General features: G+C 71.1%; 47 protein-coding genes and 1 riboswitch (1 of these 48 only partly in view). Of the genes, 32 read left to right on the forward strand and 15 right to left on the reverse strand.

Annotation, left to right across the window (positions count from 1 at the left end; genetic code table 11):
- Positions 1 to 128: 128 nt before the first annotated feature.
- Positions 129 to 1061, reverse strand: a complete 933-nt coding sequence (locus tag QSK32_RS43395; protein WP_285475325.1) for a hypothetical protein — start codon at positions 1059 to 1061, stop codon at positions 129 to 131.
- Positions 1062 to 1173: 112 nt separating this feature from the next.
- Between QSK32_RS43395 and QSK32_RS43400 the strand changes: the two genes are divergently transcribed.
- Positions 1174 to 3168 carry a beta-propeller fold lactonase family protein gene (locus tag QSK32_RS43400; protein WP_285475326.1) on the forward strand — a complete coding sequence of 665 codons (1995 nt, stop codon included), beginning with the start codon at positions 1174 to 1176 and terminating at the stop codon, positions 3166 to 3168.
- On the opposite strand, the gene QSK32_RS43405 is transcribed toward QSK32_RS43400, so the two are convergent.
- Positions 3074 to 3625 carry a GNAT family N-acetyltransferase gene (locus tag QSK32_RS43405; protein ID WP_285475327.1) on the reverse strand — a complete coding sequence of 184 codons (552 nt, stop codon included), beginning with the start codon at positions 3623 to 3625 and terminating at the stop codon, positions 3074 to 3076. The genes QSK32_RS43400 and QSK32_RS43405 overlap by 95 nt on opposite strands.
- 445 nt (positions 3626 to 4070) lie before the next feature.
- On the opposite strand from QSK32_RS43405, the gene QSK32_RS43410 reads away from it, so the two are divergent.
- The 5 genes from QSK32_RS43410 to QSK32_RS43430 are packed head-to-tail and all read left to right on the forward strand — an operon-like array spanning position 4071 to position 10903.
- Entirely contained in the window at positions 4071 to 5330 is a 1260-nt protein-coding gene (locus tag QSK32_RS43410; protein WP_285475328.1) for a glycosyltransferase, read from the forward strand.
- Entirely contained in the window at positions 5327 to 6937 is a 1611-nt protein-coding gene (locus QSK32_RS43415; RefSeq protein ID WP_045746813.1) for an ArnT family glycosyltransferase, read from the forward strand. Before QSK32_RS43410 ends, QSK32_RS43415 begins: the two co-directional genes overlap by 4 nt.
- A complete protein-coding gene (locus QSK32_RS43420) occupies positions 6934 to 8181 on the forward strand; it encodes a glycosyltransferase (RefSeq protein ID WP_285475329.1) in 1248 nt (415 codons plus the stop codon). Before QSK32_RS43415 ends, QSK32_RS43420 begins: the two co-directional genes overlap by 4 nt.
- Positions 8178 to 10268, forward strand: coding sequence for a galactose oxidase early set domain-containing protein (locus QSK32_RS43425; protein WP_052721070.1), 2091 nt, complete (start codon positions 8178 to 8180; stop codon positions 10266 to 10268). The genes QSK32_RS43420 and QSK32_RS43425 overlap by 4 nt, the downstream gene beginning before the upstream one ends.
- Positions 10265 to 10903 carry a hypothetical protein gene (locus tag QSK32_RS43430; RefSeq protein ID WP_285475330.1) on the forward strand — a complete coding sequence of 213 codons (639 nt, stop codon included), beginning with the start codon at positions 10265 to 10267 and terminating at the stop codon, positions 10901 to 10903. Before QSK32_RS43425 ends, QSK32_RS43430 begins: the two co-directional genes overlap by 4 nt.
- A gap of 373 nt (positions 10904 to 11276) precedes the next feature.
- Here the strand turns inward: QSK32_RS43430 and QSK32_RS43435 are convergent, their stop codons facing one another.
- Positions 11277 to 11831, reverse strand: coding sequence for a DUF3455 domain-containing protein (locus QSK32_RS43435; protein WP_045748215.1), 555 nt, complete (start codon positions 11829 to 11831; stop codon positions 11277 to 11279).
- Positions 11832 to 11957: 126 nt separating this feature from the next.
- The gene (locus QSK32_RS43440) at positions 11958 to 12476 is read right to left on the reverse strand and encodes a MarR family winged helix-turn-helix transcriptional regulator (RefSeq protein WP_045748214.1); all 519 of its coding nucleotides are present in this window, start codon (positions 12474 to 12476) and stop codon (positions 11958 to 11960) included.
- A gap of 124 nt (positions 12477 to 12600) precedes the next feature.
- Between QSK32_RS43440 and QSK32_RS43445 the strand changes: the two genes are divergently transcribed.
- The 4 genes from QSK32_RS43445 to QSK32_RS43460 all read left to right on the forward strand — a co-directional run bounded on the left by QSK32_RS43445 (position 12601) and on the right by QSK32_RS43460 (position 18421).
- Positions 12601 to 13230, forward strand: a complete 630-nt coding sequence (locus QSK32_RS43445; protein ID WP_045748216.1) for a DUF3159 domain-containing protein — start codon at positions 12601 to 12603, stop codon at positions 13228 to 13230.
- A gap of 88 nt (positions 13231 to 13318) precedes the next feature.
- Positions 13319 to 14680 (forward strand): cellulase family glycosylhydrolase, encoded by a 1362-nt coding sequence (locus QSK32_RS43450; RefSeq protein ID WP_045748213.1) that lies wholly within the window; start codon positions 13319 to 13321, stop codon positions 14678 to 14680.
- A 52-nt stretch (positions 14681 to 14732) separates the two neighbouring features.
- Positions 14733 to 16892, forward strand: a complete 2160-nt coding sequence (locus tag QSK32_RS43455; RefSeq protein WP_285475331.1) for a molybdopterin oxidoreductase family protein — start codon at positions 14733 to 14735, stop codon at positions 16890 to 16892.
- A gap of 38 nt (positions 16893 to 16930) precedes the next feature.
- Positions 16931 to 18421, forward strand: coding sequence for a M1 family metallopeptidase (locus QSK32_RS43460; protein ID WP_045748211.1), 1491 nt, complete (start codon positions 16931 to 16933; stop codon positions 18419 to 18421).
- Here the strand turns inward: QSK32_RS43460 and QSK32_RS43465 are convergent, their stop codons facing one another.
- The gene (locus tag QSK32_RS43465; protein ID WP_045748210.1) at positions 18422 to 19255 is read right to left on the reverse strand and encodes a MurR/RpiR family transcriptional regulator; all 834 of its coding nucleotides are present in this window, start codon (positions 19253 to 19255) and stop codon (positions 18422 to 18424) included.
- Between the two features lie 100 nt (positions 19256 to 19355).
- Here QSK32_RS43465 and QSK32_RS43470 point away from each other — a divergent pair, with 100 nt between their 5' ends.
- Together QSK32_RS43470 and QSK32_RS43475 are read left to right on the forward strand one after the other, a co-directional pair.
- On the forward strand, positions 19356 to 20372 hold the full coding sequence (locus QSK32_RS43470) for an ornithine cyclodeaminase family protein (RefSeq protein ID WP_285475332.1): 1017 nt from the start codon (positions 19356 to 19358) through the stop codon (positions 20370 to 20372).
- Positions 20369 to 21748 carry an aromatic amino acid lyase gene (locus QSK32_RS43475; RefSeq protein ID WP_045748208.1) on the forward strand — a complete coding sequence of 460 codons (1380 nt, stop codon included), beginning with the start codon at positions 20369 to 20371 and terminating at the stop codon, positions 21746 to 21748. The genes QSK32_RS43470 and QSK32_RS43475 overlap by 4 nt, the downstream gene beginning before the upstream one ends.
- Before the next feature lie 61 nt (positions 21749 to 21809).
- Here QSK32_RS43475 and QSK32_RS43480 read toward each other — a convergent pair whose 3' ends face one another.
- The gene (locus QSK32_RS43480) at positions 21810 to 22811 is read right to left on the reverse strand and encodes a LacI family DNA-binding transcriptional regulator (protein ID WP_285475333.1); all 1002 of its coding nucleotides are present in this window, start codon (positions 22809 to 22811) and stop codon (positions 21810 to 21812) included.
- 116 nt (positions 22812 to 22927) lie between these two features.
- Here QSK32_RS43480 and QSK32_RS43485 point away from each other — a divergent pair, with 116 nt between their 5' ends.
- A complete protein-coding gene (locus QSK32_RS43485; RefSeq protein ID WP_157411603.1) occupies positions 22928 to 23809 on the forward strand; it encodes an amidohydrolase family protein in 882 nt (293 codons plus the stop codon).
- Positions 23806 to 24324, forward strand: a complete 519-nt coding sequence (locus tag QSK32_RS43490) for a cysteine dioxygenase (protein WP_045748205.1) — start codon at positions 23806 to 23808, stop codon at positions 24322 to 24324. The genes QSK32_RS43485 and QSK32_RS43490 overlap by 4 nt, the downstream gene beginning before the upstream one ends.
- A gap of 855 nt (positions 24325 to 25179) precedes the next feature.
- Here the strand turns inward: QSK32_RS43490 and QSK32_RS43495 are convergent.
- A complete protein-coding gene (locus tag QSK32_RS43495; protein WP_045747996.1) occupies positions 25180 to 26634 on the reverse strand; it encodes an aromatic amino acid ammonia-lyase in 1455 nt (484 codons plus the stop codon).
- Positions 26635 to 26759: 125 nt separating this feature from the next.
- On the opposite strand from QSK32_RS43495, the gene QSK32_RS43500 reads away from it, so the two are divergent.
- From QSK32_RS43500 to QSK32_RS43515, 4 genes are read left to right on the forward strand one after another with little or no spacing between them, the layout of a single operon-like run.
- Positions 26760 to 27800, forward strand: a complete 1041-nt coding sequence (locus QSK32_RS43500; protein WP_285475334.1) for an ABC transporter ATP-binding protein — start codon at positions 26760 to 26762, stop codon at positions 27798 to 27800.
- The gene (locus tag QSK32_RS43505) at positions 27797 to 28450 is read left to right on the forward strand and encodes an ABC transporter permease (RefSeq protein ID WP_285475335.1); all 654 of its coding nucleotides are present in this window, start codon (positions 27797 to 27799) and stop codon (positions 28448 to 28450) included. Before QSK32_RS43500 ends, QSK32_RS43505 begins: the two co-directional genes overlap by 4 nt.
- Positions 28447 to 29136, forward strand: coding sequence for an ABC transporter permease (locus QSK32_RS43510; RefSeq protein WP_045747999.1), 690 nt, complete (start codon positions 28447 to 28449; stop codon positions 29134 to 29136). The genes QSK32_RS43505 and QSK32_RS43510 overlap by 4 nt, the downstream gene beginning before the upstream one ends.
- A gap of 14 nt (positions 29137 to 29150) precedes the next feature.
- The gene (locus QSK32_RS43515; protein WP_045748000.1) at positions 29151 to 30080 is read left to right on the forward strand and encodes an ABC transporter substrate-binding protein; all 930 of its coding nucleotides are present in this window, start codon (positions 29151 to 29153) and stop codon (positions 30078 to 30080) included.
- 67 nt (positions 30081 to 30147) lie between these two features.
- Here the strand turns inward: QSK32_RS43515 and QSK32_RS43520 are convergent, their stop codons facing one another.
- Complete coding sequence (locus QSK32_RS43520; protein WP_285475336.1) at positions 30148 to 30735, reverse strand: hypothetical protein; 588 nt, start codon at positions 30733 to 30735, stop codon at positions 30148 to 30150.
- Positions 30732 to 31265: an RNA polymerase sigma factor gene (locus QSK32_RS43525; RefSeq protein ID WP_045748011.1), complete on the reverse strand. Its 534-nt coding sequence runs from the start codon at positions 31263 to 31265 to the stop codon at positions 30732 to 30734. The genes QSK32_RS43520 and QSK32_RS43525 overlap by 4 nt, the downstream gene beginning before the upstream one ends.
- Positions 31266 to 31523: 258 nt before the next feature.
- On the opposite strand from QSK32_RS43525, the gene QSK32_RS43530 reads away from it, so the two are divergent.
- The 8 genes from QSK32_RS43530 (at position 31524) to QSK32_RS43565 (ending at position 39506) form a co-directional block, all read left to right on the forward strand.
- Positions 31524 to 32222: an energy-coupling factor ABC transporter permease gene (locus QSK32_RS43530; RefSeq protein WP_045748002.1), complete on the forward strand. Its 699-nt coding sequence runs from the start codon at positions 31524 to 31526 to the stop codon at positions 32220 to 32222.
- Complete coding sequence (locus QSK32_RS43535; RefSeq protein WP_045748003.1) at positions 32219 to 32560, forward strand: PDGLE domain-containing protein; 342 nt, start codon at positions 32219 to 32221, stop codon at positions 32558 to 32560. Before QSK32_RS43530 ends, QSK32_RS43535 begins: the two co-directional genes overlap by 4 nt.
- A gap of 62 nt (positions 32561 to 32622) precedes the next feature.
- A riboswitch (cobalamin riboswitch) is annotated at positions 32623 to 32831 on the forward strand.
- 116 nt (positions 32832 to 32947) lie between these two features.
- Entirely contained in the window at positions 32948 to 35323 is a 2376-nt protein-coding gene (locus QSK32_RS43540; RefSeq protein ID WP_045748004.1) for a ribonucleoside-diphosphate reductase subunit alpha, read from the forward strand.
- The gene (locus QSK32_RS43545) at positions 35323 to 36318 is read left to right on the forward strand and encodes a ribonucleotide-diphosphate reductase subunit beta (RefSeq protein WP_045748005.1); all 996 of its coding nucleotides are present in this window, start codon (positions 35323 to 35325) and stop codon (positions 36316 to 36318) included. The genes QSK32_RS43540 and QSK32_RS43545 overlap by 1 nt, the downstream gene beginning before the upstream one ends.
- Before the next feature lie 20 nt (positions 36319 to 36338).
- Positions 36339 to 36866 (forward strand): GNAT family N-acetyltransferase, encoded by a 528-nt coding sequence (locus QSK32_RS43550; RefSeq protein WP_285475337.1) that lies wholly within the window; start codon positions 36339 to 36341, stop codon positions 36864 to 36866.
- A gap of 96 nt (positions 36867 to 36962) precedes the next feature.
- The gene (locus QSK32_RS43555) at positions 36963 to 38036 is read left to right on the forward strand and encodes a FecCD family ABC transporter permease (RefSeq protein WP_245674347.1); all 1074 of its coding nucleotides are present in this window, start codon (positions 36963 to 36965) and stop codon (positions 38034 to 38036) included.
- 10 nt (positions 38037 to 38046) lie between these two features.
- The gene (locus tag QSK32_RS43560) at positions 38047 to 38817 is read left to right on the forward strand and encodes an ABC transporter ATP-binding protein (protein ID WP_045748006.1); all 771 of its coding nucleotides are present in this window, start codon (positions 38047 to 38049) and stop codon (positions 38815 to 38817) included.
- Positions 38814 to 39506, forward strand: coding sequence for a class I SAM-dependent methyltransferase (locus QSK32_RS43565; protein ID WP_285475338.1), 693 nt, complete (start codon positions 38814 to 38816; stop codon positions 39504 to 39506). Before QSK32_RS43560 ends, QSK32_RS43565 begins: the two co-directional genes overlap by 4 nt.
- Here the strand turns inward: QSK32_RS43565 and QSK32_RS43570 are convergent.
- Together QSK32_RS43570 and QSK32_RS43575 are read right to left on the reverse strand one after the other, a co-directional pair.
- Positions 39490 to 39981: an acyl-CoA thioesterase gene (locus QSK32_RS43570; RefSeq protein ID WP_045748008.1), complete on the reverse strand. Its 492-nt coding sequence runs from the start codon at positions 39979 to 39981 to the stop codon at positions 39490 to 39492. The two genes, QSK32_RS43565 and QSK32_RS43570, sit on opposite strands and share 17 nt — an antisense overlap.
- 189 nt (positions 39982 to 40170) lie before the next feature.
- Positions 40171 to 43335 carry a penicillin acylase family protein gene (locus QSK32_RS43575; protein ID WP_285475339.1) on the reverse strand — a complete coding sequence of 1055 codons (3165 nt, stop codon included), beginning with the start codon at positions 43333 to 43335 and terminating at the stop codon, positions 40171 to 40173.
- Between the two features lie 289 nt (positions 43336 to 43624).
- Between QSK32_RS43575 and QSK32_RS43580 the strand changes: the two genes are divergently transcribed.
- From QSK32_RS43580 to QSK32_RS43595, 4 genes are read left to right on the forward strand one after another with little or no spacing between them, the layout of a single operon-like run.
- The gene (locus QSK32_RS43580) at positions 43625 to 45835 is read left to right on the forward strand and encodes a sensor histidine kinase (protein WP_285475340.1); all 2211 of its coding nucleotides are present in this window, start codon (positions 43625 to 43627) and stop codon (positions 45833 to 45835) included.
- Entirely contained in the window at positions 45832 to 46257 is a 426-nt protein-coding gene (locus tag QSK32_RS43585; protein WP_285475341.1) for a roadblock/LC7 domain-containing protein, read from the forward strand. The genes QSK32_RS43580 and QSK32_RS43585 overlap by 4 nt, the downstream gene beginning before the upstream one ends.
- A complete protein-coding gene (locus tag QSK32_RS43590) occupies positions 46254 to 46616 on the forward strand; it encodes a DUF742 domain-containing protein (RefSeq protein ID WP_045748576.1) in 363 nt (120 codons plus the stop codon). The genes QSK32_RS43585 and QSK32_RS43590 overlap by 4 nt, the downstream gene beginning before the upstream one ends.
- Complete coding sequence (locus QSK32_RS43595; RefSeq protein WP_285475342.1) at positions 46600 to 47181, forward strand: GTP-binding protein; 582 nt, start codon at positions 46600 to 46602, stop codon at positions 47179 to 47181. The genes QSK32_RS43590 and QSK32_RS43595 overlap by 17 nt, the downstream gene beginning before the upstream one ends.
- Here QSK32_RS43595 and QSK32_RS43600 read toward each other — a convergent pair.
- Together QSK32_RS43600 and QSK32_RS43605 are read right to left on the reverse strand one after the other, a co-directional pair.
- The gene (locus QSK32_RS43600; RefSeq protein ID WP_045747622.1) at positions 47153 to 48754 is read right to left on the reverse strand and encodes a xylulokinase; all 1602 of its coding nucleotides are present in this window, start codon (positions 48752 to 48754) and stop codon (positions 47153 to 47155) included. The genes QSK32_RS43595 and QSK32_RS43600 overlap by 29 nt on opposite strands.
- The gene (locus tag QSK32_RS43605) at positions 48755 to 50965 is read right to left on the reverse strand and encodes an aminotransferase class III-fold pyridoxal phosphate-dependent enzyme (RefSeq protein ID WP_285475343.1); all 2211 of its coding nucleotides are present in this window, start codon (positions 50963 to 50965) and stop codon (positions 48755 to 48757) included.
- Positions 50966 to 51105: 140 nt separating this feature from the next.
- On the opposite strand from QSK32_RS43605, the gene QSK32_RS43610 reads away from it, so the two are divergent.
- Positions 51106 to 52266 carry a PucR family transcriptional regulator gene (locus QSK32_RS43610; protein ID WP_045747620.1) on the forward strand — a complete coding sequence of 387 codons (1161 nt, stop codon included), beginning with the start codon at positions 51106 to 51108 and terminating at the stop codon, positions 52264 to 52266.
- Here QSK32_RS43610 and QSK32_RS43615 read toward each other — a convergent pair.
- Positions 52235 to 54886, reverse strand: coding sequence for a M48 family metalloprotease (locus QSK32_RS43615; RefSeq protein ID WP_285475344.1), 2652 nt, complete (start codon positions 54884 to 54886; stop codon positions 52235 to 52237). The two genes, QSK32_RS43610 and QSK32_RS43615, sit on opposite strands and share 32 nt — an antisense overlap.
- Positions 54887 to 54977: 91 nt before the next feature.
- Positions 54978 to 56402 carry an FAD-binding oxidoreductase gene (locus QSK32_RS43620; RefSeq protein ID WP_285475345.1) on the reverse strand — a complete coding sequence of 475 codons (1425 nt, stop codon included), beginning with the start codon at positions 56400 to 56402 and terminating at the stop codon, positions 54978 to 54980.
- A gap of 134 nt (positions 56403 to 56536) precedes the next feature.
- Between QSK32_RS43620 and QSK32_RS43625 the strand changes: the two genes are divergently transcribed.
- Positions 56537 to 57033: the 5' portion of a CPBP family intramembrane glutamic endopeptidase gene (locus tag QSK32_RS43625; protein WP_285475346.1), read on the forward strand. Its footprint extends 433 nt past the window's final position; the window shows 497 of its 930 coding nt (coding positions 1–497); its start codon is at positions 56537 to 56539; the stop codon falls past the right edge of the window.

A 57033-nucleotide genomic window follows, 5' to 3' on the forward strand; every position in this document is an offset into this window, starting at 1 on the left:
CGAACTCCAAATACCAGGCCCGCGGACCGAACATCGACCGCCACACCTACAAGGCCACCACCAGCATCAACGTCGTCACCGACGAGCCTTGACGCATGAGCCATCCGCCTAACTGAACGGCGTTGCGTCTAGAGATCGACGACGGGTCGGCCGGCCCGGCCCACCACCCGGAACGGTCGCCCGCCGTCGTCCAGCACGGTCGTCCCGTCCTGCCCGCCGGAACGCCACCGCAGCTCCAGGTCGAACCGGCAGTCGCAGTCCCGGCTGTCCGCCCGCAGCACCATCACCTGATCCGCCGGTCCCACGCTCACCACCGGGCCGCCGGCCGGGCGTACCGACGGGACGGCCTGGTCCAGGTCGGTGCTCAGCAGGTCACGGACCCGGCGCCCGCCGGTGCAGTCGCACGGCAGCACCAACTCCAGCCCCGGCCGGGGCGCGGGACGGCGGTCGCGGAGCAGGACGCGTACCCCCAGAAGACGCACCGGAGCCGGGCCGGCCGCACGGACCGTGACCTCGATCCGGTTGCCGCCGGTGTGTGCCAGATCGCCCGGCACCCCGCCGCCGGCCGCCCGGCGTGCCGCCACGAACGCCTGCCGTGACCCGGGCCAGTAGAACCGGTCGTTGCCGTAACGGTCCCCGGCCCGGTCGCAGCACCAGCGCGCGGCGGCCCGCAGCGCGGCGGCCCGGATCGGCCCGGCACTGTCCCCGGGCGGTTCGCCGAGCGCGCCGGCCACCACCGCCGCAAGCGCCACCATCGCGACGACCCCGAGCGAGGAGGATTTCTTCTGGTACGAACGACGCCAGCGCGCCAGCCCCGCGGCGAACGCCGGGTCGTTCCCGGACCGCCAGAGGAACGCCCGTGCCACTTCCTCGGCCCGCCCGTCCCCGTCCGGGTCGGCGCGCAACGCGGCCAGGAACGCCGGCGGGACCGTCCCGGGTCCGGCCTGCTCAGCCAGGTTCGCGAGGCTCCGCCACCGGCGCCGCCCGGACCATCGGCCGCCGGCCGCGGCGGTGTGCCGGATCGCCGCTGTCAGAGCCGAGAACTGTTCGTCGTCACGCACCCAGGAACGCTCCCGTCTCATCGCCAGGACTTGGGCCGGAATCGTACGCATAGACACCGTCTCGTATCCCTTTCGCCCGAGCACCGTTTGCGGAGGAGGAGGTGAGCGCATCGTGGACAGGACGAGCCTGGTTTTCTGGTTCGGGCAGGCGCGGACGACGGCGGCGACCGTGGCCGCGGCGGGGACGGCGTACCCGGGGGTGGTGTGGAGGTCCCGGCATCCCGGCGAACGCCCACCGCCGGCCGCCTGCGCGGTGACGTTCGCCGAGGTCGTCCGGGGGACGCTGGCCGGTGTGCCGGGCCGGGTCACCGTGGTGCACCCGGCCTGCTGGGGTCCCGCCGACCGGGCCGAGGTGACCCGGGCGGCGGCGTCGGCGGGGTTGCCCATGCCGGTGTTCGTGAGTACCCCGGTGGCGGTCGCCCACGGGGTCGGCGCCGAACTGCTGAAGGGGCGCGCGGCGGCGGTCCTGGTGCTCGACGGGTCCGCGGTGGAGATCGCGGCGATCACCCGTACGCGCACCGGATTCAGCATCGCGGGTGATCCGGGCGAGCTGACCGCGGACCCGCGGACCCCGGACGGCCGGATGCGGATCTGTGCTCAGGTGGGGGCGACCGTCGCGGGGTCCGGTGTGGACCGGGTGGTCCGCGCCTACCTCGCCGGCGCCGGTGCCGAGGTGGTGCTGCGGGATCTGGCGGGACCCGGATCGGCGCACCCGGACCTGGAACCGGTGGTGCTGCACGGCGCGGTGCTGGCCGCGAACCCGCCCCGCGGCGTGGGCCGTCGCCGGCTGCTGGGTGCGGCCGCGGCGTCGGCGGCGGTGGCGGCCGCCGCGGCCGTCCCGTTCGTGAAGCTGCCCCGCGATGCCGGCCCCCGGTTCGTGGCGGCCGTGCCGGTGCCGTCACCGCCGCCCGGCCCCGGTCCGGTGGTCTATGCGTTCAGTTCGGAGTCGGGCCGGCTGTCCGCCGTGGACACCGGCGCCGGGGTGGTCACCGAGCTGGGCCGGGCCGGTGGCGGCACCGGCGCGTTCGGGTTGACGCCGGATGCCCGGACGGCGGTCCTGGAGAGCGCCGACGGGGTACGGCTCTTCGACGTGATCGCCGGACGGGTTCGCCGGACCGCGGGCGTTCCGCGGCTGCTCGGTACGGTGGTCGCCGTGGACGGCAGCCGGGTCTACGCGTTGCAGGCGGCCGGCGCCAAGGGCCAGGCGAAGATCCACACCGTGGACGTGGCGACCGGCGACCGGACCGGTGGGGCCGTCGATCTGGGCCGCAACGGCGGGGAGCTGGTCGCCGCCCCGGACGGGCGCACGCTCTATGCCCTCGAGTTCGCCGTTACCGAGGTGGACCGTGGCGTGGAGCGGGTCACCGCCCCGGCCCGGCTGACCGTGGTGGACACCGCCTCCGGCCGGGTCCGGATGCGCCAGGAACTGCCCGTGGGCACCTCCGCGGTGGTGCCCGGACCGGACGGCGTGTACGTGCTGGCCACCGACACCGTCACCGGGTTCGACGTGGCGGCCGGCCGGCTCGGCGAACCGGTCCGGTTGCCGGGCCGGCCGACCGCGCTGGACGTCACCCCGGACGGGCGGACCCTGTTCGTGCTCTGCGAGCGGGAGACCGTGGACGGTTTCCGGGTCGACGTGGTGCCGGTGGACCGGGCGGGCGGGACGGTCCGGACCGGGTTCGCGGTGCCGGGGGCGGAGCGGGCGCACGCCATCGGGATCGCCCCGGGCGGACGCCGGGCCTACCTGGCCGGCAGCGCCCTGGGCTGGTTCGACGTGGCCGGTGAGGTGGCCGGCCCGCCGGTCGAGGTGGGCGGCGAGGTCTCCCAGATCGGGTTCAGTGGCACCGACGTCTACGTGCTGGCGACCGGGGAGCGGTCGGAGGACCGCCGGTCGGCGCTGACCGTGGTGGACAGCGTGACCGGGCGGGCCTCCGCGCCGATCCGGTTGCCCACCGGGCCGGCGCGGATCGCGGTGCCCGGCGGTGTTCTCGACAGTCCGACCGTGTCCTCGCCTAGCGCGACGAGCTCAACGGCAGCGCCCGCACCAGCATCCGGTGGGAGCGCCAGCCCGGAAACGGGATCAGATCGCCCACGTGCCGGAAACTGAGGCCCTGCAGCGCCCGCCAGACCCGGACGTTGGTCTCGGTCACCGCGAGGCTGACCCGTTCCTCCGTGCGCACGTCGAGCAGGTCGCTGAACATCTGCACGCCGAGCCGGTGCCGGCGCAGCTCGGGCAGCACGAACGTCTCGCAGACCGCGAACGTCCGGCCGTCCCACTCGCGGACCAGGTCCGGGTCGTCCGGGTCCTCGAGGTCACGCCACCACAGGGTCTCCGGCGGCAGGGGGCAGCCCATCACGGTCCCGGCCAGTTCGCCGTTGACGTAGCCGAGGGTGGCCTGGAAACCGGGCGCCTCGGCGGTCCAGCGCAGCCGGTCGGTGAGGGACGGGTCACTGTGGTCGGGCAGGTGCAGGTCGGCGGCGTGCACCCGGCGGTAGAGGTCGGCGAGCGCGTCGAGGTCGACCTGGTCGGTCACGACCACGCTGGTCTCATCTGTCGTCGGCATGAATCCCCGTTCAGGTTCAGTAAGGCGAGGCTAACCTAACTGTCGTTCACAGGTTCGGCAAGTCGGCCCGGTCCCCCGGATGCGTGATGGGGGAAAGAGCCGATCTGGTTTACCCTCTTTCGGTAGGCGCGTCGTGCCGTGTCCGCTCCGGTTCTCCTTTTCGGCGATGCGTTCCCGCCTTCGGCGTGGTGAAGCAATTCTCGGATTTATCTGCAATCGCATTCCTGTTTGGCGGCACGCCGGCTTCTGTCACGTATCCGACCTGCGGATATGCAAAGCAATAGGAAATGGACAAAGCGGAGAATTCGACCACGCTCACTAGATGGTGGGAATTAGAGATGATCGACTTGAATTGTTGGTGGTGCTGCGCGCTAAGGTCTGCGGACCCCATTTCTGGTGGCGATTTCCCGCATTGCTGAAAGGCGAAACCTTGGCTGCCGCCGTCATGATTGTCAGTTCCGTCGTGCTGTCCGCGTTCGCCGCGATCACGCTGTGGTGGACCATGCACGCCTGGCGAACCCCGGAGACCCTGGCCGCGACCCGGTTCGCCGAGCCGGACGGCGATCACAAGCTGACGTTCTCCCTGCTCCTGCCGGCCCGGCACGAACAGGCCGTGCTCGAACACACGGTGGACCGGCTGCTGCGCTCCACCCACCAGGGCTACGAGATCATCATCATCGTCGGCCACGACGACCCGGACACCGCCGCGGTGGCCGAACGGATCGCGCTGCGGGCGCCGGGACGCATCCTGGTGATCACCGACCACAACGAGGTGAAGAACAAGCCCCGGGCGCTCAACACCGCCCTGCCGTACGTACGCGGCGACGTGGTGGGAGTCTTCGACGCCGAGGACGTGGTCCACCCCGAACTGCTGGAACACGTCGACCACGCGTTCCGGTCCACCCGCGCCGACGTGGTCCAGGGCGGCGTCCAGCTGATCAACTTCCAGTCCAGCTGGTTCAGCCTGCACAACTGCCTGGAGTACTTCTTCTGGTTCCGCAGCCGGCTGCACCTGCACGCGAACAAGGGGTTCATCCCGCTCGGCGGTAACACCGTCTTCGTCCGCACCGACGTGCTGCGCGGCGCCAACGGCTGGGACGGCACCTGCCTCGCCGAGGACTGCGACCTGGGCGTACGCCTGAGCAGCCGGGGCGCCAAGGTGGTCGTCGCGTACGAGGCGTCGCTGGTCACCCGCGAGGAGACCCCGGACACCATCGGCAGCCTGGTCAAGCAGCGCACCCGCTGGAACCAGGGTTTCCTGCAGGTGCTGCGCAAGGGGGAGTGGCGCCGGCTGCCGTCGATGCGCCAGCGTGTCCTGGCCCGGTACACCCTGGTCGGCCCGTTCCTGCAGGCCTTCTCCGGCGTCGCGATCCCGGTCGGCGTCGGCGTAGCCCTGGCCACCTCACTGCCGATCGGCGTCGCCCTGGCCACCTTCGTGCCGGTCGTCCCGATGCTCGCCAACATCGTCTTCCAGACCATCGGCCTGCGTGACTTCGGCAAGCAGTACCACCTGAGCGTCACCGCCCGCGACTACGCCCGGCTCATCCTCGGTGCGTTCCCGTACGCCCTGATCCTCAGCGTCGCCGCGCTGCGAGCCGTCTGGCGCGAGTACACCGGCCGGCGCAACTGGGAACTGACCGCGCACGTCGGCGCCCACCTGCAGGGCAACGCCACTGCCGAGACCACCACGGCGGGTGCCGCATGACCACGACCAACGACTCCGTCACCACCGTCGTCATCCCGAAGGCGCGCGCCGCGCGGCCCGGGACCACCCCGTCGCCCATGCCGGTGCCGATCCCCGAACCGGCCCGGCCCCGGGAGATCAGCCACGCCGAGAAGGCCCTCGCCGTGGGCCTGACGGCGATCGTGCTCGCCGTGATCGGCATCAACATCAGTGGCTACCCGATGGTCAACGACGACGAGGGCACCTACCTCGCGCAGGCCTGGGCCGTCGCCCACGGGCACGGACTCGCCCACTACACCTACTGGTACGACCACCCGCCGCTCGCCTGGATCCAGCTGGCCGGGCTCTCCTGGCTGCCCGGACTGCTCGGCAGCGAGGGCAGCACCGTGGCCACCATGGGACGCGTCGCCATGCTCCCGGTGGTGGCGGCGATCCTGCTGCTGATCTACCTGGTCAGCCGGCGCGTCGGCATGGCGGTCTGGTCGTCCGCCGCGGCCCTGGTCGTCTTCGGCCTGTCACCGCTCACCGTGGTCATGTACCGCGGGGTCTACCTGGACACCTTCGCCGTGGTCTGGATGCTCGCCGCGCTGGCCCTGGTCCTCTCCCCGCGCCGGAACCTGTGGCACTTCACCGCGGCCGGCGCCGCCACCGCGGTCTCCCTGCTCAGCAAGGAGACCATGCTGGTCACGCTGCCCGCGGTGGTCCTGGCGCTCTGGCAGCACAGCGCCCGTAGCACCACCCGCCCCTGGGCGATCGGCGGCTACGTCAGCGGCCTCACCCTGGTCGGTGTCTTCTATCCGCTGTACGCCCTGCTGCGCGGCGAGTTGTTCCCCGGCGAGGGGCACGTCTCGCTGGTCGGCGCCTGGCAGTTCCAGCTCGCCTCGCGGGCCGGCAGTGGCAGCATCTTCACCGACGGATCGATCGCCCAGGGACTGCTGAACTCCTGGCTGGACCACGACCCGGTGATCCTGGTCGGCGGGCTGATCGCCACCGTCGTCTGCCTGCCGGTGCGCCGGCTGCGCCCGCCCGCGGTGGCCGGCGCGATCCTCACCCTGATCGCGTTGCGTCCCAGCGGCCACCTCCCGGTGATGTACGTCGTGCAACTCCTGCCGTTCTTCGCGATCGCCATCGCCGGCGTGCTCGACCTGGCGGTCCGGCTCGCCCCGGCCCGGCAGCGCTGGGCCCGGCCGGCGGCGCTGGCCGCCCTCGCCCTGATCGCGGCGACCCTCGTCGCGCCGCGCTGGTGGACCGGCAACGCACGGGCCATGCACGACAACTACCACGCGGAGTACGTGGCCGCCGCCCAGTGGCTGCGCACCCAGGTGCCGGACCCGAAGAACACCACCGTCGTGGCCGACGACGTGCTCTGGCTGGAATGCGTGGACGCCGGATACCCGCCGGAGAAGGCCATCTGGTTCTACAAGCTCGACCTCGACCCGGAGGTCGCCGCCCGGCTGCCCAACGGCTGGCGCGACGTCGACTACCTGGTCTCGACACCCGCGCTGCGCGGCGACTCCAAGACGCTGACCGCGGTCAACACCATGCTGGCGAACTCGACGGTGGCCGCCCGCTTCGGCGAGGGCGTCGGCCGCATCGAGATCCGCCGGATCACCAAGGAGATCCCATGACCACCCAGGCTCAGGGCCGGGCGGCCGTCGGCATGCCACACCAGGCGACCGTCACGCCCGGCGAGAAGACGCTGCCACTGGACCAGTACCGCAAGGGCGGGCGCACCCGGGCCGTGCTGCCCGGCCAGATCGGCGTCCGCCCGGCGCCCCGCACCCTGCGGCAGAGCATCATCGTGCCCACCTACAACGAGCGCGACAACGTCCCGGCGCTGCTGGCCCGGCTCGCCGCCGCACTGCCGCACCACGACACCGAGATCGTGTTCGTCGACGACAGCGACGACGGCACGCCGGAGGTGATAGCCGAGGCCGCCGCCGACTTCCCGATGCCGGTCACCGTGCACCACCGTGACGACGGGGTGGGCGGTCTCGGCGGCGCGGTGGTCGAGGGCATGCGGCTCGCCCGCGGCGAGTGGATCGTGGTGATGGACGCCGACCTGCAGCACCCGCCGGAGATCGTCGCCGACCTGATCACCGCCGGTCTGCGGGACGGCGCCGACCTGGTCGTCGGCAGCCGGTACGCCCGCGGCGGCAGCACCGGCGGGCTGGCCGACGGCTACCGCCGACTGGTCTCCCGCGGCTCCACCCTGCTGGTCAAGACCCTGTTCCGGAACAGTCTGCTGTCGGTCAGCGACCCGATGAGCGGGCTGTTCGCGATCCGGGCCTCGTCACTGGAGGTCGATCAGCTCCGCCCGCTCGGCTACAAGATCCTGCTCGAGCTGATCGTCCGGAACCGTCTCGGCCGGATCGTCGAGGTCCCGTACACGTTCCAGGCCCGGCACGCCGGGGAGTCCAAGTCCACCGCCGCCGAGGGGATCCGCTTCCTCAAGCACATCGGCGGTCTGCGGTTCGGCGTCGGCCGGCTGCGGATGCTGGCGTTCGCCCTGATCGGCGTCTCCGGCCTGCTGCCCAACCAGGCCGTGCTCTGGGCGCTGCTGCACGGCACCGCGATGCACTACACGGCCGCCGCGGTGGTGGCCAACGTGGTCGCCGTCCTCTGGAACTTCGCCCTGACCGACTCGCTGCTCTACCGCAACCACCGGCGGCGCGGCCTGCTCAGCCGGTTCAGCCGGTTCTTCCTGATGGGCAACGCCGACCTGCTGGTCCGGATCCCGCTGCTGGCGTTGCTGGTCAGCGGCCTGAGCCTGGGCGTCCTGGCCGGCAACATGCTGACCCTGGTGGCGTCCTTCGTCCTTCGTTTCCTGATCTCCGACAGGCTGATCTATCTGACGGGAAAGAAACAATGAACCCAACACGTCCGCTGCTGAGCCGGTCGAACCGGCTGCGGATAGCCCAGTTCCTGGTGCTCGCCCTCACCCTGTTCCTCGTCCTGCCGCAGCGCCCGGTCTCGGCCGCCGCCAACCTGATCGCCAACCCGGGCCTGGAGTCGATGGCCGGCGACGGCTTCCCGGTCTGCTGGGAGCAGTCCGGCTGGGGCGACAACGGCCACACCTTCGCGGTCAGCTCCGACGCGCACAGCGGCGCCCGGTCGATGTCGGTCACCCTGACCAACGCCGGCAGTGGTGACCGCAAGGCGATGATGCTCGAGGACGCGTCCTGCGCACCCAACGTCACGCCGGGCCACCAGTACGACCTCTCGGTCTGGTACAAGACGTCCACCCCGAACACGGTGATGACCATGTTCCGGCACGACGTCGCCCAGGGCTGGGTGTACTGGACCGACCTGGCCACCATGCCGGTCGCCACCGCCTGGACCCAGCAGACCGTGCGGACCCCGCAGATCCCGGCGAACACCGACCAGATCGTCTGGGGCGTGACGATCTACGGCAACGGCACGCTGAAGACCGACGACTACACCATGAGCGACGCCACGCAGGCGGCCCCGGGCGAGGCGTGCAGCGCCGGTGACAAGTGCGTCAAGGGCGCCTGGGCGGTCATGCCGTTCAACTCACCGGTCCGCAGCATCCACGCCGTGGTGCTGCGCAACGGCAACGTGCTGCTGATCGCCGGATCCGGCAACGACCCGGACGCGTTCGCCGCCAAGACGTTCAAGACCGCGATCTACAAACCGGGCACCGGCGAGTTCACCGCGGTGGCCACGCCGGAGGACCTGTTCTGCGCCGGGCACGTGCAGCTCAAGGACGGCCGGATCCTGGTGATGGGCGGCAACAAGGACTACGCGGCGGCGGACGGCAGCCACGGCTACAAGGGCCTGAAGAACTCGTACATCTTCGACCCGGCGACCAACTCCTACCAGCGGGTCAACGACATGAGCGGCGGCAGTTGGTACCCGTCCGCGACGATCATGGGCAACGGTGACGTGATCTCGCTCGGCGGCCTCGGCGAGGACTCCAACGGCACGGTCCTCACCCAGTACTTCTCCGACGCGCAGCAGCGCTGGCTGAGCACCGGTGAGGCCAAGCAGACCTGGAGCTTCTGGGGCCTGTACCCCTCGATGATCCTGATGCAGGACGGCCGCCTCTTCTACTCCGGCAGCCACGTCTTCGGCAACGGCCTGCCCGGATCCGGCTCGTCCATCTACGACTACAACGCGGGCACCATCACCGAGGTTCCGGGTCTGCGCAAGAAGGACGAACGCGACCAGTCGATGAGCGTCCTGCTGCCGCCGGCCCAGGACCAGAAAGTCCTCACCATGGGCGGCGGGAACAACGAGACCAACCCGGACGCGCACCGCCTCACCGACATCATCGACCTGAAGAAGCCCAGCCCGGTGTACACCGCTGGACCGCAGATCCCGCAGGGCAAGCTGGACGGCGGCGTCCCGCAGACCGGCGCCCAGGGCAAGATGTACGTCTCCGCGGTCCTGCTCCCGGACGGCAAGGTGTTCGAGACCGGTGGCGCCCTGCACAACCGGGCCACCCCGGTCTTCGAGGCCTCGATGTACGACCCGGCCACCAACCAGTTCACCGCCGGGATGGCCACCGACCCGGTACCGCGCGGCTACCACTCGTCGGCGTTCCTGCTCCCGGACGGCCGGGTGATGGCGGTCGGCGACAACCCCGGCAACGGCACCTTCGACATGCGCGTCTCGGTGTACTCGCCGCCGTACCTGTTCCAGGGCGCCCGCCCGCAGATCACCAGCGTGGCGAGCAACCAGTGGGCGTACGGCACCGCCAACCGGATCACCGTGGACAAGCCGATCGTCAAGGCCGAGCTGATCCGCCCGGCCGCGGTGACCCACTCCAGCGACCCGAACCAGCGGTTCGTGGACCTGCCGATGACGGTCAACGGCAACACCGTCGACCTGAACCTGACGAGCAACCCCAACCTGGCGCCGCCGGGCTGGTACATGCTGTTCGCCGTCGGCGCGAACGGCGTTCCCTCCGTCGCGAAGTGGGTGAAAATCGGATGAATCGGGTACGCGTGACCGGCCTGATCGTCGCCGCGGTGGCGGTGACCGGGGTGGCCGGGTGGGCCGCCGCCGCGGATCGGCAGCCGGAGACCGCGGTCTGGACGGCGTCGGCCGCCCAGCGGACACTGAGCGCCTCGGCGACGACGCCGGTCGATCCGGCGGGCAGTCCGGGGAAGGCCGCCGAAGCCGCCGGCCTTGGTGCCACCTCCGGCTCCGGTGCCACCTCCGGCTCCGGTGCCACCTCTGGCTCCGGTGCCACCTCTGGCTCCGGTGCCACCTCCTCGAACAAGTCCGACAAATCAGGAAAGTCGGGCATAGAGGGTGGCGCGGAGGCGGCCAAGGTGGACCGGCAGGCCAAGCCGAAGCCGTTCGTTCAGGAGTTCGCCGCCCAGCCCGGCGTTGTTCGGCAGAAGGCCAAGAAGAAGCCGACCAAGCCGGAGAAGGTTCCGGCGACCGTCGACGGCTGCGACCGGAACTACGGGACGATCGCCCAGTGCATCCCGCTGGCGTTCCCGCGGGGTGTGAAGGACAAGTGCACCTGGCTCCGGCAGCAGGGGTTCAAGGAGATCAAGGTGGCCGGGACCGACAAGCAGAAGCTGGACTCGGACCGCAACCGGATCGCCTGCGACAAATGACCGGTGGGGCAGGCCGGAGGTCCCGTCCGACCTGCCCCACCCCCACCCCGGTGTGTTGATTTCGGGCGCCTAGAGCGCCCAAATTCAACACGCGGTTGGGGGTGTGTTGATTTCGGGCGCCCAGAGCGCCCAAATTCAACACGCGGTTGGGGGTGTGTTGATTTCGGGCGCCTAGAGCGCCCAAATTCAACACGCGGTTGGGGGTGTGGTGGTTTTGGGCGCCTAGAGCGCCCAAATTCAACACGCGGTTGGGGGTGTGGTGGTTTTGGGCGCCCAGGGCGCCCGAAACCACCACGGCGGTAAGGGGGGATGCGGAACGGCGGCGGTGGGAGGGTCCCCGCCGCCGCCGTTCCTCACCGGTTCAGTGCAGAGGTCAGGACCAGAAGACGTAGGTCGCGCCGTACGCCGCGGCCTTGGTCTCGCCGTCGGTGCAGGTGCCGGCCGGCGCGGTGCCGCCGGTGGTCTGCAGACGCTGGATGTACTTGGCGTTGGTCAGCTTGCCGTTCGGGCCGGTGTGGCCGTTGATCTCGAGCAGCAGCTGCGGGATGGTGCCGGTCTTGGTGGCCTCGCCGATCTTCGTGGCGGTGACGGTGGAGCCGTCCCGCTCGACGGTCCAGCTCGGGCCCTTGTAGTGGTGGACCTTGCCGATCGTGCCGGCCAGCTGTGCTTCGGGCACCGACGCGCCGGTGAAGACGCCGCCGGTGCAGGTGTAGGTCTGGGTGCCCTTGACGACCTTCGCCGTCCCGAGGAACCGGGAGCCGGCCGGCGGGCGGATCGCCGCGGGGACCGAGGCCGAGGTGAACTCGGCTCCGGCCTGCGGGCGCTGCTCGGCGGCGGAGGCGTTGTAGGTGACGGTGCCGAGGGCGGCAACGACCACGGCGGCCCCGGCCAGGGTGACGACGCGGAGGCGGTTGCGCTTGCGAGCCATGGAAGCAGGACTCCATATCCCTGTGGTGTATGTGGCCGCCACACCGTATGGGGTTACCTGTGGGGAACCTGCATGGAAATCTTTAGATCTTCCTTAAATCGGCGAAAACGGATAACAATCCGATGGCTACGCTTTTGGTAGCGAAGGCGGACCTCCCCGGTCGTACCGGGTGTAGTTGCCGCGCAACACGGCGTGCGGGTCGAGTCGGCTCAGAACCGCGTCGCTGATCGCTCTGAGCTGCGCGATCTGTTCCGGTGTCAGGGCGTCGATGACGTTCTTACGGACGGTCGCCGCGTGTCCGGGGGCCGCGGACTGCACGGTGGCCCAGCCGGCCGTGGTGAGCCGCGCGTTGGTCGCCCGCCGGTCCGACGGGCAGGGGAACCGCTCGAGGAGGCCGCGGGTCTCCAGGCGTTGCACCACGTGCGACAGTCGCGGCAGGGTGGCGTTGGTCTGCCGGGCCAGGTCGGTCATCCGCAGCGTGTGGTCCGGCGCCTCGGAGAGCATGGCCAGGGTGAGGTAGTCGTAGTGGGTCAGTCCGGCGTCGCGGCGCAGCTGGGTGTCGAGCACGCCGGGGAGCAGCTCGACGACCGCGACGAGGCGTACCCATGCGGCGAGTTGATCGTCGTCCAGCCAGGCCGAGTCCATGATCACATCATCCACCCCGGCGGTCCGCCGTCGTGTCAACCTTGTGGCGGGTGGGGCCTCGGTCAACTTGCTTGATCTCGTTGGGTTAGGCTGCCCTAACCAACCGCACGTGGACAGGGTGACGATGGCACAGCCGGAGACCTTGGCGGAGCTGCTCAACGGGCGGCGGGCCGCTGTCGATGCGTCGCTCCCGGCGGTGGGCTTCGTCGCCGGCTACGTGATCGGCGGCCAGTCGATCTGGGGCGGCACGATCGCCGCGCTGATCGCCGGCGGTGCGGTGGCCGGCTGGCGCATCCGCAAGGGTGACAAGCCGCGGGCCGTCGTGATCGGACTGCTCGGCGTCTGCGTGGCCGCGCTGATCGCCCTGCGCACCGGCAAGGCGGAGAACTTCTTCCTGCTGCAGCTGCTCAGCAACGGCGCCAGCGCGCTGGCCTGGATCGTCAGCATCGTGATCCGCTGGCCGTTGCTCGGGCTGGTGGTCGGCGGTGTGCTCGGGCAGAGGACGCGGTGGCGACGGGACCCGGCGCTGCTCCGGGCGTACGCGCGGGGGAGTTGGGTCTGGGTCCTGCAGTACGTGATCCGGGTGGCGGTGTTCCTCCCGCTCTACGCCGCGGGGCAGGTGTTCGCCCTGGGGGTGGCCCGGGTGGCGCTGAGCTGGCCGCTGGTCGCCGGTTGCATGGCGGTGAGCTGGTGGGTGATCCGCCGCAACCTGCCCGAGGACCACCCCGGCCTGCGGCACCCGCAGACCGTTTGATTTCCTGACTGTTAACGACGAGCGTCGATTTCTTGCTAGCCTGGGAGCGCTCCCAAAGGCGATCATCCCCCAGAGCTGAGGTAGGTTCATGAAAAGGCGCCTGCTCACCCTCCTGACGGCCCTCGCCGCGGCCGCCGCCTCCGTCCTGTTCTTCGTCCCCCCGGCGTACGCCGCCACCGGCCTGCACATCGTCGGCACCGACATCGTCGAGGCCAACGGCCAGAAGTTCGTCATGCGCGGCGTCAACCACATGCACACCTGGTATGCCGGCCAGACCCAGTCGTTCGCCGACATCAAGGCGCTCGGCGCGAACACCGTCCGGGTCGTGCTCAGCGGCGGGCGCTGGACCGCGAACACCGCCGCCGACGTCGCAGGCGTGATCGACCTGTGCAAGCAGAACAAGATGATCTGCGTGCTGGAGGACCACGACACCACCGGCTACGGCGAGGACACCGCGGCGTATTCGCTGGATCAGGCGGTGGACTACTGGATCGGCCTGAAGAGTGTGCTGGTCGGCCAGGAGGACTACGTCGTCATCAACATCGGCAACGAGCCGATCGGCAACACGAACCCGGCGCAGTGGACCGCCGCCACCGTCGCCGCGGTCCAGAAGATGCGCACCAACGGCTTCGAGCACCTGCTGATGGTGGACGCGCCGAACTGGGGCCAGGACTGGCAGTACACGATGCGGGACAACGCGCAGACCGTGCTGAACGCCGACACCCGCAAGAACACCGTGCTCTCGATCCACATGTACTCGGTCTTCAACACCGCCGCGTCGATCATCAACTACCTCGACGTCTTCAAGAACAACGGCTGGCCGCTGGTGATCGGCGAGTTCGGCTGGCAGTTCGACTCCAGCCAGGTCGACCACGAGACATTGCTGGCCCAGGCGGTCGCCCGGGACCTCGGCTATCTCGGCTGGTCGTGGGCCGGCAACACCGACCCGATCCTGGACATGGCCACCGACTTCGACGCGAGCCGGCTGACCACGTGGGGTCAGCGGATCTTCAACGGCGCCAACGGGATCAAGGCCACCGCCAAACAGGCGACGATCTTCGGTGGGGTCACCCCCAGCAGCCCGGCACCGAGCAGCCCGTCGCCGAGCAGCCCGTCACCGAGCGCGTCCAGCAGCAACCCGCCGACCGGTGGTGGCTGCTCCGCGGCGTACACGATCACCGGGTCCTGGTCCGGCGGTTTCCAGGCCGACGTGAAGGTCACCGCGGGCAGCGCGGCGATCAACAGTTGGACGGTGACCTGGACCTACGCGAACGGTCAGGCGGTGAGTAACGCCTGGAACGCCACGGTGACCAGCTCCGGCAGCGCGGTCACCGCGCGCAACGTCAGCTACAACGGCAAGCTGGCCGCGGGTGCCGCCACCTCGTTCGGCTTCCTCGGTTCCTGGACCGGCAGCAATCCGGTACCGGCCGTGACCTGCACCGCGAGCTGATCCGAGAGATTTGGCAGGTCCGGTTCGCGGTTTGCGGCGGCATACTCGGCCGATGGCCACCGCATACCGGACCTGCCCCCTCTGCGAGGCCGCCTGCGGCCTGGAACTGACCGTCGGCGACGGCCGGATCCTGGCCGCCCGCGGCGACCGCGAGCACGTCTTCAGCCACGGTTTCGTCTGCCCCAAGGGCGCCACGTTCGGCGCGCTCTCCGGTGATCCGGACCGGCTGCGCCGGCCGATGATCCGGCACGGCGGCGAACACCGGGAGGCGAGCTGGGACGATGCGTTCCAGGCCGTCGCGCACGGCCTTTCCCAGACCGTTGCGGGGTACGGCCGGAGCGCGCTCGCCGTCTATCTCGGCAACCCGAACGCGCACACGATGGCCGGCGGCCTCTACGTCACGCCGCTGCTCAAGGCCGCCGGCACGCCGAACGTGTTCTCCGCCAGCACCGTCGACCAGATGCCCAAGCACGTGTCCTGCGGTTACCTGTTCGGCAATCCGCTGACCATCCCGGTACCCGACCTGGACCGCACCGACTTCCTGCTGATCCTGGGCGCGAACCCGTGGGAGTCGAACGGCAGCCTGGCCACCGCCGCCGACTTCCCCGGCCGGCTGAAGGCGATCCAGGCCCGCGGTGGCCGGTTCGTGGTGGTCGACCCGCGGCGCACCCGGACCGCCGAGCACGCCGACGAGCACCTGTTCATCCGGCCGGGCGCGGACGCCTTCCTGCTCTTCGCCATGGTGCACACGCTGTTCGCCGAAGGGCTGGTCGATCTCGGACATCTGGCCGCGCACGTGACCGGTCTCGATCAGGTCCGCGAGCTGGCCGCGGACTTCACGCCCGAGCTGGCGGCGGGCGCCTGCGACATTCCCGCCGAGCGGATCCGCGGCCTGGCCCGGGAGGTCGCCACCGCCGGGTCCGCCGCGGTGTACGGCCGTATCGGCACCTGCACCGTCGAGTTCGGCACCCTGACCAGCTGGTTGATCGACGTGCTCAACGTGCTCACCGGCAACCTGGACCGGCCCGGCGGCGTGATGTTCCCGCTCGCCGCGCACCTGCGACCGCACGACAGGCCGGGTGGCAAGGGGTTCCGGACCGGCCGCTGGCACAGCCGGGCCCGCGGGCTGCCCGAGGTCAAGGGGGAGCTGCCGGTCGCCACCCTGGCCGACGAGATCGAGACGCCGGGTCCGGGGCAGGTCCGGGCGTTCGTCACGGTGGCCGGCAACCCGGTGCTCTCCACCCCGAACAGCGCCCGTCTGGACCGGGCCCTGGCCGGGCTGGACTTCATGGTCAGCGTCGACCCGTATCTGAACGAGACGACCCGGCACGCTGACGTGGTGCTGCCGCCGATGGAGTCCGCCCGCAAGGGGCACTACGACTTCTCGTTCCTGGGTTTCGCCGTGCGCAACTTCGCGAGTTATTCGCCTCCGGTGCTGCCGCCGGACCCGGGCGGGATGGACGAGTGTGACGTGCTGGCCCGGCTCACCCTGATCCTCGCCGGTCAGGACCACACCGATCCGGGTGTGCTGCACGAGACGCTGCTGGCCCGGGCCCTGGCGAAGTCCGGCGGGACGGTCGGGCGCGACGAGGTGACCGGTGACGGGCCCGCCGAACGTCTGCTCGACGTGGCGCTGCGCGCCGGGGCCTACGACCTGACTCTGGCCCGGCTGATCGAGAACCCGCACGGCGTCGACCTCGGACCGTTGCAGCCGCGGGTCCCGGAGGTGCTGCGCACGCCGAGCGGCACGATCGAGCTGGTCGTGCCGGCGATCGCCGCCGAGGCCGGCCGGCTGCTCGCCGCGACCGGGCGTTCCCGCGACGACCTGGTGCTGATCGGCCGCCGTCACCTGCGCTCGAACAACAGCTGGATGCACAACGTGCCGGCGCTGGTGAAGGGCCGGGACCGCTGCACGTTGCAGATGCATCCGGCGGACGCGGACCGGTTCGCGCTCGCCGACGGTGACGACGCCGAGGTGACCTCCCGGGCGGGCAGCCTGACCGCCCGGGTCGAGGTCACCGACCGGGTGATGCCCGGCGTGGTGAGCCTGCCGCACGGCTGGGGTCACGGCGTGCCCGGCGCCCGGATGACGGTCGCGGCGGAGCATCCGGGGGTCAACGCGAACCTGCTGACCGATGAGATGTCCGTCGATCCGCTGTCCGGTAACACTGTTCTCAACGGTGTGAGCGTGAAAATCGCCAAACTTCGATAGGTTCGACGGGACTCACTCCACCGGAGGAAGGAAGTTCCATCGTGCGACGACTGCTGGTGGCTCTCGCGGCCACCGCGTTGACTCTCGCCGGAACGGCCGTTGCCGCCGAGGCGGCGCCTGCTCCCGGAGCACCGGGAATCGGCGACTCCTACTATCCCGACTACGGCAACGGCGGGTACGACGTCGGCCACTACGACATCCGCCTGCGCTACACACCGGCGACCGACCTGCTCACCGGCACCACCACCATCCTGGCCACCGCCACCCAGGACCTGTCCCGTTTCAACCTCGACTTCCTGCTCGACGTGTCGTCGATCCGGGTCAACAACCGGCCGGCCACGTTCGCCCGCGAGGGCGACCACGAGCTGGTCGTCACCCCGGCCCGGACGATCGCCGCCGGGCAGGCGATCACCGTCGTCGTGCAGTACTCCGGCGTCCCGTCCAGCAAGGTCGGCGCCGGGTACACCGCCTGGATCAAGACTCCGGACGGGGCGATCGCCGTCGGACAGCCGGAGATCGCCTGGTGGTGGTTCCCGAGCAACGACCACCCGCTGGACAAGGCCACCTTCGACGTCTCGGTGTCGGTGCCGGACGGCCTCGAGGTGATCAGCAACGGCGTGCAGCCGCGCGTCCCGGTCCGCGAGACCCTCGGCTACACCCGGTGGAGCTGGCGGTCGGTCAAGCCGCAGGCCACCTACCTGGCCTTCTTCGCCGTCGGGCAGTACGACATCACCACCGACACCAGCGCCGACGGCCAGCTGATCTACAACGCGTACTCGCAGCTGCTCAGCCCGGACTTCCGGGACGCCGCCGAGTCGAGCATCGAGCGCACCAACGAGATCGTCGAGTGGGAGAGCTCGGTGTTCGGGCCGTACCCGTTCGAGTCCCAGGGCGGGCTGGTCGCGCCGCCGGGCACCCTCGGGTTCGCCCTGGAGAACCAGACGCGCCCGACGTATGCGGACGGTTTCTTCCGCCGTGGCTCCAACACCTCGGTGGTCGTGCACGAACTGGCCCACCAGTGGTTCGGTGACTCCATCTCGGTGGCCGACTGGAAGCACATCTGGCTCAACGAGGGCTTCGCCTCGTACGCCGAATGGCTCTGGTCGGAGAAGAACAACGAGGGCACCGCGCAGGAGATCTTCGACTACCTGTACGCCGCGTACCCGGCCGACGCCGACATCTGGACGTACCCGCCGGCCGATCCGACGGTGGCCCAGCTGTTCGGCGACACCGTGTACGACCGCGGCGCGATGACGCTGCACCAGCTGCGCCTGGCCGTCGGTGACGACGACTTCTTCGAGATCCTGCGCACCTGGGCGGCGGAGAAGAAGTACGGCACCGCCGCGACCGAGGAGTTCACCGCCCTGGCCGAGAAGATCTCCGGTGAGGACCTGGACGCGCTGTTCGAGGCGTGGCTGTACACGCCGTCGAAGCCGGTCGTCGCCTCCGCCGCGTCGGTGGCGAAGGTGAAGGCGCCGAAGTCGTGGGAGAAGATCAGCCTGACCCACGAACTGCTGCACCAGCACTGATCATTCGTGGTGCACCCAGCGGTCGACGAGCGCCTCGTGCGCTTCCAGACGCTGCTGGGTGCGCTGCGGGTCGGTGCCGGCGATCGCGTCGAGCAGGCTGATCGCCAGCACCACCACCGCCGCGTGCGAGTCGAAGACCAGGCCGGTGCCGACCGGCGCGACGAGCAGCACGTCGGCGTCGACGGCGAACGGCACCAGCGCGGTGTCGGCGATCACCACCGTGGTCAGGCCCAGCTTGCGGGCCAGGCGCAGCGCGGCGACGGTGCCGGCCGGATAGCGGGGCATCGCGAACACCAGTAGTGCTGTCGCCCCCTGCTGGTGCAGTTGCAGCACGGCGTCCTCGACGCCGCCGGCCTCGGTGCAGACGGTCACCGCGGGCAGCACCCGCCGGGCGAAGTAGCCGAAATAGTCGGCGAGCGCGGCCGAGGCGCGCAGGCCGATCACACCGAGCGGGCTGGTGGCGGCCAGTGCCTGGACGGCGTCGGTCAGGCGTACCCGTTTGAGGCTGTCCAGGTTGTCGCGTTCCTGGTCCACCGCACGCCGTTCGCCGGCGTCGTCCCGGTCGGTGGTTCCGGACAGTACGGCGTGCCGTAGCGCGGTGCGGAACTCCGGGAAACCGGCGAAACCCAGGGCGGTGGCCAGCCGGGTCACCGTAGGCTGACTGACCCCGGCCTGCTCGGCGATCTCGATCGTGGACAGGAACGCGACGTCCGGGAACATCCCCAGCATCCGCTGCACGATCTGGCGCTGGGTGGGGGAGAGCCGGTGCCGCTGGGCCAGGTCGAGCAGCCAGCTCTCGGCCCGCTGGGTGTCGAGTCCCTGTCCCTGAGCCATCCGTCCCGTCCCGTGTTCCTCCGGCCGATGGATGAATAGCCTAAAACACAGAGGCTATATGGTGCATGTGTTGATTCACGCACACGGGCGGGTGAGGGCGATGGCTGAGCAGGCGATCCGGTTGCGGTTCCTTTCGGGTACGGACATCGATGCCCTCGGGATCACGAAAGAGGACGCCATCGGCGCCGCGGAGTCCGTCGTGGCAGCACACGGCGACGGGCGGACGGTCTTCGAGCCCCGCACCCACCTGATCCCGGAGAACGGCGGGGCCGGCCACTTCAACGTGCTCCGCGGGCACGTCTCCACCCTGGGCGAGCGGGGCGTCAGCGGCGTCAAGGTGGTCGGCGACTTCGTGCCGAACTACCGGCTCGGGCTCCCCAGCGAACTGGCGCTGATGACGCTCTACGACCCGTACACCGGGGTGCCGCTCGCGATCATGGACGCCACCCTGATCACCGAGATGCGGACCGGTGCGATGACCGCCGTCGGGGCGAAACACCTGGCCCGCCCGGATGCGAAGATCCTCGGGCACGTGGGCGCGCGGGGCACCGCCTTCTCCAACGTGACCATGCTCGACGCGCTGTTCGACCTCGACGAGATCCGCGTGACCAGCCGGCGCCCCGAGTCCCGGGAGGCGTTCGGCGAACAGCTCCGCGCGGTCACCGACACCCCGGTCCGGGTGGTCGCCACCGCCGACGAGGTGTTCGACGGTGCGGACATCCTGGTCGAGGCATCCCGGCTGGAGAAGCCGTCCCCGCTGCTGCGGACCGCGGCGGTCGGGCCCGGTGCGTTCGTCGTGCCGTACGGGACGGTCAGCGCCGTCGAACTCGACCTGCTCGACGTGATGGACAAGGTCGTCGTCGACGACTGGCGGGAGTCGCAGTCCGGCCGGTTCGGGGCGTTGCGGGCGCACGTCGACACCGGCCGACTGAGCCCCGAGACGCTGTACGCCGAACTCGGCGAGATCGTGACCGGCCGCAAACCCGGACGGGAGCGCCCGGACGAGCGGATCCTCTTCTGGCACCGTGGCCTGTCGATCCTCGACGTCGCCCTGGCCCACCTGATCCTGACCCGGGCCGAAGCGGCGGACGCCGGCACCATGCTGCGCTACCGATGATCATCACGTCGGCGGACGACCTCGACCGCCCGGCGATCGTCGCGCTGGCCCGGGGCTCGTCGCGGCTCACCCTCGCCCCGGCGCTGCTGGCGTCGCTGGCGGCGAACCGGGCTCTCGTGCTGGCGGCCCTGGACGGGGACCGGCCCGTCTACGGCGTGAACACCGGGATGGGCGCGCTCGCCGGGGTGCGGCTGGACGCGGCGGCCCGGGACCGCCACCAGAACACGCTGATGCTGGGCCGGGCCGTCGGTTCGGCCCCGTGGCTGGACCGGGCGTCGGTGCGGGCGCTGCTGGCCGTCCGGTTGCGGACCTTCCTGCACCCGGCGGCCGGAGTCTCCCCGGAGCTGTGCCTGCGGCTGGCTCTCCTGCTCAACGAGGACGTGGTGCCGGACGTGCCCGCTCGCGGCTCCGGCGCCGCGGGCGAGATCATCCCGCTGGCGCACCTGGGGGCGGCGGTCCTGGAGGCCGGTGCGTACTCCTTCGGGGCCAAGGAGGGCGTGGCGTTCCTCGAGGGCGTGCCCGGGCTGACCGGGATGGCGGCCCTCGGGGCGGCGGACGCCCGCAGCCTCGTCGAGCAGATCGTGGCGGCGAGCGGGACGGGCCATGCGATCGTGGGTGCCAGTCGCGACCCGTGGCACCCGTCTCTGGCGCAGGGCGATCCGGTACTGGCGGAACTCCACGCCGCCCTGCTCGCCCACCGGGGCGACGGCCCGGTCCGGGCACTGCAGGCCCCGGTCTCCTTCCGGGTCACGGCTCCCGCTCTGGCCGCCGCCACCCGCGCGGCCGACGCCGTGGCGGCGGCCGCCGACCGCGCCCTCGCGATGGTGACGGACTCCCCGGCGTACCTCGACGGAGATTTCGTGGGCAGCGCCGGGTTCGCCGGCACCGACCTGGCCACCGCCTGCGCCGGCCTGACCACCGCTTTGATCCACCTGGCCGAGTTGGGCGCCTCCCGGCTGCACCGCCTGCTGGACCCGGCGCTCACCGGCCTTCCCCGGCAGCTCTCCGACGCCCCCGGCGTGCATGCCGGGATGGTCGCGGTGCACAAGCGTGCGGTGGGCGTGGCACACCGACTGCGCCGTTTCGCCGTCCCGGCGGTGATCGGCGTGGTGGAGACGTCACTGGGGCAGGAGGACGCCCAGTCCTTCACCTTCGAGGTCGCCGAGTGCCTGCGTGAGGCGGTGACCGGCGTCCGTGAGGTGCTGGCCTGCGAGCTGCTGGCCCTGCATCAGGCCCGGCTGCTCAGCGCGGAGCCGGTCGCCTCGGCGGTCCTGGACGGGGTGGCCGCGGTCCTGCCGCCCGGCACCGCCGACCGGCCGTTCGGCCGGGACATCGACGCGCTGATCATCGCCCTGGAGCACGGCCGGCTCGGGTAGCCCGGCCCTCATCTCCCGCCTCTCTGCTAGGATTTAGAGGATATATCGAGGCTGGTGGCGGCTATCGGCGTGGTGTCGTGGTCGAGCTGCGGACGACCAGGGTGGGGCGGAATGGGGGCAGCTCGGTGACGGTGCCCTGCAGCAGGCCGTTCAGCTGGGACAGCGCCGCCGACACGATGGCGTCCTCGTCCCACGCCATCGTGGTCAGGCCCGGGCTCACGAGACCCGCCAGCTGATGATCGTCGAAGCCGACCACCGACAGGTCCTCCGGCACGCGCAGTCCGGCGTCCCGGGCCGCCTGGTAGACCGCGAACGCCAGCGAGTCGCTCAGGCAGAACACCCCCGTCGGCCGGCCGTCGCCGGTCAGCAGGCCGGCGGCCACCGCGACCGCCTCGTTCATCGCGGCCGGGGCGTCGCGCGCGATCAACTCGAGTCCGAGGGCGTCCGCGATCGACGCCGCCATCAGCTGGGCGGGACGCCCGGGGGTGGACGGCAGCGACGGCGCGAGCAGGCCGATCCGGCGGTGTCCCCGGTCGGCGAGGTGCCGCAGGGCGGTGGCGACGCCGTACCGGTTGTCGAACAACACACTCGCCGAACCCGGGCGGGCGGTCAGCGCGTCGCCGATCGCCACCACCGCCACCGACGGCGCGAGCAACCGCCAGTGCTCCGCGGCCGGGTCGACTGGGGAGACCAGCGCCCCGTCCACCCGCTGGGCCACGAACTGTTCCACGATGAGGCGCTCCTGGGCCGGGTCGGCGTCCGCGTCGGCGATCATCGCGTACCGGCCCTGCCGGCGCAGGGCCCGGGTGAGCAGCACGGAGAGGTCCTGCTGCCACAGGTCGCGCAGCGAACCGCTGACCCCGATCGATCCGGTGCGGCCGCTGGCCAGTGCACGGGCGATCGGGTCGACGGTGTAACCGAGGTCGTCGGCGAGCTGGCGGACCCGGGCGATGGTGGCGGGGGAGCCGCGGACGCCGCGCAGGGCGTAGGACGTCGCGGCGAGCGAGAGACCGGCTGCGGTGGCCAGATCCTGCAACGTCCGTCGCGGTTGCTGCCGTGACATCGACCGAGAGTAACACCGGCCCGTGTACGGGATCACCTTGCGAAACAAGGAGGGAAGCGCTTCACTCTCTTCATGCGTGAAGCGCTTCACTAAAGACGATGCGAAGGAGCGGACCCTTGCTGATCGACTGTCATCAGCACCTGTGGCCTGCCCGGTTCACCGAGGCCCTGCGCACCCGGGGCATGCTGCGCGACTGGACCCTGCACCTGCCGGGCGAGCCACCCTACGAGGTCGACCCGGCAGCCCACGACGTCGCCGCCCGCCGCGACCGGGAACTGGCCGAAGGCAAGGAACAGGTCCTGGTCTCGCTCTCCAGCCCGCTCGGCATCGAACACCTGCCCGGCGGCGGTGACCTGATCGACGTCTGGCACACCAGCGCCCTGCAACTGCCCGACCCGTTCCGGGTGTGGGCCGCAGCCTCGGTCGCCGACCCCGACCCCGCCACCCTCGCCAAGATCCTGGCCGAACCCCGGGTCGCCGGCCTGCAACTGCCCGCGACCGCACTCACCGGCCCGGACGCGATCGAACGACTCGGACCGCTGCTCGCCGAGGTCGAGAACGCCGGCAAGCCGCTGCTGGTGCACCCCGGCCCGGCACCCGAATGCCCGCCCGGACTACCCGGCTGGTGGCCGGCGCTCGTACCGTACGTGTCCCAGCTGCACCAGTCCTGGCTGGCCTGGCACATTTGCGGCCGGAGCCTGCACCCCGGACTACGGATCGCCTTCGTGGCCCTGGCCGGGCTCGCACCCCTGCACCACGAGCGCCTGAACGCCCGCGGCGGCGACCTGGGCGCGATCGACCCGCAGGTCTACTACGAGACCTCCTCCTACGGCACCCGGGCGATCGACGCGATGGTCCGGGTGGTCGGCGTCGATCCGATCGTGCACGGCTCCGACCGGCCATACGCCGAACCCCTCGACCCCGGGCTGGGCGACGCCTTCACCCACGCCCTGTTCACCGCCAACCCCCGCCACCTGTTGACCGGAGCGCCCCGATGACGACGACTGTCACCGCCCCCGAGGGCCTGCCCACCCTGCCCGGACGCACCCTCACCCCCAAGGAACTGCAAAGCTACGTCGCCGAGCTGGCTGCCCGGCCGGAGCTGTGGGAGGATCTGGTCCGCCACGACACCGGCAAACGGCACTACGCCCAGCTCTACCGGGACGGCGACGTCGACATCTGGGTGCTGTGCTGGAACACCGAGGACGACACCGGCTGGCACGACCACGACGTGTCGTCGGGCGCGGTCGCCGTCACCCGGGGCGCGGTCAGCGAGGCCAACCCGCGGATGGGCGGCGAACCGGTGACCCGGGTCGTCGCGGCCGGCCGGGCGTTCGCCTTCGGGCCCGACCACATCCACCGGATGGCCGGCGCGGTCGACGGGTCTGTGTCGATCCACGCGTACTCGCCGCCGCTGTGGCGCATGGGCCAGTACTCGATCAGCCCCACCGGCGTGCTCCGCCGCCACGCCGTCAGCTACGCGGACGAGTTGCGGCCGCTGGGCGAGGCCTGACCTCTTCGGGTACGCCCAAAGCCCACCGTCGACGGCGGTGACCTGCGGGGGGTCTACGGGGCGGCCTACGGCGGTGACCTGCGGGGCGGCCTGCGGGGGCGACCAGCGACGGCGATCTTGGTGCGTTGGTATGCCGTAAGGGCGGTCAGCTCGCCAAGGTCATGGTTTGTCCTGGTCGTCCCGCGCCCTCGGATGGCGGCCGGTGGCGGTTCGGAGCGCCCAATGCCGCTTAGCTTAAGTTGATCAACGCCGTGACCAGTAACTACGCGATCCTATGGTCGTCGGTCGTCGGTCGTCGGTCGTCGGCCGGTGGCCGGTGGCGTTGGCGGTGGTGGTGGTCGCATCAGCGCGGCTCAGCCGTTTGTCGCAGTGCGGGGTCACGTCCAAGGTCAACTTGGGCTGGGTGGCATGGTGAGATTGCCGGCCGTCGGTCACGGTTGTTTTCGGCTCGTGGATGGGCCGCCGCTGACGGCCGGGTCGGTCGGGCCGTCGGCTGCGGCTGTTCGGGAGGGTGGGAATCAGCCGTCGGCGACGGCTCGGGGGCACCCGGCCGTCGCCTGTGGTCGCTTCGGTCACTGCGGCCGTCGCCTGTGGTCGCTTCGGTCACCGCGGCCGTCGTCTGCGGCTTCTGGCCGGTGCCCCGCGGCGTTCCTTGAAGCGGACTGTCGCGACGCCGGGTGAAGGACTCCGCGAACGGCGGCGCCCGCCGGCCGCCGATTCACCGAGGCTGACCGCGGGGTGGGACGCGAGGCTGACCGCGGGGGCGGGGCGCGAGGGCGGGGCGCGAGGGCGGGGCGCGAGGGCGGAAACGCGCTGGTCCGGTAGGGGGCAGCACCTCACGGCGTACCCGGAATGTCAGGAGATCGCGTCGCCCAGCGTGGGCAGGACGAAGGCGGCCTGGTCCAGGTCGGCGCCGAGCGGCCGGTCGTCATTGCCCTCGCTGATCGCCTTGTCCGCGATGTCGAACAGTTCGCGGGCCGGCCCGTCGGGAAGCCGGCCCGGTGCCATCCGCAGTGCCCGGACCGCCGCGACCAGTTCGGCGGCGATCATCGTCGGGGCCAGGCGGGTCATCGTGCGCAGCGAGCGGGCGCCCTGGGTGGCGAAGCTGGCGTGCTCCTCCAGGCCCAGGGAGATGGACAGGGTGCCGGCCGCGGTCGGCTGCATGCCGACTCGGATCTGGGTGAGCAGGTCCTGGACCACGTACTCGCTGATCATGAGGCCGGAGCTGGCGGCCGGCCCGTCGGCGAGGAAGGCGCGCAGGCCGGTGAGGTCGGGGCGCATGAGTAGGCCGAGGCGGGCCGTCGACAGCGACAGTACCGGCAGGAAGGCGCCGCGGACCTGGTCCAGGCTGGTCGCCAGGGTGGCGGTGTGGAACTGTCCGTGATGGCGGACTCCGTCCGCGGTGACCAGCGGGTTCTCGGCGGAGGCGTTGAGTTCGGCGGTGAGCACCTCGTGGAGTCCGTGCGCGGCGCTCAGGGCCGGCGCGGTGACCTGGGGGAGGACCCGCAGGCCGAACGGGTCCTGGATGCGTAGCGCCGGCCCGCAGCCGTCGACGATGGCGCGTAGTTTCGCCGCGACGTCGACCTGGAACGGGTGCGGCCGGGCCTCGTGGACGATCGGGTCGTACGCCTCCGGGTTGCCGCGCAGCGCCAGGAAGGAGAGGGCGGCCACTGCCACCGAGGCGCGGAGCAGGTTCTCCACCCGGTGCAGGGCGAGGGCTGCGGTGGCGACGGTGACCGCGCTGGAACTGATCATCGGGAGGGCGTCGGTGGCCTCGATCGTGGTGACCGGGCCGCGGCCGTACCGCCAGGGGCGTTCGCCGGCCAGGGTGAGCCCGAGTTCGGCCAGGGCGGAGAGGTCGCCGGTGCCGATCGCGCCCCACGGGTGGATGGTCGGGACGGCGCCGTCGTCGAGGGCGGTGGCCAGGGCCTCGGCGATGCGCCGGGAGACGCCGGAGCCGCCGGCCAGGATCTGGTTGAGGCGGACCGCCATGGCCGCCCGGGCGGTGACGTCGTCCTCCTCCGGGCCGACGCCGGCGCAGTGGCTCCGTAGCAGACGTAATCCGTGTTCGGACGGGCCGGTCTCCTCGGTGGTGCGCTCGTTACGGTTGGCCCCGACCCCGGTGTTGGCCCCGTAGACTGCTCCCCGGGTACGGGCGGTGTGCAGAAGAGCGTGACGGGTATTGACCAGGTCCAGTGCCGTCGGGTCCACGGAGATCGCGGCGGTGCCGTCGGCGACCGCGACGAGGCCCGCGATCGTCAGCGTCCGACCGTCGAGACGGACGGCCTCGGGGATGCCATCTGCCTGCATGGTGCCTCCCAGCACGCGTGTTACCGGACCGTAAAGGGCTCGCACCGGGCGTTGACATGTTATTCACTACCGGGCGAGTATGAATATCAGTATTCAGAAGATCGCCCGCCAGCGCCAGGAGCACCATGATCACATTCGACGACGTCGTCAAGGTCTATCCCGGCGGCAGCACGGCAGTCGACCACCTCTCCATCGAACTGCCGACCGGGAAGATGACCGTTCTGGTCGGTCCGTCCGGCTGTGGCAAGACCACCTCCCTCCGGATGATCAACCGGATGGTCACCCCGACCTCGGGCCGGGTGCTGATCGACGGGCAGGATGTCGCGAGTCAGGACGAGGCCCTGCTGCGGCGTGGCATCGGCTACGTCATCCAGCACGCCGGGCTTTTCCCGCACCGGACCGTCCTGGACAACGTCGCGACCGTGCCGATGCTGCTGGGGCGTACCCGGCGGGAGGCTCGCAAGGCCGCGCTCGAGCTGCTCGAGCGGGTCGGCCTCTCCGAGGACTTCGCCAAGCGTTACCCGGCGCAGCTCTCCGGCGGCCAGCAGCAGCGCGTCGGTGTGGCCCGGGCGCTCGCCGCCGACCCGCCGGTGATGCTGATGGACGAGCCGTTCAGCGCCGTCGACCCGGTGGTCCGTGAGCAGCTTCACCGCGAATTCCTGCGGTTGCAGCAGGATCTGGGTAAGACCATCGCCATGGTCACGCACGACATCGACGAGGCGATCAAGCTCGGTGACATGGTCGCCGTCTTCCGCCAGGGCGGTCACCTCGCCCAGTTCGGCACCCCCCAGCAGCTGCTGGAGGAGCCGGCCGACGAGTTCGTGGCCGAGTTCGTCGGCCGGGACCGCGGCCTGCGCAGCCTCTCCTTCGACACCGCCGCCAAGGTGCCGGTCCGCCCGGTCGCCGAGGCGGCCGACCTCGTCCTCGACGACGCCGGACGTCCGGAGGGCTGGCGGACGGTCGGCGGCACCACGGCGGCGACCGGCGGAGTGTTCACCGTCTCCGACACGCTGCGCCTGGTCACCGATCTGGCGATCAGTTCCCCGGTCGGCATCGCGGTCCGGGTCGGCCCGGACGGCAAGGCCGACGGCATCGTGCGCCACCACGACCTCGTCGACTACCTGGCGGCCCGGCGTGAGGACCGGGCCGCGGAGTCCCGCGCATGATCCAATACCTGACGAACAACTCGGCGTTGGTCCTGGCCGCGCTGCAGCAGCACATCATGCTGGCGCTGCTGCCGGTGCTGATCGGCTTCGCGGCCGCGCTGCCGATCGGCTACCTCGGGGTCCGCTTCCCGTGGCTCTACCACCCGCTGATCAACACGTGCGGGGTGCTCTACTCGATCCCGTCGCTGGCGCTCTTCCTCTTCCTGCCGGTGATCCTCGGCACCAAGGTCCTGTCGCCGGTGAACATCGTGGTGGCGCTCAGCATCTACACCGTGGCGCTGCTGGCCCGGACCGTCGCCGACGGCCTGCGCTCGGTCGACACCACGGTCACCCAGGCCGCCACCGCGATGGGCTACCGCCGGACCCGCCTGCTGCTCGACGTCGAGTTGCCGGTCGCCATGCCGGTCATCCTGGCCGGTCTGCGGGTGGCCACCGTCTCCAACATCAGCCTGGTCAGCGTCGGCACCCTGATCGGTGTCGGCGGTCTCGGCCAGCTGTTCACCCGGGGCTTCCAGCTGTTCTACATGGAGCCCATCCTGATCGGGATCATCCTGTCCGTGCTGCTCGCCGGACTCGCCGACCTGATCATCGTGCTGATCCAGCGCGCGGTCACCCCGTGGGCCCGATTCCAGCGCGGAGGCGCGGCGTGAACTTCTCCTACCTGCTGGACCCGGAACACTGGGACCCGGACGCCACCGGCGGCTTCCCGCAGCTGCTGCTGGCGCACCTCGGCTACTCGGCCCTGGCCCTGCTGATCGGCCTGGTCATCGCGCTGCCCGTCGGCCTGTACATCGGGCACACCGGGCGAGGCTCGTTCATCGCCATCAACGCCGGCAACGCCGGTCGCGCGCTGCCCACCCTGGGACTGCTGATGCTGATGGTGACCCTGCTCGGGCTGGGCCTGCTGCCGGTGCTGATCGCGCTGACCGTGTTGGTCGTCCCGCCCATCCTCACCACCACCTACGCCGGGATGCGTGCCCTCGACCACGGCGTCGTCGACGCCGCCAAGGGCATGGGGATGCGCCCCTGGCAGGTGCTCACCCGGGTCGAGTTCCCGATGGCGCTGCCCGTGATCATGAGCGGGATCCGCAGCGCCCTGCTGCAGGTCGTCGCCACCGCCACGGTCGCCGCCGCGGTCGGCCTCGGCGGTCTGGGCCGGCTGCTCATCGACGGCCTGTCCGTCAACGACTACTCCCGTGTCCTGGCCGGCGCCATCGTCGTCGCCGTCCTGGCCGTGGCGCTCGATCTGCTCCTGGCGCTCACCCAGCGCTGGATCGTGTCACCCGGTCTCTCCGGACGGGCCGTCGCCCGCACCCGGCGCGCCACCACCACCTGATCGGAAGGTTCCGTATGTCCCGGATACGTAAGATCGGCGCCGCGCTCACCGGCGTCGCCCTCGCTCTCAGCCTCGCCGCCTGCGGCGCGGACGAGGACCCGCTGGCCAACGACAGCGGCGGTGCCGGCGATTCCGGCTCCGTCACCGTCGGCTCGGCGAACTTCACCGAGAGCGAACTGCTGGGTGAGATCTACTCCCAGGCACTCGAGGCCAAGGGCGTCACGGTCACCCGCCAGTTCAACATCGGCGCCCGTGAGCTCTACCTGAAGGCGCTGCAGGACGGCTCGATCGACCTGCTCCCGGAATACAACGGCGCGCTCCTGGCCGCCCTCTCCTCCGGTGGCGCCCCCGAGGGTGTCAGCAAGCCGGAGGACGTGCTCACCGCGCTCAAGAAGGTGCTGCCCGCCGGCACCGAGGTCCTCGAGCAGTCGCCCGCCGAGGACAAGGACACCCTGACGGTCACCGCGGAGACCGCCGCCAAGTACAACCTGAAGACCATCGACGACCTGAAGGCGGTGGCGAACCAGCTCGTCATCGGCGCCGGACCGGAGTGGGCCGAGCGCTACCAGGGTCTGAAGGGCCTCAAGGAGCTGTACGGCATCGAGTTCAAGGATTTCAAGCCGCTGGACGCCGGTGGCCCGCTGACCGTGAACGCGCTCAAGGGTGGCGACATCCAGGTGGCGAACATCTTCTCCACCGACTCGTCGATCGTGCAGAACAAGTTCGTCGTGCTGGAGGACACCAAGAACCTCTACCTGGCGGAGAACATCATCCCGCTGATCCGCACCGAGTCGAACAACGCGACGGTCACCGGAGCGCTCAACGGCGTCTCGGCCAAGCTGACCACCGAGAACCTGACCGAGTACCTCGCCAAGGTGCAGGTGGACAAGCAGGACACCGCCACCGTGGCGAAGGCCTGGCTGACCGCCAACGGCCTGGTCTGATCGTTTTCTGAGTCGCGCCGCCCCCGCCGATCGGGGGCGGCGCGGCTTTTTTCTGGAACGCCTTTTTCTAGAACGCCTTCTCGTAGAGATCGGCCAGTCCGGGCGTCGACGCCTCGCCGCTGTACCCGCAGATCATCACGGTGCCGGCGGCGGCCGCCACCAGATATCTCCCACCGGTCTCGAACCGGCCGCTGCCCATCATCTGCTCCGAGGCGTCGCCGGCCCGCGCCACCCGGACCTCCTGCACGGTCTTCCCGTGATAGATGCGGTCGACGCCCAGGGTGACCTGGCCGTCCACCACTGCCGTCACGGTCCCGGCGAAGACGAAGTCCGCCTCGGCGGCGAGCACCTCGGCGGTGGGCTCCGCACACTTGCTGGTGGCGCCGTCACCGGCCAATGACAGGTTCTCGACGGCCGTGATGGCCGGGGCCGTCACCGGTGCCTCCGGGCGGGTCAGCGCCCAGGTCGCGCCGCCGCCCGCGATCAGCACCAGGGCGGCCGCGGCCAGTCCCCAGCGGCCGGCGGACGGACGGGCCGGAGTCTCAGTGGTCATGATCTCCTCCAGGAGTCGTGCGGCGCGATCGGGGGCGATCGGTGGCAGGGACGCCGCCGGGTCGGTGCGGCGCAGACGTCCGCGCAGGTCGTCGTCGGTCATGACCGGCTCCCCTCTGTCGACTCCTCATGTCCGGCGGCGCCGCCGGTCTTTCGCAACTCGTCCCGCAGACGCTGTTTCGCCCGGTGCAGCCGGATGCTCGCCGCGTTCGCGGTGATCCCCAGCACGGTCGCGATGGCCGCGGGCGCGAGATCCTCCCAGGCCCACAGCCGCAGGATCTCGGCGTCCGCCAGCCGGAGCCGGGCCATCGCGGTGCTCAGCTCGTCGTCCTCGAACGCCGGCGGATCGACGGCCGCCGGCGGCGGGTCCAGCAGCCCGATCCGGGCGACGAGCCGCAGATGCCGGCGCTGCCCGCGTTCGGCGTTGGCCAGGCAGTGCCGGGCCACCCCGTACGCCCACGGCACGTGCTCCGGGGGCATCTCCGCCATCCGCCGCCAGCAGACCAGCAGCGTCTCGGAGAGCACGTCGTCAGCGGTCGCCGGATCGGTGCGCCGCGCCAGGTAGCGCCGCACGGCTTCGATCACGGCCGGCGCCAGGCGCTCGAACCGCGCCCGGCGGTCGTCAGAGGTCACGAGGTCCACTCTGTTTCATGTCCGGCACCACCCCTCCTCTTTCGCCTTTCGCTTCCGCTTCTTCGGGGGTACGGGGTACGGCCGGCTCCCGCGTCACCCGGTGCGGTGCTTCTCGCGTACCTGAGAAGGCGCTGGAGTGACGCACGCGATCTCCACCGACCGCGCCGCGCAGTTGCAAGATCTTGGCAACAGCAGGCGACTATCAATATGCTGCTGCTGAGCCGTGCGTGACGGCGGGCACGCCTGGGGAGGGCATCCATGGACACAACGGCGATGCACATCGCCAACGGGATCGTCAACGGTCCCGTCTCGATGGTCTTCGTAGTGATAGCGGTCGCCGGCCTCGCGGTCAGCGTGTGGCGGGCCAAGGCCGACCTCGACGACCGCCTGGCGCCGATGGCGGGGCTGGTCGCGGCGTTCATCTTCGCCGTGCAGATGCTCAACTTCCAGGTGCTGCCGGGTGTCTCCGGTCACCTGCTCGGCGGCACCCTGGCGGTGATCCTGGTCGGCCCGTGGGTGGGTTCGCTCTGCGTGGCGACCGTGCTGATCGTCCAGTGTCTGCTCTTCGCCGACGGGGGACTCACCGCGATCGGGCTCAACGTCACCAACATGGCACTGATCGGGACCGCGGCCGCGTACCTCCTCGTGGCCCTTCTCCTGAGGATCCTGCCCCGCACCGCCGGTGGCCTCGGCGTGACCGCCTTCATCGCCTCGATCGTCGGTGTGGTCGTCGCCTCGCAGGGCTTCGTCCTGGAGTACGCGCTGGGCGGCACCACCGACCTGTCGCTGACCGGCATCGCCGCCACCATGGCCGGGGTGCACGTGCTGATCGGCATCGGCGAGGGCCTGATCGCGGCCACCACCGTGATGACCGTCGCCCGGGTCCGTCCCGACCTGGTGTACGCGCTGCGCCGCTTCCGCAAGCCCGCCCCGACCGAGGTGGAGGTCCCCGCATGAGCCGGCGACTCGGATGGTTCCTGGCCGGCGGCCTGCTGGTCGCGCTGCTGCTCGCCGGGGTGGTCAGCAACTTCGCCTCGGGCAGCCCGGACGGCCTGGACTACGCGGCCCGCCAGGGCTGCACGTTCAACGCCGACGACGAGATCACCGGCGGGACGTGCATGCTCCAGCAGGAGGGTGAGCATCAGATGGGTGACAGCCCGCTGGCCGGCTACGCCCTGCGGGGGATCGACAACGAATTCGTCGCCACCGGCCTGTCCGGTGTCCTCGGGGTGCTCGTCACGTTCGCCGTCGGTGGCGGACTGTTCTGGCTGGTCCGGCGCCGCGCGCCCCGGTGATCTTCACGACACGACCTCCGGGCGCAGCATCTGGTGTTGTGCCGGAGGTCGGTCACCCATATATGGTGTTCCCCGCAGCTGGTTCGGGCGGCCTCTTCTGGCCTGTCCGAGGCAACAGGGAACCCGGTGGAAAACCGGGACTGCCCCGCAGCGGTGAGTGGGAACGAAAGCCGTCATGAAGCACTGGACCGGTCACGGTCTGGGAAGCGACGGCCGGTAGGAAGCGTCAGTGCCCACGAGTCCGAAGACCTGCCAGCGCGCCGCACGCGACGTGTGCGGCGGTCCGAGGTCGCGTGGGACGACTGACGCCATCATGCCGGTGACCGTGTGCCGGCGGCGTCCCCCTGCGTGCCCGACGACCTGTCGAGAGGGCATGAGGGAGAGACCATGACGGTCACATCGGGAGTCGCGGTGCCGGAGCAACGGCGGCACGGCATGCAGGTCCGCAAACGCAACGGCGACCTGGAACCCGTGGACGTCCACAAGATCGTCACGGCGGTCGAGCTGTGGGTCGCCGACCTGGACGAGGTCGACCCGCTGCGGGTGGCGACCAAGACGATCAGCGGTCTCTACGACGGGGCTACCACCGCCGAGCTGGACAAACTGTCGATTCAGACGGCCGCCGAGCTGATCGGCGAGGAGCCGCAGTACTCGCGTCTGGCCGCCCGCCTCCTCGCCGCGTACGTCAGCAAGGAGGTCTCCGAGGAGGGCGTCACCCTCTTCAGCGAGTCGATCCGGCTCGGCCACACCGAGGGCCTGATCAGCGACGAGACCCTGGCGTTCGTCACCGCGCACGCGTCGCTGCTCGACGCGGCCGTGGACCCGGCCGGTGACCTGCGCTTCGAGTACTTCGGCCTGCGTACGGTCGCGGACCGCTACCTGCTGCGGCACCCGACCCGCCGGACGATCATCGAGACCCCGCAGCACTGGCTGATGCGGGTGGCCTGCGGACTGTCCGAGACCGCGGACGAGGCCGTCGGGTTCTACCGCCTGATGTCGTCGCTGGCCTATCTGCCCAGCTCGCCGACGCTGTTCAACTCGGGCACCCGGCACACCCAGATGTCGTCGTGCTTCCTCGTCGACTCGCCGAAGGACGAACTCGACTCGATCTACGAGCGGTACCACCAGGTCGCGAAGCTGTCGAAGTTCTCCGGTGGCATCGGCATCTCCTGGAGCCGGGTCCGGGGCCGGGGTGCGCTGATCCGCGGCACCAACGGCCGGTCCAACGGCATCGTCCCGTTCCTGAAGACACTCGACGCGGGGGTCGCGGCGGTCAACCAGGGCGGCCGGCGTAAGGGCGCGGCGTGCGTCTATCTCGAGCCGTGGCACCCGGACATCGAGGAGTTCCTCGAACTGCGGGACAACACCGGCGAGGAGTCGCGGCGCACGCACAACCTGAACCTGGCCAACTGGATTCCGGACGAGTTCATGCGCCGGGTCGAGGCGGACGGCGACTGGTCGCTGATCGACCCGTCCGATGCCCCCGAGCTGCCGGACCTGTTCGGGCGTGAGTTCGACGAGGCCTACCGGGCGGCGGAGAAGAACGCGGTCAAGACCGTCAAGGCCCGTGATCTGTACGGCCGGATGATGCGCACCTTGGCGCAGACCGGCAACGGGTGGATGACGTTCAAGGACCGCTCGAACTCGCTGTCGAACCAGACGGGCGCGCCCGGCAACAGCATCCACCTGTCGAACCTGTGCACCGAGATCCTCGAGGTGAACAACGACGCCGAGACCGCGGTCTGCAACCTGGGCTCGGTCAACCTGGGCGCGCACGTGACTTCGGACGGGGTGGACTGGGAGAAGCTGCGGGCCACCGTCCGCACCGCGGTGGTCTTCCTGGACCGGGTCATCGACATCAACTACTACCCGGCGGAGCAGGCTGCGGCGTCCAACCCGCGCTGGCGCCCGGTCGGGCTGGGCCTGATGGGCCTGCAGGACGCGTTCTTCACCCTGGGCCTGCCGTTCGACTCGGCCGCCGCCCGCGAACTGTCGACGCGCGTTCAGGAGGAGATCTTCCTGACCGCTCTGGAGACGTCGGTCCAGCTCGCCTCGGTGGCCGGCCCGCACCCGGCGTTCGCCGAGACCCGGGCCGCGGCCGGTGACCTGCACCCGTACCTGTGGGGCGCCACGCCGTCGCAGACGTCGCGCTGGGACGCCGTTCGCGCCGGTATCGCTTCGCACGGCCTGCGGAACTCGCTGCTGGTGGCGATCGCGCCGACGGCCACGATCGCCTCGATCGCGGGCTGCTACGAGTGCATCGAGCCGCAGGTGTCCAACCTGTTCAAGCGCGAGACGATGTCCGGCGAGTTTCTTCAGATCAACACCTATCTGGTACGCGAGCTGAAGTCCCGCGGTCTGTGGACCGCCCCGATCCGTGAGGCGATCAAGCGGGCCGAGGGGTCGGTGCAGGGCATCGAGGAGATCCCGGCGGACGTGCGTGAACTGTTCCGGACCGCGTGGGAGCTGCCGCAGCGTGCCCTGATCGACCTGGCGGCGGCGCGTGCCCCGTACATCGACCAGTCGCAGTCGCTGAACCTGTTCATGGCCGCGCCGACCATCAACAAGGTCTCCTCCATGTATCTCTACGCGTGGAAGACCGGCCTGAAGACGTCGTACTACCTGCGCTCGCGTCCGGCGACCCGTATTCAGCAGGCGACGGTGTCCGTTGCCGCGGCACCGGCCGTCTCTCTCATCCCGGCGTTGACGCCCGCTGAGGCTTGTTCCCTGGAAAACCCCGAATCGTGTGAGGCCTGCCAGTAATGCTGCTCGACCCCGGAATGGACCTGACCCTGCGGCCGATGAAGTACCCGCACTTCTTCGACCGCTACAAGGACGCGATCAAGAACACCTGGACGGTGGAGGAGGTCGACCTGCACTCCGACCTCGCCGACCTGGCCAAGTTGTCGCCCGCCGAACAGCACCTGGTGTCGCGGCTGGTCGCGTTCTTCGCCACCGGCGACACCATCGTGGCGAACAACCTGGTGCTCAACCTGTACCAGCACGTCAACTCGCCCGAAGGCCGGCTCTACCTGTCCCGGCAGCTGTTCGAGGAGGCCGTGCACGTCCAGTTCTACCTGAACCTGCTGGACACGTACGTCCCCGACGAGCAGGAGCGGTTCGAGGCGTTCGCGGCGGTGGAGAACATCCCGTCGATCGCCCGTAAGGCCGAGTTCTGCTTCAAGTGGATCGACTCGGTCTTCGAACTGCGGTCGCTGCAGACCCGGGCCGACCGGCGGGCCTTCCTGCTCAACGTGATCTGCTTTGCCGCGTGCATCGAGGGGCTGTTCTTCTACGGCGCTTTCGCGTACGTGTACTTCCTGCGCTCCCGTGGTGTCCTGCAGGGACTCGCGTCCGGCACCAACTGGGTGTTCCGCGACGAGAGCATGCACATGGCGTTCGCGTTCGACGTGGTCGACACGGCCCGCGCCGAGGAGCCCGACCTGTTCGACGCGGAGATGGAGCAGCAGGTCCGCGACATGCTGTCCGAGGCCGTCGAGTGCGAGGTGCAGTTCGCCGCGGACCTGCTCGAACAGGGCGTCTCCGGCATGTCGCTGACCGACATGCGGGAGTACCTGCAGCATGTGGCGGACCGCCGGCTGGCCGCGCTGGGCATCGCCCCGATCTACGGCAGCAGGAACCCGTTCGCCTTCATGGAGCTGCAGGACGTCCAGGAGCTGTCGAACTTCTTCGAGCGCCGCGTCTCCGCCTATCAGGTGGGCGTGACCGGAACCGTCAGCTTCGACGACGACTTCTGAGCACGTGGCAGAATCCGCGGGTGACGATTCGATTGGTGCCGCTGTCACCCGCGGTTCTGCAAGGCCTGCTCGACGGTGACCTGGTCACCGCCCGTTCGCTGGCGGGGGTGGCTCTCACCGACTGGTTCACCTCCGACGATCTGACCTGGCTGTGGCGGATGCGCCTCGACCAGATCGCCGGTGACCCGTCGGCCGACGGCTGGGTGGCGAACGCCGCGGTTCTCGACGACGGGACCGTGGTGGGGACGGGTGCCTTCCACGGGCCGCCGGACGCGGACGGGCGGGTGGAGCTGAGTTACGGCGTCGACCCGGCACACCGTCGCCGGGGGTACGCGCGGGCGATGGTCCGGGAACTGCTGGCCCGGGCCGCCGCCGAGCCGTCGGTGCACCTCGTCCGGGCGAGTATCAGCCCCGGCAACACCGCCTCTCTCGCCACGATCGCCGGGTACGGCTTCACCCGGGTCGGCGAGCAGTGGGACGAGGTGGACGGCTTGGAGCACCTCTTCGAACGCGCCGCCGACGGGACCGTGCTCTCCGCGTACCCCTGAGGGGGAGGCCTGTGACGCGGTCGGGGATTTCCGCCGATTGATCTTGCTGATACGTTGTTGCATAAGCTTGGCAACAACGAGAAGAGGGTGTTTCGGGTGAGCGCCCCGTCGATGAAGCACGACGACGTGCTGGGCATCGCGGCCCAGCGTCGCCGGACCACCCTCCTGCTGGCCGGACTGATCGTCGCCCTGCTGGTCACCGGACTGGTCGCGGTCGGCACCGGGGCGATCGGGATCAGCCCGGCGACCGTCGCCCGGATCATCGGGCACCAGCTGACCGGCCTCGGCGACGTCACCTGGACGCCGCCGGAGGAGGCCATCGTCTGGCAGGTGCGGCTTCCGCGCGTCCTGCTGGGCATGCTTGCCGGTTCGGGTCTCGCCGTCTGCGGTGTGGCACTGCAGGCGATGGTCCGCAACGTGCTGGCCGACCCGTACCTGCTCGGCATCAACTCCGGCGCCTCCAGCGGCGCCGCGGCGGCCATCCTGTTCGGGGCCGGCGCAGGCTTCGGGCAGTACGCCCTCTCCACCAGTGCCTTCCTCGGTGCGCTCGCCGCCAGCCTGCTGGTCTTCCTGATCGCCCGCAGCGGCGGACGCGTCACCTCGATGCGACTGCTGCTCGCGGGTGTCGCGGTCGGCTACGCCCTCTACGCCCTGACCAGCTTCCTGATCTTCGCGTCGGGGTCCGCCGAGGGGTCCCGTTCGGTGATGTTCTGGCTGCTCGGCTCGCTGGGCCTGGCCCGCTGGGACGCGCTGCTCGGCTTCGGCGCGGCGGTCGTCGTCGCCACCATCGCCGGCCTGACCGTCACCGGCCGTCAGCTCGACGCCCTGGCCGTCGGCGACGAGACCGCGCACACCCTCGGCATCTCCCCGGACCGGTTCCGGATGCGCCTGCTGGTCCTCGTCTCGCTCTGCGTCGGGGTGCTGGTCTCCGCCTCCGGCAGCATCGGCTTCGTCGGCCTGGTCGTCCCGCACCTGGCCCGCCGCCTGGTCGGCGCCCGGCACGTCCGGGTGGTCCCGGTGTCCGCGCTCCTGGGAGCGATCCTGCTGGTCGCCGCGGACATCGTCGCCCGTGTGCTGCTGGCGCCGCAGGAGATCCCGATCGGCATCATCACCGCCCTGCTCGGCGCGCCGTTCCTGCTCATCCTGATCCGCCGGCTGCACGCCCAGTGAAAGGTCAGCAATGATCACCGCGAAGGACGTCAGCTGGCGGTACGGCGCCAAACCCGTGATCGACGGCGTCACCGTCGAGGCCCGACCCGGCCGGGTCCTCGGGCTGATCGGCCCGAACGGCAGCGGCAAGACCACCCTGCTCCGGCTGCTCCACGGCGCGCTGAGGAGCCCGACCGGAGCGGTCGCCGTCGACGGCGACCCGCTGACCGGCCTGAGCCCGCGCGAGTCCGCCCGGCGGATGGCGGTAGTGGTCCAGGAATCCGGCGGGGAGACCTCGCTGACCGTCGCCGAGATGGTCCTTCTCGGTCGTGGACCGCACCTCTCCACGTTCCAGCGGACCGGGGCCGACGATCACGAGATCGCCGCCCGCTGCCTGGCCCGTGTCGGCGCCACCCACCTGGCCGCACGACCGTTCGCCGGGCTCTCCGGCGGGGAGCGCCAGCGGGTGCTGATCGCCCGCGCCCTCGCCCAGCAGGCCACCCACCTGCTGCTCGACGAGCCCACCAACCACCTCGACATCCGCTACCAGCACGAGATCCTGGGCCTGGTCCGCGGCCTCGCGACGTGCTCGATCGTGGTCCTGCACGACCTGAACCTGGCCGCCCGCTACTGCGACGACCTGGCCCTGCTCAGCGGCGGCGACATCGTCGCGGCCGGCATGGCCGGCGAGGTCCTGGACCCGGCGGTCCTCGAACCCGTCTACGGCATCGGCATCCGGCGCGTCGACCTCGACGGCGAGACGCACCTGCTGTTCCAACCACTCGAGGAGGCCCCCGCATGACCGCCCAGGACCGGATCAACGACTACTGGACCGGACGCGCCCCCGCCTACGACGCCTACCAGCAGCGCCCGGAACGCCGGGCCGCCGACGAGGTGGCCTGGTCCGGTGTCTGGAAGGACGCGCTGCCGGCCGGTCCGCTCGACGTGCTCGACGTCGGCACCGGCAGCGGACAGGTCGCCATGACCCTGGCCGGAATCGGTCACCGGGTCACCGGCATCGACCTGTCCGAGGGCATGCTGGAACGGGCCCGCGCACACGCCGCCACCGCCGCGAACGCCCCCGGCTTCCGGCTCGGCGACGCGGTCGCCCCGGACTTCCCGGACGCCTCGTTCGACGCGGTGGTCAACCGCTACGTGATGTGGACGCTGCGCGACCCGGAGACCGCCCTGGCGAACTGGATCCGGCTGCTGCGCCCCGGCGGCACCGTCGCGGTGATCGACAGCACCTGGTTCACCGACCGCAGCGAACTGGGCTTCTACGACGAGGAGATCCAGGCGGCGCTGCCGCTGGCCGCCGCGACCTCGATCCACGCGACCGAGAAGGTGCTTCGCGCCGCCGGCCTGCACGACGTCACGGTCACCGCGCTCGACGCGATCCGGGAACTCGACGAGACGTTCGGCGTCGCACCCGGCCACCACGTCCTCACCCAGTACCTGATCACCGGTCGTCGGCTCACTGGTCGTCTGTGAGCGCCTTGCGCAATGCCAGCCGGTGCTCCCGGCGGATCTCCGCCTGACGGATCGCCCGATGATCCTCCTCGGTCTCCGGCAACAGTGCCGGGACCGCGCGAGGACGCCCCGCGTCGTCCACCGCCACCATCACCAGATGCGAGGTGGCGACGGTGGTGGGCGGCACCGCGCGATCCCACCGGTCGGCGGTCACCCGCACCGCGACCTCCATCGAGCTGCGGCCCGCCCAGGTCACCCGGGCGTCGACGTGCACCACGTCACCGACCCGTACGGCCTGCAGGAACACGGTCTCGTCCATGGCCGCGGTGACCGCCGGCCCGTCCGAGTGCCGGGCCGCGACGACGCCCGCCACCGAATCGATGAGGTTGAGGATCCGGCCACCGTGGACCGTGCCCAGCAGGTTCGTGTGGTGCTGGTCCATGATCTGCGAAAGGGTGAGCTGGGAGGCCGACGGCGGCCGTCCAGAATCGGTCATCGCTTCGCTTACTACTCGTTCCCCCGACACCGGGCGAGCATAGTGCGGTCTGCTCCCGTTCACCGTGGCAAAGACCACAATCACGACCTTCGCCTGTGTACGGGACAAAGCACAGTCCCGCCCATTCCGGCATGCCCGGTCGTCCCGGCCGGCCCCCGAAGAGGCCGGCCGGCGGTGCGGGCGCTCTGCTCAGTGCGCGTAGATCTCCACCTCGTAGGGGGAGATGCCGTACTGGGTGGCCCGCGTGACGCTGGTCAGGCGGACGTACCGCGCGGTCGTACCCGGGAAGGAGATGTTGTCCCAGCCGCCGTTCTGGCCGGTCACCGAGGACGCCGTCGTCCACGTCGTGCCGTTCACCGACGTCTCGACCCTGAAGGCGGAGGGGTAGGCGGACTCCCACGACACGTTCAGCCGGGCCACCTGCCGGCTGCCGCCCAGATCGATCCGGATCCACTCGCCCTCGGCCCACTCGCTGGCCCACCGGGTGGCCGGGTCGCCGTCGACCGCGTCGGCCGCCGGATGGCCCGACTGGGCCCCGGAGGCCGTCACCGAGGCGCCCAGGGCCAGGTTGGTGACCACGTCGCCGCGCTTGGCCGGGAACGACACCACCTGCTGGTACGTCGGCCGGTTCTGCCACGGGATCAGCGAGTGCTCGATGCCGCCCAGCGGGGAGTGCGCGATCGCGTCGGCGCACCACTGGTTTCCGGCCGCGCAGAAGTCGTCCGCCGGGTAGGTGGTGGCCGCCGGTTCCGCCAGCGCCGCTGTCAGGCTGGTCAGCAGCGCGCTGCGGCACGTGCTCAGGACCCCGCCGCCGCAGTACCGGGTCGGCCAGTTCGGCACCGTGTCGCCGAGGACCGCGCGCAGATCCTTGTCGACGTAGCCCCACCAGCCGTACTGGAACGAGGAGCCCTTGTGCCCCTGCGTCTCGTTCGCGGAGGTGGGCAGGGTCGACACCGGCCCGGTCTGTTCACCGGACGGTGACTCGTTGATCTGGATGGTGTCGACCAGCGCGCCGAACAGCCCGGTGCCGAGCCCGCCGGCGAACTGTGCCTGGACGAGGCGGGGCCACCACGCGTCGAAGGTGCGGATCGCGTCGGCGTCCTTGTAGACCTTGCTGCCGGCCGCGGTCTCGATGCGCCGGGCGCCGCCGGCCAGCCAGGCCCGCATCCTCGTGAGGGCCGCCGCCTGTGCGGAGTCGGTGACCGTCGCGGTGTCGATGACGCGCAGCAGCACCGGCAGGACGGCCGAGCCGCGCAGGTCGGTGACCGCCGCCGACTGGACGATCTTCAGCAGGGACGCCCGGTCGTACTTGGTGCCGGCCGCGATGCCCGCCTTGAGCGGCGCGTCGAGCAGCTCCGCCCGGTGCACCGAGCCGTAGCTGAAGTTGCCGTCGGCCGCTGAGTACCCGGCCGCCTGCTTGTTGTTCCAGCTGACGAAGTAGTCCTGGTTGACGGCCTGCGGGTGCAGCGACGCCGCCCGGTAGGTGGCGGTGTTCGCCGTCGGGTCGAACCCGGTCCACTCGTACGCGGCGTCACCCCAGGTCGGCAGGTTCGGGTCGACCGTGGACGGGCGGATCGGCTCGGCGCCGGAGGTGTAGACCGCGTTCTGGGTGGAGTTGACGTAGAACCAGTTGAACGCGAAGGAGATGTTCGCTGCCGAGGCCGCGAACGCCGCCGCACTGCCCATCTGCTCCGGTTCGTTGAACATCTGGAACCCGATCGCCGAGTCGGCCTCGTGCCGGTACGTGGACCGCAGGCTGGTGAACGCGACCGCTGTCCCGCCGACGGTGCCGCGCCAGGTGACCAGGCCGTACTTGGTGCGCAGCCGGGTCAGCCGGTACGAGCCGGCCGCCGTGGAGTCGGCGGTCGTCGGCGTCCACGAGTTGGTCCGCGACAGTGTCTCCATCGCCGTGCACACCCCGTGGTACAGGTAGGCGGTGCCGTCCGCGTTGCACAGCCGGACCGCGTATGTGTCGGTGATGTCCTGCAGCGACGAGGTGGCGCTCCACGCGTAGTCGGGTCCGCGGCCCAGCAGGGTGTAGAGGTTGAGCCCGCTGAACGCCACGCCCCGGCTGCTGATCCCCGGACCCTGCAGTTCCTGGAGCATGAGCAGTTGCGGCGCGAAGTAGCCGGTCTGCGGTCCGAAGACGGCGACCGGGTGTCCGGTGGCCGAGTTGGCGGCGGAGACGACCGCCGCGTTCGACATGCCGCGCTGGGAACCGTCCATGGCCAGCGAGCTGAGCGAGTCGGCGATGGCACTGGTGCCGCTCACTCCGGTGGCCGCTGATCCGGTCTTGTCGTAGACGAGCGGCTCGGGGACGGCGGTTCCGGCGTCCGGCATGGCCACGCCGGACGCGTTCGGGTCGCCGGTCCCGTACGGGAAGGATTGGCCGTTGTGCAGTGTCAGCACGGTCTCGGCGTCGTTCTGCGAACGGAACTGCTGCCACACCTGGTCGCCGACGGTGGCGCCGTACTTGGCCCGGGAGGCGACCCGGACCAGCGCGGACTGCATCTCGGCGCCGCCGCCCCCGCCGAACAGCCCGCCGATGACGCCGGCGACCGCGATCAGGTCGGTCATCACGAAGTCCTCCGGCCCGCCGGCGTTGGTGACCGAGTCGAGGTGGCCGGTGAGCACGTATTCGCCGGGGCAGTCCCGGGCGGCCATGCAGTCGTCGATGTACTTGTTGACGCCGGCCAGGTACTGCTGCACGTCGGTGTAGAGCTGCGCGCCCCGGGTGCTGCCGGTGCGCAGGCCGTCGAGCTGGGCCTGCAGGTCGGCCTCGGTGTACGGCGAGTTGCGCCAGACGCTCTGTTCCAGGGCGCGGTTGCCGGCCGCGCCGCCGGCGAAGGTGGTCAGGGAGCCGCGGGCGACGTGCCGCATCAGGTCCATCAGGAAGAGGCGGTCCTGGGCGCCGGCGTACCCGGCGCCGTACATGGTCCCGGCGCGCGTGGTGCCGGTGATGTGCGGGACGCCGAGTCTGGTGTCGCGCACGATCGTGACGTCCGAGCGCGGCGAGATGCTGCTGGCGACCTGCCCGGCCGGCACCCCGTAGGAGGCGTCGTTGAAGAAGCCGTTGATCTGGCCGGGGGTCAGGCCGGTGTAGTTGTAGGTCAGGTCGGCGTAGGGGGCGAGTTGGTCGTCGGCGTGCGGGGGCATGGTGCCGAAGGCCTGGTGGGCGAGGATCTGGGCCAGGTCGGCGTCACCGTTCTGACCGGGCGGCAGGATGTCGGAGCACTCGCCGAGGCAGTAGTCGTTGCTGCTGAAGGCCGCGGCGGCGGGTGGGGGATCGACCTGTGACAGCCCGGCGGTGATCAGCAGGCCGGCGGCCACGAGGGCGCTGAGGTGTCGGCGCATGGGGGTCCCTTCGGGAACGCTCGAACGCGAGGGAAAAGGGGAACGGCCGAACGCGAAAAATATTCAAAGATATTAATGCGTCGATGTATGGGAGGCCAGGGTTTCCCGCACCGGCGGTCACCCGATCGGGTCGGACCGGCCGGACGCGCCACGACCGTGCCGAGCACACCCCCTGTTCAGGACCGAAACCACGACGACGGTCGCTCGATCGGGGTGTTGCCAACCGGTGGAGGTCCGCCGATCCTTGGCGGCGTTCTCAACGGCCGGCACGTGCGGAGGAATACACGAGATGAACGCGGCGACCATCCGGGGCCGGATCACCCGTACCCTGGCGCCGCCCCTCGTGGCGATGATCGCGCTGCTGACCGTCGTCGCCGTGGGCGAGATCGGCGACTACCGGGTCGCGGCCGACACCGAACGCCGGGTCACCGTGGTGCTGGCCCTGCACGAACTGGTCCGGGAACTGCAGGCCGAACGGGACGCGACCGAAGGCACCCTGACCGGCGACCTCGCGCTCCAGGCCGACCTCGTCCCCGCCCGGGAACGGGCCGACGCCCGTCTCGACGGCGTCCGGAGCCTGCTCGGCGGCGGCACCGCCCTGGAGGAGCAGGCACTCGACCTGCTCGGCGAGCTGGACGACCTGGAGGCCGTCCGCGACGGCGTGGACGCCGGCACCGGGGAACGCGCCGCGACGTTCGCGTTCTACACCGAGGCGATCGAGGAACTGGGCGATCTCTTCCTCGACCTGGAGACGGTCGCCGACAACCGGCTGCGCCGCGCCGCCGAGTCGCTGGAGATGATCAACGCGGCGAACGAGGCCCTCGCCCAGGAGCGGGTCCTGCTGGCCGGGGTGCTGCGCGACGGGCGCTTCCGTGACGACGAGTTCCCCCGGCTCGCCGTGGTCATCGCCGTCCGCGACCTGGCGCTGGGGGAGTTCGACGAGTTCGCGAGCGCCGCTGCCACCCAGGCCAAGGCGGACCTGCTCGACGGCGCAGCCGCCCGGCAGAGCCGTGACCTGGAGGAATCGGCACTGCTGGCCGGCGGCGGGGAACGGCTGCGCGTCGACGAGAGCGCCTGGTGGTCGTCGACCGGGGTGGTGCTCGACGACATGTCCGGGCTGTCCCGCCGGATCGGCGCGGACGCCCAGACCCGCGCCGGCGAACTGCGGGCCCGGGCCACCCTGCGGGTGAGCGTGCTGGGCGCGATCGTGCTGGCCTGCCTGGCCGGTTCGGCGTACCTGGCCACCGCGTCGGCCCGGTCACTGGCCGGCCCACTCTCCGGACTGGCCCGGGAGGCGCACCGGCTGGCCGCCGACCGGCTGCCGGAGGCGGTCCGCCGGGCCGCGTCCGGGGATCCGTCCGAACGCCCCGACCCGGTGCCGGTCGCCGACGGCGCGAGCATCGAGGTGCACCAGGTGGCCGACGCGCTGCAGCGGGTGCAGCAGACGGCGTACGACCTCGCGACCGAGCAGGCGGTGCTGCGGCGGACCACCGCGGAGTCGCTGGCCGACCTGGGCCGGCGCAACCAGAACCTGCTGCGCCGTCAACTGGGCTTCATCACCCGGCTGGAGCAGGAGGAGTCGAACCCGGCCGGCCTGGCGAACCTGTTCGAACTCGACCACCTGGCCACCCGGATGCGGCGCAACGCGGAGAGTCTGCTGGTCCTGGTGGGCGCGGCCAGCCCTCGGCAGTGGCCCGGCCCGCTGGCGCTGACCGACGTGGTCCGGGCCGCGGTGTCCGAGGTGGAGGAGTACCGGCGGGTCGGCCTGCGCCGCATCGACGAGGCCCAGGTGCAGGGGGCGGCCGGCAGCGGCCTGGCACACATGCTCGCCGAGCTGATCGAGAACGGACTGTCCTTCTCGCCGCCGGACCAGCAGGTCGAGATCCACGGGCGGCGGGTCGGCGACGAGTACCTGATCGCGATCTGTGACGAGGGTGTCGGGATGACGGAGGCCGACATGGCGGTGGCCAACGAGCGGCTCCGCGGCGACGGCGACTTCCTCACCGCTCCGGCACGGTACCTCGGGCATCACGTGGTCGGCCGCCTGGCCGCCGGGATGAACGTCCGGGTACGACTCACGCCGTCGCCGGTGACCGGGGTGACCGCCCGGATCACCCTGCCCGCGGAGATCCTCGCCGGACCCGCCCCGGTCGGTGACGACCCGGCGGCCGGGCGGCGCGCGCTGGAGGACGGTCACCGGCGCCGCGAGGTGGAGGTCGACTACGTGGTGCTGGCGGAGCGGCCGTCCGTTCCGGCGCCCCGGCGGCCGGAGTCCGAGGACGGTGTGCGTACCCGGAACGGGTTGCGCAAACGCGTGCCGCACGCCGGCCGTCCCCGCCCGGCCCCCGCCGTGGCCGTCCCTCCCGGCGATCAGCCCGTCATGGTGAGCAGCGGACCCGCCGAGGTGCGCTCCCGGATGCTCGCGCTGCGTGACGGTATCCAGCGAGGCCGGGACCGGGAACCCGGCCGGTCGCAGGCCACACCCGAGGAGATCTCATGAGCGTCGAAGCCCCCGCCGACCGGCACCAGCTGAACTGGCTTCTCGGCAACTTCGTGCACCAGACCGACGGTGTCCGCGACGCCGTCGCGGTCTCCTCCGACGGCCTGCTGATCGCCGGGTCGGACGGCCTGAGCCGGGCCGAGGCCGACCAACTCGCCGCGATCGTCTCCAGCATGGCCGGCCTGGCGCGCAGCGCGTCCCGCCGGTACGACTTCGACGGCCTGAAACTCATCATGATCGAGATGAATCGCGGCTTCCTGGTCATCTCGGTGATCGACGGCGGCAGCTGTCTCGGGGTGGTGGCCGGTGGCGACAGCGACCTCGGGCTCATCGGGTACGAGATCTCGGTCCTCGCCGAACGGTTCGGCGGCGTGCTGACCCCCGCGCTGATCGCCGATTCCCGCCAGCACCTGGCCCGATGAGCCCGGCGAGCCCGCCCGGCCGGTGGTACGAGGGTGAGGATCCGGTGGTGCGCCCGTTCATGCTCACCGCCGGCCGCACCCAGCCGATGCACGACGGCCTGCGGATCGAGACGCAGGTGCGTGCCGTACCGGCGGCGCTCTCGGCGCCGTTGCGGTTCGAGGCCCGGCGGATCGTCGAGCTCTGCCAGCGGCCCACGTCGGTCGCCGACCTGGCCGTGGCGATCGGCGTGCCGCTCGGCGTGGTCCGGGTCATCGCCGCGGACCTGATCACCCAGGGCTACCTGCACCTCCCGGAGCAGCCGGCCGAACTCAGCGTCACCCTGATCGAGAGGATCCGTGATCGTGTTCGGGCGCTCTGAGCCGTCCTCGCCGCCGGTAGCCGTGAAGATCGTCATCAGTGGCGGTTTCGGTGTCGGCAAGACCACCTTCGTCGGCGCCGTCTCGGAGATCGAGCCGCTGGTCACCGAGGCCGAGATGACCGAACGCTCGATCGGCATCGACGACACCTCCGCCGTCACCCAGAAGACCACCACCACGGTCGCCCTCGACTTCGGCCGGATCACCCTCGACGACTCACTGCTGCTCTACCTGTTCGGCACCCCCGGACAGGACCGCTTCGCGTTCCTCTGGGACGACCTCGTCGACGGCGCCCTCGGCGCGATCGTCCTGGTCGACACCCGCCGCATCGAGGACTGCTTCCCGGCCGTCGACTACTTCGAGGAGCACGGGATCCCGTTCGTCATCGGGGTGAACGCCTTCGACGGCGCACGCCGGTTCGACCCGGCGGAGGTCCGCGAGGCGATCGGCGTGCCCGGCGAGCTGCCCCTGCTGGAGTGTGACGCCCGGCGCCGGGAGTCGGTCAAGGGGGTGCTGGTGGCGCTCACCGAGCAGATCCTCAGCCGGCGTCTCCAGCGGGCCGGTTGAGTCTGCGGTAGATCGGGGCCAGCTGTTTGTGCAGGCTGGTGTAGGTCGTGTAGATCTCGTCGTAGCGTGCCCGGTCCGGCCCCGGCGTGTACACGTGGTCGTTGCGCGCCAGGTCGGAGATCTCCGGGAAGTCGATCAGCCCGGCGCCGACCGCGCCGATCCACCCCGCACCGCGGGCGTTCACCGTCACCGGGTCCGCATCGCGGCGGATCTCCACGCCGAGTACGTCCGCGAAGATCTGGCACCAGGAGTTCGACCGCGCCGCGCCGCCGGTGATCACCAGGGACGAGGCCGGCGTGCCGAGGAATTTGTCGACCGACTTGGCCATCCACCTGGTGTTCAGCGCGACGCCCTCGAACACCGCCCGCAGCAGGTGCGAGCGGGTGGTGTTCAGGGAGATGTTGAGGAAGCCGGCCCGCAGGTTCGGGTCGTCGACCGGCACCCGCTCGCCGTACAGCCACGGCATGTAGAGCACGCCGTCCGCACCGGCCGGCACCGACGGGATGATCTTGTCGAAGGCGTCGAAGATGGTGCCCTCGTCCCTGCTGACGTGCCCGGCCGAGACCAGGGGATCGTCGAACTCCACGATCTTGTCGCGGAGCCAGGTGAGGTTCGCGCCGGCGGTCGCCTGCAACGCCGTCATCAGATAGCGGTCCGGAATCGCGCAGGGGATCGACGCGATCCCGGTCGTGATGTCGGTCTTCTTCCGCGGGACGTGCGCCGCGATCCACGACGAGGTGCCCAGGTAGAGGTGCGGCTCGTTGTCGCGGACCGTACCGGCGCCGATCGCGGCCGCGGTGTTGTCGATCGCACCCGCCACCACCCGCACCGACGCGGGTAGTCCGAGGTGATCGGCGGCCTGGGGGGCGAGGCTGCCGATCACCTCGGTGCACTTCACGATCGGCGGGAACTTGTCCCGGTCGATCCCGCTGGCGGCGACCAGCTCGGGGGCGTACCGGATGTTCGCGGCATCCCGGTTGTCGGTGACCCACGAGGTGAGGATCGAGTCGACGGTCGCCACCGTGCGGCCGGTGAGCTTCAGGTTGATCCAGTCGAGGACGTTCAGGAACGTCGCGGTCCGGTCGTAGATCTCCGGCATGGTGTCCCGGACCAGCAGCATGTGCGCCGCCGGGTCCTTGCCGGTGACCGACGGCATGCCACCGGTCAGCCGCAGCCAGCGGGCGATCTTCAAGACCGACATGCCGGAGTACGCCGGAAAGCCGCCGAACTGGCGCCGCAGATGGTCCGCACCGCGCATGTCGAGCCAGCTGATGCACCGGGTCAGCGGCTCACCGGCCGCGTCCACCGCGATCGTGCCCTCGCCCTGGGTCGAGGAACAGATCGTGGTCACCGCGCGCAGGTGCTCGGGGTACGCCCTCCCGAGGTCCGCGACGACCTCGGCGAGCGCGTCCCACCAGGCGACCGGGTCCTGCTCGGCGCCGCCGCCGGGCAGCACGTGCAGCGGGACCGGGCGCTCGGCCCACCCGGTCACCGTCCCGTCGGCGGCCACCAGGGCCGCCTTCATCCCCGAGGTTCCGAGGTCGATCGCCAGCACCTGCGGCGGTACCGCCACCTAGACTCCCTCCACCAGCGCGAAGACCTGGTCGAACCGGGCCAGGGCGTCGTCGATGACCTCGTCGGTGTCCGCCATCGAGGTGTACATCCGCGACCCCGCGAGGGTGATGATGCCGTGGGCGGCGTACGCGGCGCCCATCTGCTCCATCAGCTTCTTGCGGCCCTTGTTCTCCTTGAGCAGCTTGATCGGGTTGCGCATGTCCAGCAGCATGACGCCGCTGGACTCGAGGTGCACGATCGATCCCTGGTTGTACGCGACGTACGGCAGACCGTACTTGTCGATCAGCTTCTGCAGGCCGCGGGTGAGCCGGTCACCGGCCCGGCCGGCGATCACCGGGGCGTTGGTGCGGGCCATCTCCTGGATCGCGAAGTACCCGGCCGCGCAGGACAGCGGGTTCGCCGACAGGGTGCCGCCGACCTGGATGTGCGCGCCGCTCTTACCGTCCAGTCCGGAACCGAAGACGCTCATCACCGCGGCCTTGCCTCCGACGCCACCGGCCATCGGGTACCCGCCGGAGACCGCCTTGCCGAACACCGTCAGGTCCGGGGTGACACCGAAGTATCCGGCGGCGCCGCCCAGTCCGGTGCGGAACCCGGTGACCACCTCGTCGAAGACGAGCAGCGCCCCGAACTCGTCGCACAGCTTGCGGACGCCGGCGTTGAAGTCGTACGGGACCGGCCGGGTGCCGGACTCCGGGCCCAGCGGTTCGACCACGATCGCGGCCGTGCCGCCCCGGGCCCGGTTCTCGATCAGCTTGCGCTTGAGGGCGCCCAGGTCGTGCGGGAACGCCTCCCGGGTGCGGCCGGTCGCGCCGAACGGGATGCCCTTGGCGTTCATCCGGTAGCTGCCCGGCACGCGCAGGCCGTAGACCATGGTGTCCGACCAGCCGTGGTACGCGCCGCCGACCTTGATGACCATCTTCTTGCCGGTGTGGGCGCGGGCGGCCCGGACCGCCGCCATCACGGCCTCGGTGCCCGACCCGAGCGACCGGTACATCTCGATGTGCGGCATGTACCGGTTGATGATCTCGGCGAGTTTCAGCTCGTACTCGTGGAAGAGACCGGTGACCGGGCCGCTCTCCTTGATCACCTCGGCGACCCGCTCGTTGACCGGACCGTAGTTGCTGCCCAGGATGGTCGGGCCGCCGGCCTGCAGGAAGTCGATGTAGACGTTGCCGTCCCGGTCGGTCAGGTACGCGCCCTCGGCCTTGTCGATCGCCAGCGGGAACGGGTAGTTGAACGCCAGGTTGTGCTGGACACCGCCGGGGATCCGCTTCTTGGCCCGCTCGGTGATCTCCTTGCTGGCCGTGCACTTGGTGTCGAAGTACGCGAGGACGTCGTTGAGCGCGTCGTGGCGCAGCCCTCGCAGCGGCTGGTCGACCAGGGCCTTGAGACGTCGCATGGTGTCGTCGACGTCGAGGTACTCATCGATCATGTAGCCGAGGTCGGCCGCGCCGGCGTCCGGGGCGCTATCGGAGATCTCCGGAATCGTCGGTGGATCCTCGTCGTCCGGCACCCGGATCGGCTCCACCGCGTTGGTGATCTGCGCGGCGATCCGCTTCTCGTCCTTCTTCAGCTTGCCGAAGGCGATCTCCCGGATCGTGTCCGGAATCGTGTAGACCTTGCCGGCCTCGGTGGAGAGCGCCATCAGGTAGGCGATCGACACCTTCTCCAGCAGCGCCATGTTGAACACCGCCCGGTCCGGGTCGGTGCCCAGCGCCACCACACCGTGGTTGGCGATGATGAACGCGTTGTCGCCGCTCGCCACCTTCTTCTGCACGTTCTTCGCGAGGAAGCCGGTGCCCGACGGCGCGTAGTCGATGATCGCGACCTGCTTGCCGAGGAAGCGCACCTGCTCGTCGGTGAGCGCCGGGATCGGCTTGCGCAGGAACGCCAGCGCCGACGCGTACGGCTGATGGGTGTGCACGATCGCGTTGACGTCGGGACGCTCGCGATAGACGTTGGCGTGCATCCCGCACTCGATCGACGGGACCAGACCGCCGGCGCCGTCCGGGTCGGGCACGTGCTTGCCGTCGAAGTCGACGACGCAGATGTCCTCGGCGCGCATCTTGTCGTAGTCGTAGTTGCTGGGCGTGACCGCGTACAGCTTGTGGCCGGGGATCCGGACCGAGACGTTGCCCTCGGTGGCCTTGAGATAGCCGCGTTCGAGCATCGTCCGGCACATGTCGACGACGTGCTGACGTGACAAACGGTGTTTCACAGGCGCAGTCCGATCCTTCTACAGCGGGTGACCAGCCTCATCGTCGTCCGCGGTCGGCGACAAAGCACCGTATTCGAGCCAGCAAGAAGCGACCGTACCTTTATCACCGGGTGACAAAATCGCCTGCGATGACTCCTCCCTGGCAGCGCCTCACCCCCGACCTGGCGGACGCGATGCGGCCCCGGCTGCCGGCCGCCGTGCGGGCCATCGCCGACGCCGTCGGCGAGACCGCCCCCGAGGCCGCCGGTGCGAAGTACGAGCGGGACGTCCGGACCGCCGTACGGGTCGCCCTGGAACGCTTCGTCGACCTGGCCGGCACCGCCGAGCCGGCGCTGCCGCCCCCGATCCGCGAGGTGTTCGTGGCGCTCGGCGCGGCCGAGGCCCGCGACAACCGCGGCCCGGAGACACTGCTGGGCTCGCTGCGCACCGCGGCCCGGCTGCTGCTGCGGACCGCTTCGCACGCCCTCGCCGAACTGCGCCCGGTGACCGTCGACGAGCTGATCGACCTGTCCGACGCGACGAGTGCCTTCGTCGACGAACTCGCCGCGGCCTGCACCGACGGCCTGGCGAGGCAACTGCGGGAACAGGCCGGTGAGGGCGAACGCCGCCGCCGGCAGGTCGCCGACCTGCTGCTGCGCGGCGGCGCCCCACCGGACGTGGCCCGCGAGGCGGCGGCCGGCATCGGCTGGCCCGGCTTGGACACCGTCGTGCCGGTGCTGCTCCCGCCGGACCAGGCCCGCGACGCCCGGTTCCGGTTCGGCGCCGACGGCGTGGTCGCCGAACGGGCCGGTGACGCGGTCCTGCTGCTGCGCTCCGGCCCGCGGGCCGAACGCGCCGCCCTGACCGAGGCGCTGACCGGCCGGGACGCGGTGGTCGGCCCAGCCCTGGGCTGGGTCGAGGTGCCGGAGGCGGTCCGGCTCGCCGAACGCGCCGCCGAACTGGTCGGCACCGGAGCGGCGCCGGTCTTCGTCGACGACCACTTCGCCGCCCTGGCCCTGCGCGGCGAGCCGGGCGCGATGGCGGTGCTCTCCGCGCGGCGGCTGGCCCCGCTGGCGGGATTGCGGCCCGGCCAGCGGGAGCCGTTGCTGGTCACGCTGGAGAGCTGGCTGCGGAACTGGGGATCGCGGACGGCGGTGGCGGCCGAGTTGTTCGTGCACCCGCAGACCGTCAGCTACCGCCTGAACCGGTTGCGCGACGCGTTCGGCGACGATCTGGACGACCCGGCCGCCCGGTTCGAACTGCTGCTGGTGCTCGCGTTCAGCCGCCCCCGCCCAGCAGCCCCTTCGTGAGCTGCAGGGACAACCGGCCGCGGAGCAGACTGTCGCCGGGGTCCGCGCCGGACGTACACCGGGCCAGCACCGTGTCGAACTGCTCACCGGCCCCGGCCCACTCGGCGGCGGCCTGCGGCACCGGCGGCGCGGGCAGCCGGGCGGCCGTCGCGCGGGCCTCGCCCAGACGCCGGCACCCCTCGGTGATCCCGGCCGCGTCGTGGCGGGCCTGAGCCTCGTCGAGCGTGGTGGCCGCGTCGTCGAGCGTGCTCATCGCGTCCCGGCCGCCCTCCTGCAGCCAGGTCCGGACCATCGGGCCGGTGAACCCGGCGGCGATCGGGCGTCCGGACACCGCGTGGTTGGCGAACGGCACCGAGATCAGCGCGATGAAGGCGAGCACGACCGGCACCGCGGCCACCCGTGACCAGGTGCCGGTGAGGTCCCGGGCAGGCTCGGCGGACGACACGGCCCGCACCGGCGTGACCGGTCGCGGGGCGCCCAGCAGGTGCGCCACCAGCAGGGCGATGCCACTCGAGGCGGTGCCGGTGACGCCCACCGTCAGCAGGGTACGACTGAACACCTCCCCGCCCGGCCACTGCCCGCAGCCCTGCAACCACGGCAGGCAGTTCGCCGCCACGTCGTTGACGACCAGCATCAGCAGGCCGAACGCGCCGGTCAGGTAGGCCGCGTACAGGGCGGGCAGCGCCGTCCCCGGTCCGCCCCGGCGCCGCACCCGGAACGCCGCACCGGCCTGCACCAGACCGGTCAGCAGCACCTGCCACGACGCCAGGACCAGGGCGAACGTCGTCCGCTCCGGTTCGCCGGCGGGCGCCATCAGGACCGCTGCACTGCGCAGCAGCAGGTCCAGCGCCAGCAGGACCAGGCCCGCGGTGAGACCGGTCCGGGTGGCCCGGGTGATCATGCCGACCGGCCAGGACCGGAACCGCCCGCCGCCGGAGAGCAGCAGCGGGGCCAGCCAGATCAGCACCGCCGCGACCTGCGCCGGCAGGTCGATGGCGATCACCGCGGACGGGACCTGCACCAGCAGGTGCGGCAGCAGGCCGGCCCAGCCCCAGCCCAGCCCGTCGACCTGCGAGCCGACCACGCGGACCACCGCGATCAGGTCGGGCAGGTCGTCGCGCCACGTCGGGTCCGGCCACCAGCCGGCCCAGCCGGCGAGCAGCAGCGCGGACAGCAGGCCGGTGCCGATGATCGGAACCCGGAGACGGCCGTCGCGCCCGGACCGCAGCCAGCGGTCGGCGTCCGCGTACGCCCACAGCACCGCGAACGCGACCAGCACCATCACGGTCGCCTGCACCACCACGCCGACCGTGCCGGTGGCCGGCAGCCGCGGCGTCAGGAACTCCAGCCACGCCGCGAGCGGCAGGCCCACGCCGGCGGCCAGGCCGATCAGCACCAGCCGGGAGCCGGACCGGTCCCGCAGTCGGGCGTAGCCGGCCAGCCGCCAGCCGAGCACCGCCACGAACCCGCCCATCGTCGCGGCGAACACCAGCAGCAGGCCGGTGACCAGCACCGGGGTGCCGGAGAAACCGAGCAGGAAGAGCGGCACCTCGAGACTCTTCACCGCCAGGCCGGTGGCCAGCCCGGCCGCGACGACCGCGCCCACCGACGGGGTGAGCAGGCTGACCGGGTCGGCGAGCGCGTGCAGCCGCGCCCACGGTGACGGGAGCGTCAGCGCCGGGCCGGGCCGCCACCGGATCCGGCGCGGGGCGAGAGCGGCCTGCCGCAGCGAGACGGCCGCGTGGTCGTCCACGAGCGCCGCGCGGGCGTCGGCGGCGAACTCCCGGGCGCGCAGCGCCGCGTTGCGGACCAGCAGCATCAGCACCAGCAGGAGCACGACCCGCCACCAGGCGATGTCACCGAACCCGGCGGTGACCGCCGCGGCCCGCTGGCCGTCCGGCGCGGTCCACACCCCGGCGAACACGGTGACCAGCAGCGTGGGCAGCAGCACCAGCACCAGGAAGACCCGCCACAGGACCACGGTGAGACAGGCGAGCGAGACGTCCCCGTTGCGCACGTGCGCGAGCTCGTGCAGCACCACCGAGCGGAACCGGGGACGATCGGTGTCCCAGAGCGCGATCAGCCCGGCACCCAGGCTGATCCGGGTCCGCTTGCTGCGCCCGTAGGCCTGCCCGGCCGGCTGCGTGGTCGTCGGGTCGATCATGAAGAGCGGCGCCCGGCGCAGACCGGCCGTCCGGCAGAGATCCATCAGGTAGGCGTGCAGCTCCGGGTGGCCGGACCGGGAGACCGGCGTCAGGCCGCGGCGGCGTTCCACCATGTCGGGGTACGCGACCCAGAACGCGACCGTGACGGCAAGCAGCAGAGCCAGCACCGCGGTCACGGCCAGTACCAGGCGCGTCGCCGTGTCCGCGAAACAGTCGTCGAACGCCGGGTAGGCCGCGGCGTCCACGGTCACGGCGAACAGCCCGGACCCGGTGGCGCAGGAGTAGAACACCCGGTCGGCCCCGGTCACCCCGCCGACCGTCATGATCAGGAGCTCGACCGAGGTGGCCAGGGTGAGCAGCACCAGCACCGCGAACCGGATGCCGGCGTCCGACGGCAGCCCGAGCACCAGCCTGCGGATGTCGTCCTTCTGCTCCCGGCTCACCTCCACGGCCACCGGCTTGCCTTACCCGTCGTGACGTACCCATTCATGTCGGTGATGGTAGGCGTAACCCTCGACAATGGATGTCACAGTTCTTACCCAGGCCCTAGGCGGGCGGGATGTTGTGGTTCAGGCGGAACAGGTTGCCCGGGTCGACGCGCCGCTTCAGCAGGCGCAGCCGGCGGTAGACCTCCGGCGGGTAGGCCCGGCGCACCACGTCCGGGTCGGTGTCGGCGATGCTCAGGAAGTTCGGGAACAGGCCGCCGGTGCACCACGGGCGCAGCCGGTCGATCACCGCGGCCTCGGCCGACCGGACCGCCGCCGCCTGATCCGGACCGGCCATCCCGACCATGAACAGGGTGAACGCCGCGTCCCGCTGCGCGACCGCGTTCGGGTGCCGCGGCGGGCACGCGAGCGCGCCGCCCAGGTGCCGGATCTCGGTGACCGCGATCGGCGACCCGGTTCCGGGCCCGGCCGTGGCGAGCAGGGCGTCCACCGTATCGGCGGTCAGCTCACCGAGCAGCGCGGTCCGCTCGACCGCGGGCACCGGCGTGACCGGGTCGGCGTGGATGGCGCCGAACGCGGTGTACGGCTGATCACTCACGGCGTCGAGCACCGGCGGGGCGATCGCGCGCAGCGGGCGGACCAGCGCGACGCCCTCGGCGGGGGAGCCGGTCCAGGCGATGCGCACCGCCACCGTCGGCCTCCCGCGCAGGGGCGCGGGAACGTCCCCGGCATCCGGCAGATTCTGCAGGGCGACCGACGAGGACATCGCGTCGGGCACGGTCCGGATCCATTTCCGGTACGCGTGAAGCACCGTCCTGGCATGCGCCCCGTCGTAGTACAGCGCCCCGCCGTAGAAACCGGTCACCGGGAACAGGGCGAACTCGATCGCGGTGACCAGGCCGAAGTTGCTCTTGCCGCCGCGCAGCCCGAAGAACAGCCCGGGGTCGGCGTCCGGGGTGACCGTGGTGAGGCACCCGTCGGCGGTGACCACGTCGATCGCGCGCACGTGGTCGGCGGCGTACCCGAACCGGCGCCCGAGGGTGGGGCTGAGGCCGCCACCAAGCGTGTAGCCGACCACACCGACCGTGCCGGAGGAGCCGTTGAGCGGGGCAAGCCCGTACGCCGCGGCCCGGTCCACCACCTCCTGCCAGCGGACACCGGCCTCGACCCGGGCCACCCGCCGCCGGGCGTCCACGGTCACCCCGCGCAGGGCCCGGGTCGACACCAGGATCGCGTCCGGTCCGATCGGGACCGACGGCTGATGCCCGGTGGCCAGCACCGCGATCGGGGCGCCGCGCCGGGACGCCAGCCGCACCGCGTACCGGACGTCGGTGGCGGTCTCGGCCGCGACGACCAGACCGGGCGCCGGAATCTGCGCCAGATCGAACGGCGCGACCTCGGCGGCGTACCCCGGATCGCCCGGGCGAAGGAGACGGCAGTGCGGGCCGGCGGCGTGCGAAGTCGCCGCGATGAGCGGGCCGGCCACGGCGCCCGCGCCGATGGCCAGGAGAGAACGTCGATCCACGTGAATCATGATGAGGCCCTGCTCAGGGTGGGTGTGCCGTTCCGGGAAACCGTCCTCCTATATCGCTGGGTAGGGTCCGGGATCCGGCTGTGGCGGGATCCGCCGGAGGGCCTCGGGCCGCGAGACTTGCCGGCATGTCGAACTATCACCGCCTCGCCCGTACCGAGGCCCACCGCTGGTGGCGTCCCGTGCTGGGCACGCTGTTCATCGCCGCCTCCACCGCGGTGCTGGTCGTGGGGGCGGTACTGGCCATCGCCCTCGCCGCCCTCATCGCCGGCCGCCCCGAGGACGCGGACGGCATGCCGACCTTCGGGGAACTGCCGGACCTGGCGTTCGGGTTCCTGAGCGTGGCGATCATGCTGCCGCTCACCCTGCTGGCCGCCCGCTGGATCCAGCGGCGCCCGGCCGGGACGCTCTCCTCGGTGACCGGGCGGCTCCGGTGGCGGTGGCTGCTGGCCTGCCTGCCGGTGGCACTGGCGGCGATCGTACTGTTCATGGCCGGGGGCCTGACCCTGGCCGGGACGACCGGCGAGGACATCGGCATGGACGATGCGCTGGCCGGCTGGATGCCGTTCCTGACCGCGATGGGCGTGCTGCTGCTGGTGGTGCCGGTGCAGGCGGCCGCCGAGGA

The organism is Actinoplanes sp. NBRC 101535, from assembly GCF_030269225.1.
GTDB classification, from domain to species: domain Bacteria; phylum Actinomycetota; class Actinomycetes; order Mycobacteriales; family Micromonosporaceae; genus Actinoplanes; species Actinoplanes rectilineatus.

What these genes read in the sequence shown, in the direction of transcription:
- QSK32_RS43440 (WP_045748214.1), bottom strand. Translation starts at nt 12,476, where the DNA reads ATGGACTCGGCCTGGCTGGACGACGATCAACTCGCCGCATGGGTACGC.
- QSK32_RS43455 (WP_285475331.1), top strand. Translation starts at nt 14,733, where the DNA reads ATGGCCACCGCATACCGGACCTGCCCCCTCTGCGAGGCCGCCTGCGGC.
- QSK32_RS43520 (WP_285475336.1), bottom strand. Translation starts at nt 30,735, where the DNA reads ATGACCGACGACGACCTGCGCGGACGTCTGCGCCGCACCGACCCGGCG.
- QSK32_RS43575 (WP_285475339.1), bottom strand. Translation starts at nt 43,335, where the DNA reads ATGCGCCGACACCTCAGCGCCCTCGTGGCCGCCGGCCTGCTGATCACC.
- QSK32_RS43565 (WP_285475338.1), top strand. Translation starts at nt 38,814, where the DNA reads ATGACCGCCCAGGACCGGATCAACGACTACTGGACCGGACGCGCCCCC.
- QSK32_RS43585 (WP_285475341.1), top strand. Translation starts at nt 45,832, where the DNA reads ATGAGCGTCGAAGCCCCCGCCGACCGGCACCAGCTGAACTGGCTTCTC.
- QSK32_RS43590 (WP_045748576.1), top strand. Translation starts at nt 46,254, where the DNA reads ATGAGCCCGGCGAGCCCGCCCGGCCGGTGGTACGAGGGTGAGGATCCG.
- QSK32_RS43515 (WP_045748000.1), top strand. Translation starts at nt 29,151, where the DNA reads ATGTCCCGGATACGTAAGATCGGCGCCGCGCTCACCGGCGTCGCCCTC.
- QSK32_RS43475 (WP_045748208.1), top strand. Translation starts at nt 20,369, where the DNA reads ATGATCATCACGTCGGCGGACGACCTCGACCGCCCGGCGATCGTCGCG.
- QSK32_RS43445 (WP_045748216.1), top strand. Translation starts at nt 12,601, where the DNA reads ATGGCACAGCCGGAGACCTTGGCGGAGCTGCTCAACGGGCGGCGGGCC.
- QSK32_RS43500 (WP_285475334.1), top strand. Translation starts at nt 26,760, where the DNA reads ATGATCACATTCGACGACGTCGTCAAGGTCTATCCCGGCGGCAGCACG.
- QSK32_RS43415 (WP_045746813.1), top strand. Translation starts at nt 5,327, where the DNA reads ATGACCACGACCAACGACTCCGTCACCACCGTCGTCATCCCGAAGGCG.
- QSK32_RS43610 (WP_045747620.1), top strand. Translation starts at nt 51,106, where the DNA reads ATGACTCCTCCCTGGCAGCGCCTCACCCCCGACCTGGCGGACGCGATG.
- QSK32_RS43495 (WP_045747996.1), bottom strand. Translation starts at nt 26,634, where the DNA reads ATGCAGGCAGATGGCATCCCCGAGGCCGTCCGTCTCGACGGTCGGACG.
- QSK32_RS43480 (WP_285475333.1), bottom strand. Translation starts at nt 22,811, where the DNA reads ATGTCACGGCAGCAACCGCGACGGACGTTGCAGGATCTGGCCACCGCA.
- QSK32_RS43490 (WP_045748205.1), top strand. Translation starts at nt 23,806, where the DNA reads ATGACGACGACTGTCACCGCCCCCGAGGGCCTGCCCACCCTGCCCGGA.
- QSK32_RS43430 (WP_285475330.1), top strand. Translation starts at nt 10,265, where the DNA reads ATGAATCGGGTACGCGTGACCGGCCTGATCGTCGCCGCGGTGGCGGTG.
- QSK32_RS43435 (WP_045748215.1), bottom strand. Translation starts at nt 11,831, where the DNA reads ATGGCTCGCAAGCGCAACCGCCTCCGCGTCGTCACCCTGGCCGGGGCC.
- QSK32_RS43425 (WP_052721070.1), top strand. Translation starts at nt 8,178, where the DNA reads ATGAACCCAACACGTCCGCTGCTGAGCCGGTCGAACCGGCTGCGGATA.
- QSK32_RS43560 (WP_045748006.1), top strand. Translation starts at nt 38,047, where the DNA reads ATGATCACCGCGAAGGACGTCAGCTGGCGGTACGGCGCCAAACCCGTG.
- QSK32_RS43410 (WP_285475328.1), top strand. Translation starts at nt 4,071, where the DNA reads ATGATTGTCAGTTCCGTCGTGCTGTCCGCGTTCGCCGCGATCACGCTG.
- QSK32_RS43540 (WP_045748004.1), top strand. Translation starts at nt 32,948, where the DNA reads ATGACGGTCACATCGGGAGTCGCGGTGCCGGAGCAACGGCGGCACGGC.
- QSK32_RS43580 (WP_285475340.1), top strand. Translation starts at nt 43,625, where the DNA reads ATGAACGCGGCGACCATCCGGGGCCGGATCACCCGTACCCTGGCGCCG.
- QSK32_RS43470 (WP_285475332.1), top strand. Translation starts at nt 19,356, where the DNA reads ATGGCTGAGCAGGCGATCCGGTTGCGGTTCCTTTCGGGTACGGACATC.
- QSK32_RS43465 (WP_045748210.1), bottom strand. Translation starts at nt 19,255, where the DNA reads ATGGCTCAGGGACAGGGACTCGACACCCAGCGGGCCGAGAGCTGGCTG.
- QSK32_RS43530 (WP_045748002.1), top strand. Translation starts at nt 31,524, where the DNA reads ATGGACACAACGGCGATGCACATCGCCAACGGGATCGTCAACGGTCCC.
- QSK32_RS43450 (WP_045748213.1), top strand. Translation starts at nt 13,319, where the DNA reads ATGAAAAGGCGCCTGCTCACCCTCCTGACGGCCCTCGCCGCGGCCGCC.
- QSK32_RS43420 (WP_285475329.1), top strand. Translation starts at nt 6,934, where the DNA reads ATGACCACCCAGGCTCAGGGCCGGGCGGCCGTCGGCATGCCACACCAG.
- QSK32_RS43405 (WP_285475327.1), bottom strand. Translation starts at nt 3,625, where the DNA reads ATGCCGACGACAGATGAGACCAGCGTGGTCGTGACCGACCAGGTCGAC.
- QSK32_RS43535 (WP_045748003.1), top strand. Translation starts at nt 32,219, where the DNA reads ATGAGCCGGCGACTCGGATGGTTCCTGGCCGGCGGCCTGCTGGTCGCG.
- QSK32_RS43570 (WP_045748008.1), bottom strand. Translation starts at nt 39,981, where the DNA reads ATGACCGATTCTGGACGGCCGCCGTCGGCCTCCCAGCTCACCCTTTCG.
- QSK32_RS43545 (WP_045748005.1), top strand. Translation starts at nt 35,323, where the DNA reads ATGCTGCTCGACCCCGGAATGGACCTGACCCTGCGGCCGATGAAGTAC.
- QSK32_RS43505 (WP_285475335.1), top strand. Translation starts at nt 27,797, where the DNA reads ATGATCCAATACCTGACGAACAACTCGGCGTTGGTCCTGGCCGCGCTG.